General features: G+C 72.5%; 50 protein-coding genes (1 of these 50 only partly in view). 18 read left to right on the top strand and 32 right to left on the bottom strand.

All coding sequences use genetic code 11. The features are described from left to right. The first annotated feature begins 405 nt into the window (after positions 1-405). Complete coding sequence (locus ABZT47_RS30495; RefSeq protein WP_354849610.1) at positions 406-1,650, top strand: hypothetical protein; 1,245 nt, start codon at positions 406-408, stop codon at positions 1,648-1,650. A 324-nt stretch (positions 1,651-1,974) separates the two neighbouring features. Here the strand turns inward: ABZT47_RS30495 and ABZT47_RS30490 are convergent, their stop codons facing one another. Continuing rightward, entirely contained in the window at positions 1,975-5,496 is a 3,522-nt protein-coding gene (locus ABZT47_RS30490; protein WP_354849607.1) for a BTAD domain-containing putative transcriptional regulator, read from the bottom strand. A 275-nt stretch (positions 5,497-5,771) separates the two neighbouring features. Here ABZT47_RS30490 and ABZT47_RS30485 point away from each other — a divergent pair, with 275 nt between their 5' ends. Then, complete coding sequence (locus tag ABZT47_RS30485) at positions 5,772-6,971, top strand: SGNH/GDSL hydrolase family protein (protein WP_354849604.1); 1,200 nt, start codon at positions 5,772-5,774, stop codon at positions 6,969-6,971. Between the two features lie 84 nt (positions 6,972-7,055). Here the strand turns inward: ABZT47_RS30485 and ABZT47_RS30480 are convergent, their stop codons facing one another. The 3 genes from ABZT47_RS30480 to ABZT47_RS30470 all read right to left on the bottom strand — a co-directional run bounded on the left by ABZT47_RS30480 (position 7,056) and on the right by ABZT47_RS30470 (position 9,400). Continuing rightward, positions 7,056-8,201, bottom strand: coding sequence for a DUF6596 domain-containing protein (locus ABZT47_RS30480; protein ID WP_354849601.1), 1,146 nt, complete (start codon positions 8,199-8,201; stop codon positions 7,056-7,058). Beyond that, positions 8,198-8,605: a YciI family protein gene (locus ABZT47_RS30475; RefSeq protein ID WP_354849598.1), complete on the bottom strand. Its 408-nt coding sequence runs from the start codon at positions 8,603-8,605 to the stop codon at positions 8,198-8,200. The genes ABZT47_RS30480 and ABZT47_RS30475 overlap by 4 nt, the downstream gene beginning before the upstream one ends. A 102-nt stretch (positions 8,606-8,707) precedes the next feature. Beyond that, a complete protein-coding gene (locus ABZT47_RS30470; protein ID WP_354849595.1) occupies positions 8,708-9,400 on the bottom strand; it encodes a TetR/AcrR family transcriptional regulator in 693 nt (230 codons plus the stop codon). A gap of 53 nt (positions 9,401-9,453) precedes the next feature. Between ABZT47_RS30470 and ABZT47_RS30465 the strand changes: the two genes are divergently transcribed. Then, positions 9,454-10,680, top strand: coding sequence for an NAD(P)/FAD-dependent oxidoreductase (locus ABZT47_RS30465; RefSeq protein ID WP_354849592.1), 1,227 nt, complete (start codon positions 9,454-9,456; stop codon positions 10,678-10,680). Positions 10,681-10,775: 95 nt separating this feature from the next. Here ABZT47_RS30465 and ABZT47_RS30460 read toward each other — a convergent pair whose 3' ends face one another. The 4 genes from ABZT47_RS30460 to ABZT47_RS30445 form a co-directional block, all read right to left on the bottom strand. Beyond that, the gene (locus ABZT47_RS30460; RefSeq protein WP_354849589.1) at positions 10,776-11,186 is read right to left on the bottom strand and encodes a VOC family protein; all 411 of its coding nucleotides are present in this window, start codon (positions 11,184-11,186) and stop codon (positions 10,776-10,778) included. Positions 11,187-11,191: 5 nt separating this feature from the next. Beyond that, entirely contained in the window at positions 11,192-11,659 is a 468-nt protein-coding gene (locus ABZT47_RS30455) for a helix-turn-helix transcriptional regulator (protein ID WP_354849586.1), read from the bottom strand. A gap of 118 nt (positions 11,660-11,777) precedes the next feature. Next, positions 11,778-14,168, bottom strand: coding sequence for an excinuclease ABC subunit UvrA (locus tag ABZT47_RS30450; protein ID WP_354849584.1), 2,391 nt, complete (start codon positions 14,166-14,168; stop codon positions 11,778-11,780). A 477-nt stretch (positions 14,169-14,645) separates the two neighbouring features. Beyond that, entirely contained in the window at positions 14,646-16,337 is a 1,692-nt protein-coding gene (locus ABZT47_RS30445) for a cellulose binding domain-containing protein (RefSeq protein WP_354849581.1), read from the bottom strand. Between the two features lie 537 nt (positions 16,338-16,874). On the opposite strand from ABZT47_RS30445, the gene ABZT47_RS30440 reads away from it, so the two are divergent. Next, positions 16,875-17,861: a zinc-dependent alcohol dehydrogenase family protein gene (locus tag ABZT47_RS30440; RefSeq protein ID WP_354849578.1), complete on the top strand. Its 987-nt coding sequence runs from the start codon at positions 16,875-16,877 to the stop codon at positions 17,859-17,861. Between the two features lie 60 nt (positions 17,862-17,921). Here the strand turns inward: ABZT47_RS30440 and ABZT47_RS30435 are convergent, their stop codons facing one another. Beyond that, entirely contained in the window at positions 17,922-19,208 is a 1,287-nt protein-coding gene (locus tag ABZT47_RS30435; RefSeq protein ID WP_354849575.1) for a cellulose binding domain-containing protein, read from the bottom strand. A 1,074-nt stretch (positions 19,209-20,282) separates the two neighbouring features. Here ABZT47_RS30435 and ABZT47_RS30430 point away from each other — a divergent pair. Beyond that, positions 20,283-21,683, top strand: coding sequence for a PHB depolymerase family esterase (locus ABZT47_RS30430; RefSeq protein ID WP_354849572.1), 1,401 nt, complete (start codon positions 20,283-20,285; stop codon positions 21,681-21,683). Positions 21,684-21,761: 78 nt separating this feature from the next. Here ABZT47_RS30430 and ABZT47_RS30425 read toward each other — a convergent pair whose 3' ends face one another. Next, on the bottom strand, positions 21,762-23,093 hold the full coding sequence (locus tag ABZT47_RS30425) for an MFS transporter (RefSeq protein ID WP_354849639.1): 1,332 nt from the start codon (positions 23,091-23,093) through the stop codon (positions 21,762-21,764). Between the two features lie 302 nt (positions 23,094-23,395). Here ABZT47_RS30425 and ABZT47_RS30420 point away from each other — a divergent pair, with 302 nt between their 5' ends. After that, the gene (locus ABZT47_RS30420) at positions 23,396-24,274 is read left to right on the top strand and encodes a LysR family transcriptional regulator (RefSeq protein ID WP_354849569.1); all 879 of its coding nucleotides are present in this window, start codon (positions 23,396-23,398) and stop codon (positions 24,272-24,274) included. 107 nt (positions 24,275-24,381) lie between these two features. After that, a complete protein-coding gene (locus tag ABZT47_RS30415) occupies positions 24,382-25,389 on the top strand; it encodes an RNA polymerase subunit sigma-70 (protein ID WP_354849566.1) in 1,008 nt (335 codons plus the stop codon). Between the two features lie 346 nt (positions 25,390-25,735). On the opposite strand, the gene ABZT47_RS30410 is transcribed toward ABZT47_RS30415, so the two are convergent. The 3 genes from ABZT47_RS30410 to ABZT47_RS30400 form a co-directional block, all read right to left on the bottom strand. Next, a complete protein-coding gene (locus ABZT47_RS30410; RefSeq protein ID WP_354849563.1) occupies positions 25,736-26,299 on the bottom strand; it encodes a dihydrofolate reductase family protein in 564 nt (187 codons plus the stop codon). Positions 26,300-26,504: 205 nt separating this feature from the next. Continuing rightward, positions 26,505-27,617 carry an SGNH/GDSL hydrolase family protein gene (locus tag ABZT47_RS30405; protein WP_354849560.1) on the bottom strand — a complete coding sequence of 371 codons (1,113 nt, stop codon included), beginning with the start codon at positions 27,615-27,617 and terminating at the stop codon, positions 26,505-26,507. A 45-nt stretch (positions 27,618-27,662) separates the two neighbouring features. Next, entirely contained in the window at positions 27,663-29,129 is a 1,467-nt protein-coding gene (locus ABZT47_RS30400; protein WP_354849557.1) for an MFS transporter, read from the bottom strand. A 158-nt stretch (positions 29,130-29,287) separates the two neighbouring features. Here ABZT47_RS30400 and ABZT47_RS30395 point away from each other — a divergent pair, with 158 nt between their 5' ends. Further along, entirely contained in the window at positions 29,288-29,902 is a 615-nt protein-coding gene (locus tag ABZT47_RS30395; RefSeq protein WP_354849554.1) for a TetR/AcrR family transcriptional regulator, read from the top strand. 77 nt (positions 29,903-29,979) lie between these two features. Here the strand turns inward: ABZT47_RS30395 and ABZT47_RS30390 are convergent, their stop codons facing one another. The 4 genes from ABZT47_RS30390 to ABZT47_RS30375 all read right to left on the bottom strand — a co-directional run bounded on the left by ABZT47_RS30390 (position 29,980) and on the right by ABZT47_RS30375 (position 33,552). After that, a complete protein-coding gene (locus ABZT47_RS30390; protein WP_354849553.1) occupies positions 29,980-30,225 on the bottom strand; it encodes a DUF4158 domain-containing protein in 246 nt (81 codons plus the stop codon). A gap of 37 nt (positions 30,226-30,262) precedes the next feature. Next, positions 30,263-30,913 carry a DsbA family oxidoreductase gene (locus ABZT47_RS30385; protein WP_354849636.1) on the bottom strand — a complete coding sequence of 217 codons (651 nt, stop codon included), beginning with the start codon at positions 30,911-30,913 and terminating at the stop codon, positions 30,263-30,265. A gap of 32 nt (positions 30,914-30,945) precedes the next feature. Beyond that, entirely contained in the window at positions 30,946-31,161 is a 216-nt protein-coding gene (locus ABZT47_RS30380) for a hypothetical protein (RefSeq protein ID WP_354849550.1), read from the bottom strand. Between the two features lie 120 nt (positions 31,162-31,281). Beyond that, entirely contained in the window at positions 31,282-33,552 is a 2,271-nt protein-coding gene (locus tag ABZT47_RS30375) for an LLM class flavin-dependent oxidoreductase (RefSeq protein WP_354849547.1), read from the bottom strand. An 88-nt stretch (positions 33,553-33,640) separates the two neighbouring features. Between ABZT47_RS30375 and ABZT47_RS30370 the strand changes: the two genes are divergently transcribed. After that, a complete protein-coding gene (locus tag ABZT47_RS30370) occupies positions 33,641-34,225 on the top strand; it encodes a MarR family transcriptional regulator (protein ID WP_354849544.1) in 585 nt (194 codons plus the stop codon). Positions 34,226-34,509: 284 nt separating this feature from the next. Here ABZT47_RS30370 and ABZT47_RS30365 read toward each other — a convergent pair whose 3' ends face one another. Next, entirely contained in the window at positions 34,510-34,929 is a 420-nt protein-coding gene (locus tag ABZT47_RS30365; RefSeq protein ID WP_354849542.1) for a heme-binding protein, read from the bottom strand. 105 nt (positions 34,930-35,034) lie between these two features. Here ABZT47_RS30365 and ABZT47_RS30360 point away from each other — a divergent pair, with 105 nt between their 5' ends. The 5 genes from ABZT47_RS30360 to ABZT47_RS30340 all read left to right on the top strand — a co-directional run bounded on the left by ABZT47_RS30360 (position 35,035) and on the right by ABZT47_RS30340 (position 40,678). Next, complete coding sequence (locus ABZT47_RS30360; protein ID WP_354849633.1) at positions 35,035-35,460, top strand: MarR family winged helix-turn-helix transcriptional regulator; 426 nt, start codon at positions 35,035-35,037, stop codon at positions 35,458-35,460. Positions 35,461-35,942: 482 nt separating this feature from the next. Continuing rightward, complete coding sequence (locus ABZT47_RS30355; protein WP_354849540.1) at positions 35,943-37,247, top strand: aspartyl protease family protein; 1,305 nt, start codon at positions 35,943-35,945, stop codon at positions 37,245-37,247. 184 nt (positions 37,248-37,431) lie between these two features. After that, positions 37,432-38,958: a serine hydrolase domain-containing protein gene (locus ABZT47_RS30350; RefSeq protein WP_354849537.1), complete on the top strand. Its 1,527-nt coding sequence runs from the start codon at positions 37,432-37,434 to the stop codon at positions 38,956-38,958. Continuing rightward, positions 38,955-40,022 (top strand): histidine kinase, encoded by a 1,068-nt coding sequence (locus ABZT47_RS30345; RefSeq protein WP_354849534.1) that lies wholly within the window; start codon positions 38,955-38,957, stop codon positions 40,020-40,022. The genes ABZT47_RS30350 and ABZT47_RS30345 overlap by 4 nt, the downstream gene beginning before the upstream one ends. Continuing rightward, entirely contained in the window at positions 40,019-40,678 is a 660-nt protein-coding gene (locus tag ABZT47_RS30340) for a response regulator transcription factor (protein WP_354849531.1), read from the top strand. Before ABZT47_RS30345 ends, ABZT47_RS30340 begins: the two co-directional genes overlap by 4 nt. Positions 40,679-40,699: 21 nt before the next feature. Here the strand turns inward: ABZT47_RS30340 and ABZT47_RS30335 are convergent, their stop codons facing one another. After that, the gene (locus ABZT47_RS30335) at positions 40,700-40,867 is read right to left on the bottom strand and encodes a hypothetical protein (RefSeq protein ID WP_354849529.1); all 168 of its coding nucleotides are present in this window, start codon (positions 40,865-40,867) and stop codon (positions 40,700-40,702) included. A 55-nt stretch (positions 40,868-40,922) separates the two neighbouring features. Between ABZT47_RS30335 and ABZT47_RS30330 the strand changes: the two genes are divergently transcribed. Continuing rightward, complete coding sequence (locus ABZT47_RS30330; protein WP_354849527.1) at positions 40,923-41,141, top strand: hypothetical protein; 219 nt, start codon at positions 40,923-40,925, stop codon at positions 41,139-41,141. Between the two features lie 49 nt (positions 41,142-41,190). On the opposite strand, the gene ABZT47_RS30325 is transcribed toward ABZT47_RS30330, so the two are convergent. Then, on the bottom strand, positions 41,191-41,814 hold the full coding sequence (locus ABZT47_RS30325) for a CGNR zinc finger domain-containing protein (protein ID WP_354849525.1): 624 nt from the start codon (positions 41,812-41,814) through the stop codon (positions 41,191-41,193). A gap of 192 nt (positions 41,815-42,006) precedes the next feature. Between ABZT47_RS30325 and ABZT47_RS30320 the strand changes: the two genes are divergently transcribed. Next, the gene (locus ABZT47_RS30320) at positions 42,007-42,378 is read left to right on the top strand and encodes a YciI family protein (RefSeq protein WP_354849522.1); all 372 of its coding nucleotides are present in this window, start codon (positions 42,007-42,009) and stop codon (positions 42,376-42,378) included. A gap of 111 nt (positions 42,379-42,489) precedes the next feature. On the opposite strand, the gene ABZT47_RS30315 is transcribed toward ABZT47_RS30320, so the two are convergent. Then, positions 42,490-43,740: a DUF6596 domain-containing protein gene (locus ABZT47_RS30315; protein ID WP_354849519.1), complete on the bottom strand. Its 1,251-nt coding sequence runs from the start codon at positions 43,738-43,740 to the stop codon at positions 42,490-42,492. Between the two features lie 184 nt (positions 43,741-43,924). Beyond that, entirely contained in the window at positions 43,925-45,280 is a 1,356-nt protein-coding gene (locus ABZT47_RS30310) for a serine hydrolase domain-containing protein (RefSeq protein ID WP_354849516.1), read from the bottom strand. A gap of 218 nt (positions 45,281-45,498) precedes the next feature. On the opposite strand from ABZT47_RS30310, the gene ABZT47_RS30305 reads away from it, so the two are divergent. Both ABZT47_RS30305 and ABZT47_RS30300 read left to right on the top strand, forming a co-directional pair. Continuing rightward, a complete protein-coding gene (locus tag ABZT47_RS30305) occupies positions 45,499-47,712 on the top strand; it encodes an ATP-dependent RecD-like DNA helicase (protein WP_354849514.1) in 2,214 nt (737 codons plus the stop codon). A 255-nt stretch (positions 47,713-47,967) separates the two neighbouring features. Next, a complete protein-coding gene (locus ABZT47_RS30300) occupies positions 47,968-49,179 on the top strand; it encodes an Ig-like domain-containing protein (protein WP_354849511.1) in 1,212 nt (403 codons plus the stop codon). A gap of 57 nt (positions 49,180-49,236) precedes the next feature. Here ABZT47_RS30300 and ABZT47_RS30295 read toward each other — a convergent pair whose 3' ends face one another. From ABZT47_RS30295 to sigJ, 10 genes are all read right to left on the bottom strand, one after another. Beyond that, positions 49,237-50,952: a SulP family inorganic anion transporter gene (locus ABZT47_RS30295; protein ID WP_354849508.1), complete on the bottom strand. Its 1,716-nt coding sequence runs from the start codon at positions 50,950-50,952 to the stop codon at positions 49,237-49,239. Continuing rightward, positions 50,949-51,278, bottom strand: coding sequence for a metalloregulator ArsR/SmtB family transcription factor (locus ABZT47_RS30290; protein WP_354849505.1), 330 nt, complete (start codon positions 51,276-51,278; stop codon positions 50,949-50,951). Before ABZT47_RS30290 ends, ABZT47_RS30295 begins: the two co-directional genes overlap by 4 nt. Further along, the gene (locus ABZT47_RS30285; RefSeq protein WP_354849502.1) at positions 51,278-51,478 is read right to left on the bottom strand and encodes a DUF3073 family protein; all 201 of its coding nucleotides are present in this window, start codon (positions 51,476-51,478) and stop codon (positions 51,278-51,280) included. Before ABZT47_RS30285 ends, ABZT47_RS30290 begins: the two co-directional genes overlap by 1 nt. Positions 51,479-51,622: 144 nt before the next feature. Beyond that, on the bottom strand, positions 51,623-52,609 hold the full coding sequence (locus ABZT47_RS30280) for a radical SAM protein (RefSeq protein ID WP_354849499.1): 987 nt from the start codon (positions 52,607-52,609) through the stop codon (positions 51,623-51,625). A gap of 100 nt (positions 52,610-52,709) precedes the next feature. Beyond that, positions 52,710-53,417: an RraA family protein gene (locus ABZT47_RS30275; RefSeq protein ID WP_354849496.1), complete on the bottom strand. Its 708-nt coding sequence runs from the start codon at positions 53,415-53,417 to the stop codon at positions 52,710-52,712. A 105-nt stretch (positions 53,418-53,522) separates the two neighbouring features. Continuing rightward, complete coding sequence (locus tag ABZT47_RS30270) at positions 53,523-54,794, bottom strand: cytochrome P450 (protein ID WP_354849494.1); 1,272 nt, start codon at positions 54,792-54,794, stop codon at positions 53,523-53,525. A 1-nt stretch (position 54,795) separates the two neighbouring features. Continuing rightward, a complete protein-coding gene (locus ABZT47_RS30265) occupies positions 54,796-54,996 on the bottom strand; it encodes a ferredoxin (protein WP_354849491.1) in 201 nt (66 codons plus the stop codon). Further along, positions 54,993-55,616 carry a helix-turn-helix domain-containing protein gene (locus ABZT47_RS30260; RefSeq protein ID WP_354849488.1) on the bottom strand — a complete coding sequence of 208 codons (624 nt, stop codon included), beginning with the start codon at positions 55,614-55,616 and terminating at the stop codon, positions 54,993-54,995. Before ABZT47_RS30260 ends, ABZT47_RS30265 begins: the two co-directional genes overlap by 4 nt. A 164-nt stretch (positions 55,617-55,780) precedes the next feature. Further along, positions 55,781-56,512, bottom strand: a complete 732-nt coding sequence (locus ABZT47_RS30255; protein ID WP_354849485.1) for a cytidylate kinase family protein — start codon at positions 56,510-56,512, stop codon at positions 55,781-55,783. A gap of 100 nt (positions 56,513-56,612) precedes the next feature. Next, a protein-coding gene (gene sigJ, locus ABZT47_RS30250; RefSeq protein ID WP_354849482.1) for an RNA polymerase sigma factor SigJ crosses the window boundary here: on the bottom strand, positions 56,613-56,909 show its 3' portion. It continues 684 nt past the right edge of the window; the window shows 297 of its 981 coding nt (coding positions 685-981); the start codon falls outside the window, past its right edge; its stop codon occupies positions 56,613-56,615.

Below are 56,909 nucleotides of genomic sequence, written 5' to 3'. Positions count from 1 at the left end.
ACCCACTGACATCAACTGGCATTACTCCAGGACAACTTCGTGGCAGTTCGCACGGTGTCGCGGGTGCAGATGCTGGAGGTGTCGGCGCCTGCCGGGGCGCTCTGGTAGGCCGAGAACCGGTAAAGGCCGCAAACGCTGGATCGCCCGCTGGAAGCCGCCCTGCACGACTTCGCCATCACCTCAACTGGCATCACCCCAGGACAACTTCGTGGCAGTTCGCACCTGATCGACCGGCCGGGCCGCCAGCTCGCGATCCGAGTTCATGGTCGGCCCGTCGATGACAGTGGAGGTCGGGTTACTTGCGGGAAGTCTCCTTCTCGTTAGTTGCTCCAGACTTGGAGGACGCAATGGATCGTTGTTTCCGATTTTCAATTTCTGGAAATTCGAAAATGCTAGGATGCGGAGGTGGCGATCAAGGGGCACGAAGGGCAGGCGGGCGTGGGTGAGGCGGGGACGCTGGAGGACACCGCGGCGGGGGGCGCCGGGGCGGTGACGGCGTGCAAGCACTGCGGGGCGGCGATCGAACGGCGCTCCGGGCGCGGCCGGCCCAAGGAGTACTGCCCGCTGGGCGACTGCCAGGCGGCGGCCAAGCGCGAGCGGGAGATGCGCCGCGCCACGCCCGGCCTCGAGGGGGCGCTGGCCCGGGCCGAAGACCTGTACGACCGCATGGAGAAAGGGCTCGCGGCGGCCATCGCCCCGCTGGCACAGGTGCTGGCCGACGAGCTGAGCCCCGCCGGGGTGGAGGCCAAGCTGAGCGCGGTTCAGGCCGAGGCGCACACCCGTGTCGCGATCGCCCGCACCGAGCGGGAACAGGCCTTCGAGCAGGTACGGCTGGCGCGCGAGGCCGCCGAGCACGCCCGGCGCGAACGCGAGGAGATGCGCGGACGGGTCCGCGAGGCACAGGCCGAGCGCGACACCGCCCTGTCGGACGCGGAGACCGCCCGCGAGCAGGCCCTGGCCGCGCTGCGCGAGGCGGCCGCCACCGAACGACGCGCCAAGCAGGTCGCCGATGAGGCCGACCGGCGCGCCGCCCGCGCACAGAGCGAGCGCGAGCAGGCGATCCAGCAGATGGGCGAGCAGGTCGAGACCGCGCTGGCCGAAGCGCGCGAGGCGCACGAGGAGACCGATAGGGCGCGGCAGCTGGCAGAGGAGGCCGGGCGTGACGCCGAACGCGCCACCGCCGAGCGGGACGCGGCGCGCACCGAGGCCGAACTGGCCCGCCGCGCACGCGTGGAGGCCGAGCAGGCCGCCGCCGCGGCGATCGCCCGAGCCCAGGCCGCCGAGGCCGAGCGCGACCGCACGCAGAGCCGGGCTGGCGATGCCGAACAGGCCAGAGCCGAGGCGGTGGGACAGGCCGCCCGCTCGGCCGCCGACGCCGCCCAGGCGGGCGCCCGCGCCGAGGAGGCCGAGCGGCGGGCCGCGGACCGCGTGCGCGCCGCCGAGGAGCGGGCGTCCACCGCCGTGGCGGCCGCGGTCGACGGCGAGCGCGCCGCCGTCGCCGAACGCGACCGGCTGGCCGCCCTGCTGGAGATCGAACGGGCCAGGGTCGCCGACCTGCGGGCCCAGGCCGACACCCTGCGGGCCGAGTCGGCCCAACTGCGCGAACGCGCCGTCACCGCCGAACTGGCGCTGGAGGCCCGCAGGCAGTAGACGCCACCGATGCGGGCAGCCGCCGTCGCACCTTTGCCGGTCACGCTGCGGTGAACGCTGCCTCGTCGGCCGGAAAGGAGTCCTGGCCACTGCCGGCAATCGTGGTCGCGACGGCACGCCCGCGCCGATGGCGCCGGCGACCGTCAACGACCACCTCGCACCCGTGTCGGCGCTGTTCTCCTGACCACGCGCGGCATGTCAGGTGACCACGCGCGGCATGTCAGGCCAGTGCGCGACCACCGTGGGCAGATCGCCCCGGCCGTACCGATGGTCCCCACGGCCGGGATAAGGCAGGAAAGGCACGCAGAGGGGAACGGCCGGCGGTCAGGCGGTGCCGTACATTCGTGCGGCAGGGCCGACCGCCGTCGCGGCCGTTTCGGTGTCCAGCTCCCAGCCTTTCGCGTACGCCGCGGCGAACTCCTCCCCGCCCAGCGCGGCCTGACCACGGCGGGTGAGCTCGCGGACCTGCGGATCGGTGTGGTCGTGCGCCCCCCGCAGCCGGGCTGCGGCCCCGAGCAGCACGGCCGACTCCTGCCACCGGCCGCGCCCCTCGGCGAGCGCCGCCGCGTTCACCGCCACCAGCGACAGGAGCGGGAGCTCCCGGGTCGCCAGCGCCGCCGCGTACGCCTCCTCCAGCGCCTTGTCCGCGCCGGGCAGGTCGCCCAGCGCCAGGCACAGCGCGGCCCGTGCGCCGCCGACCAGCGTCCGGGCGTGGTGAGCGGGCAACGCGGTGTCGCCGAGCAGACCCCGTTCGGCGTCGGCGAGCAGGCGGGCCGCCCTGTCCAGGTCGCCGAGGTACAACCGTAAGCCGGCCTCACACCCGTCGACCAGAACCAGCATCTCCGGCGAGGACGCGTGCAGCGCCCGCTCCCGGGCGGAGTCGATCATCGCGATCGCCTGATCTGCGGCGCCGCGCCGGATGTGCACGTCGATCCAGCGCAGGTCGCTGTAGAGCTGGTCACCGAGGCTGGGCGAGCCGAACGCGCCGGCCAGCGCCCGAGCCTCGCGCAGGTCGGCCAGCGCGACATCCAGGTCGTCGTACCGCCGCAGCCGGGCGCGCATCGGCAGCGTGGCGGCCTGGCCCCAGCGGTCACCGGCCTGCCGGAAGCAGGCCAGGGCCGCCTCCACGTGGACACGCATCCGGTCAAGCGCGCCCGCGCTCTCGGCGATCTCGGCCTGGAACACGTGGGCCAGCCCGGACAGCCACACATCGTCGCCGTCGGCCAGGCGCTGGAAGACCGGGAGGGCGGCCTGCTCCTCCTGCAGGAAGAGCAGGACCGGGCCGAACACACGGTACTGGCCCGGCAGTTCCGGATGGGTGAGGAGCCGGCCGGCCAGCTCGCGCATCTCCGCCCGGTCGTCCGCGGCCTCCCCGGCGGTGATCCCCGACAGGATGTCCGCACGGTTGAGCAGATGGACGGCTCGGGCGCAGTCACGCTCGGGCGTAGGGCCGCCTCCGGGCACCGCCAGGGCCTCGCCCAGCCAGTAGGCGCCGTCGGACTGGCGGCCTGACATCTGCCAGTACCAGGTCAGGGTCAGGGCCAGAGCGATCGCGCCGCGGGAGTCCTGGGTGGCGCACAGGTGGCGCAGCGCGGCGAGCGTGTTGTCGTACTCGGCGCCGATGACCTCCAGGGCCGTCAGCTGGTCGGGCCCGCGCAACCGGGGGTCGTAGCGGGCCATCAGCTCGGTGAAGTGGCCGGCGGCCAGGTCGCGGGCCGTGCGGAGGTCCCCGGCGCCGGTCAGGCGGTCGACGCCGTACTCGCGGATGGTCTCGAGCATGCGGTAGCGGCCGGCGCCGGGCGCGAGCTGCAGCAGTGACCGGTCGACGAGGGTGGCGAGCAGTTCGGGGATCTCGCCGGCGGGGACCGCGGTGCCGGCGCAGACGGCGGTGGCGGAGGCCGGCGTGACGCCGCCGGGCAGGATGGAGACGCGTTCGGCGACCGTGCGCTCGTGCTCGCTCAACAACCGCCAGCTCCAGGCGATGACCGCGCGCAGCGTGCGGTGCCGCGGCGGCGCGGCACGGCTGCCGGTGGTGAGCAACCGGAACCGGTCGGACAGCCCGTCGGCCAGGTCGGGCAGTGACAGCGTACGCAACCGGGCGGCCGCGAGCTCCAGCGCCAGTGGCATGCCGTCCAGGCCGTGCACCACTCGCACGATGTCGGGCAGCGTGGTCTCGTCGACCTCGAACCCGGGTCGCACGGCGGCGGCCCGCTCGGTGAACAGGCGCACCGAGGCCGCGCTTCGGGCCTGTTCGACGCCGTCGTCCGGGCGGGGCAGCGCGAGCGGGGCCAGCGGCACCAGAGCCTCGCCGTCGATCGCGAGCGGCTCGCGGCTGGTGGCGAGCACCCGCAGCCCCGGACAGCGGGGGAGCAGCGCCGCCAACAGGTGGGCCACGGCGTCGATCAGATGCTCGCAGTTGTCGACCAGCAGCAGGCTCTCCCGGCCGCCGAACTCGCCGACCAGGACGTCCAGTTCCTCGCCCTGGACTCGCGTGCGAGCGGTGGGCATCGCACCGCCCCGCAGCCCGGCACCGGCGAGCACGGCCGTGGCGATCTTCGCCGGTTCGGTGACGGACGCCAGGTCGATGAGCCAGGCGCCGTCGCGGTACTCGTGACGGTGGCGGCGGGCGGCCTCCAGCGCCAGCCGGGTCTTCCCGGCGCCGCCGGGACCGAGGACGGTGACCAGGCGTCCGGTCGTGAGCAGGACACCGATCCTGGTGAGCTCGTCATCGCGGCCGATGAAGCCGGTCAGCGGTGCGGGCAGGTTGGTGGAGGCGAGCCGGCCGGGTTCGCTCACCGCGCTGCCGGCCAAGGCGCCTGAAGCCACTGCGCTATCGGCCCAGGGAACTGAGGCCGCCGGGCTGCCGGCCTGGGGGACTGAGGCCGCTGCGCTATCGGCCTGGGGAACTGAGGCCGCTGCGCTATCGGCCTGGGGAACTGAGGCCGCCGGGCTGCCGGCCTGGGCCTTTGAAGCCGCTGCGCTCGCGGCCGGGGCGCCCGAAGCCGTCGGGCCGATCTGGGCGCTTGGAGCCGGGCTTCCCGCCGGGGCGCCTCCGGACCAGGCGTCCGGCGCCAGGCCGGTCCGGCCGGGGCGCAGCAGGCGCAGATGGCGTTCCCGCATGGCGGTGCCCGGGTCGGCGCCGAGGAGGTCGGCCAGGGTGTGGCGGACCCGCTCGTACACGGCCAGCGCCTCGGCCTGACGTCCTTGAGCGGCGAGCGCGTCCATCAGCAGCGCCGCCGCCCGCTCGTGGACCGGCTGCTCGGCCAGCATCCCGCTCAGCCGGGCCGCGGCCGCCTCGGCCTGTCCCAACGACAGCTCGGCCTCGGCGAGGTCGGCGACCGCCTCGATCGACACGTGCCCCAACCGGGTCGCGACCGTCGGCGCGACCGCGGCGATGACCGCGGGTTCGGCGCCAGGGTGGTCGCCCCATAACGCCATGGCCTCGGCGAGCGCGACGCGCGCGGCCTGCGGGTCGCCTGCTCGCAGTCTCTCCCGACCGGCGGTGGTGAGCTGTTGGAAGCGCAGCGCGTCCACCTCGGCCGCCTCCACCGCCAGCCTGTATCCGCCGGCCACCTGCACGACCACGCCGTGGGCCGCGCCAGCGGGGGTGAGGGCGCGGCGCAGCCGGGAGACGAGGGTCTGCAGGGCGGGGGCGGGGCCGGACGGCGGCTCCTCGGCCCAGATCGCGTCGACCAGCACACCCGGCTCGACCGCGCGGCCACCGGCGAGCGCCAGCCGGACGAGCAGGCCCTGCAACCGCGCGCCCGGAACCGGCAGGACGGCGTCGCCGCGAGAGACCTGAAACGCGCCGAGCAGCGTGACGCGAAGCCGTGCAACCCCGTCCATTCCCCCATCTTCGCGTGCTCACCTGCCAGACCCGAAGCAGGGCGGCGATGCCAGGGCCGTGTCCGCCGGGGGTCCGCCGGGGGTCGGCCGGTGTCGGCCGGTGTCGGCCGGTGTCCGCCGGGGGTCCGTCGCGTGTCCGCCGCAGGTTTCCCCCCGTGTGCCCGCGGCGTGTTCGCCCCGTGTGTGCTCGGTGTGTGCTCGGTGTGTGCTTCGTGTCAGCGACTCGGCTCATTCTTCCCATGCCGTACCACCATCACCGACAACGGAGGCGACAGATGACCGAGACGAACGACGCCGGCAACTGGGTCAGGAGCTGGGGCGCCTCGCCCCAGGCGGCCCACGACGGGATCGGCTCGCTCGACGACCACCCGCCCCTCGCCGACGTGACCCTGCGCCAGGTGGTGCGCGTCAGCGGCGGCGGCCACCGGATCCGCGTCCGCTTCACCAACGAGTTCGGGACCGCCCCCTTCACCATCGGCGCGGCCCGGGTGGGCCTCGCGGTGGCAGGCGGCGCGGTCCGGCCGGGCAGCGAGCGCGTGCTGACCTTCTCCGGGGCGCCGGCCGTCACCGTCCCGGCGGGCGCGCCGATCCTCAGCGATCCGGTCGACCTGCCCGTGCCCGCCCTCGCCAAGCTGTCCATCAGCCTCTACCTGCCCGGGCGCGTGGAGACCTGTACCTGCCACGATCCCGCCCTGGAGACCGGCTGGACGATTCCGGGCAACGCCGTCGCCGCTCCTGCCGTTCCGGCGACCGCCGGGGTCCTGCCGGTGCGAGCCCTCATCTCCGCCGTCGACGTGCTCCCCGACGGCCCGGCCAAGGCCATCGTCGTGCTGGGTGACTCCCGTGCCGACGGCGCTGGCTCGACCCCGGACGCCAATCGCAGCTGGCCGGAGTTGCTGGCCGGACGTCTCGCCGAGCGGGGAATGGGCGCCGGCTACCTGTCCAACCAGAGCATCAGTGGCAACCGGATGCTCAACGACGGCATCGGCGCCGCCGTCCTGGCCCGCTTCGACCGTGACGTGCTTGCGACGCCCGGCCTCGGTTACGTGGTGCTCTCCGTGGGCGGCAACGACATCGGCATCTCCTTCGCGCCACGCGACGACGACGGTCCCCTCGCCGGCCTGCTGAAGATGTTCCCCGGCGCGCCGGTGACGACGGACGACGTCATCGCGGGCTACCGCCAGCTCGTCGCCCGGGCACGCGAACGCGGCGTGCGGGTCTACGCCACCACGATCGCGCCCTTCGAGGGCGCGGAGATCCATTCGCCGGAGGGCGAGAGCGCACGCCAGAAGGTCAACGAATGGATCCGCACCGGCGGCGCCTTCGACGCCGTGCTCGACTTCGACGCCGTCTGGCGAGACCCGGACCGCCCCAGCCACATCAGGCAGGACTTCCACTGCGGCGACCACCTGCACGGCAACGACGCCGGCTACCAGGCCCTGGCCGACTCCATCGACCTGTCGCTGTTCGGCTGAGCCGGCCCGAATCAGTCGGTCCGCGGCGTGACGACCGGTGATGACGCCTGAGGGCCGTCTCCACGGTGGTCCGGCGGCATCGGGTCAGGCGCGCAGTCGCGCGTTGAGCCGCGCCGCCTGCCGCGTGAGGTGATCGCGTTCGGGAAGGCTGGGCGCCGACCGGGCGGCTTGCGCGTAGAGCCGCGCCGCGGTGACCGGGTCACCGTCGCGCTCGTGCAGGTACGCCGCGGCGGCGGTGTGGCGGGGCAGGGTGGGGTCGAGCCCGGCCAGGGCGGCAAGGCCGGCCCGCGGGCCGTCGGCCTCGCCGACCGCGACGGCCCGGTTGAGGCGGGCCACCGGGCTGTCGGTGAGGCGCACCAGTTCGTCGTACCACTCGACGATCTGCACCCAGTCGGTCTCCTCGGCCGTGCGGGCGTCGGCGTGCAGCGCGGCGATGGCGGCCTGCGCCTGGTACTCGCCCAGGCGGTCGCGGGCCAGGGCGGTCTGCAGCACCTCGACGCCCTCGGCGATCAGGCGGGTGTCCCACAGGCCGCGGTCCTGTTCGGCGAGGGGGACGAGCCTGCCGTCGGGGCCGGTCCGCGCCGGGCGCCGGGCATGGTGCAGCAGCATGAGCGCGAGCAGGCCCGCGACCTCCTCGTGGCAGGTCGTGGCCGCCAGCTGGCGGGTGAGCCGGATGGCCTCGGCGGCGAGGTCCACCTCGCCGGAGTAGCCCTCGTTGAAGACCAGGTAGAGCACGCGGAGCACGGTGGCGACGTCCCCGGGCCGGTGGAACCGGACGCCCGAGACGGTCCGCTTGGCCCTGCTGATCCGCTGGGCCATGGTGGCCTCCGGAACCAGGTAGGCCAGCGCGATCTGACGCGTGGTCAAGCCGCCGACCGCGCGCAGCGTGAGCGCGACGGCCGAGGCCGGCGTCAGGGAGGGGTGCGCGCACAGGAAGTACAGCCGGAGCGTGTCGTCCACCGCCTCGGCCCGGCCGGGCGCGGGCTCGGTCTCGACGTGTACCTCTCGGTGCCGCCGGGAGGTGTCGGCGCGGGCGGCGTCGAGGAACTTGCGCCAGGCCACGGTGACCAGCCAGCCCTTGAGGTCTCGCGGCGGGTCGTCCGGCCACACGCGCAGGGCCTCGACCATGGCGTCCTGCACGGCGTCCTCGGCCGCCGCGAAGTCGGCTCCGCGGCGGACGAGGACGCCGATCACCGCGGGCACCAGCTCCCGCAGCAGAGGCTCGTTCACTCGGACACCGTTGGCGTCTCGCCGTAGAAGGGGCGCAGTTCGAGCCACTCGTGGATCGGCCTGCCGCCCGCGCCCGGAGCCGCGGACAGTTCGCCGGCCAGCTCCACCGCGCGCTCGTGGGTCTCGACGTCGATCACCATCCAGCCGGCGATCAGGTCCTTGGTCTCGGCGAACGGGCCGTCGGTGACCGGCGGCCGCCCCTCGCCGTCGTAGCGGACCCACGTGCCCTCCGGGGAGAGCGCCTGGGCGTCGACGAACTCGCCGGTGCGCTCCAGCCGCGCGGCGAAGTCACGCATGTACTGCATGTGGGCCGAAATCTCCTCCGGCGTCCACTGCTCCATCGGCACGTCGTTGACCGCCGCCGGCCCGCCGCGGTAGTGCTTGAGCAGCAGGTACTTGGCCATCGTTGTTCTCCTTGGTGTGGTGTCGGCCCATGGTGGCCGTGTTCACGCCGGGGACGGAGCCGCGCGCCGGTTCTCGACATCCCTTCGCGAAGAGATCGGGCGTCATGCCGAGGGCCGGGAGAGTTTGGCGGCCACGGCGTCCAGGACCCATTCCAGGCCGGTGGCGAAGGACGTCGCGGCGTCGGTGTCGGTGCCGTCGTGCACGAACTTGGCGAGCATGGGGAAGCGGCCCGTGGCCAGCATCCTGCTGACATGCGGGCCGAAGGCGCGCTGCCAGTCGTGTTCGGACAGGCCCGTGGCGCGCTCGGCCCGTAGGCCGGCGATCTCGCGTCTGATCGCTCCGATGACGTAGGCGCTGATGGTCTCCGCGGCGCGCACTACGGTGTCGAGGTCGGCGAGGCCGTCGAGGGCGGCCAGCGTGGCCTCGGTCACGGCGAGGGCGTTCGGACCCAGGGCCGGGCGGCCGCCGAGCAGGTCGGCGAACCATTGGTGGCGGAGGGTGGCCTGCCTGGTGCGGTGGGCGTGGCTGCGCAGCGCCTCCCGCCAGTCGCGGGGTGCCTCCTCGGGGAGGATCTCGGCGTGGACCTCGTCCACCATGAGGTCGAACAGCTCCTGTTTGGTGGAGATGTATCCGTACAGTCGCATCGGGCCGGCGTCCAGCCGGGCGGCCACCTTGCGCAGCGACACCGCCTCCAGTCCACCCTCGTCGGCCAGCGCGATGGCGGCGGCGACGATGCGCTCGCGGTCGAGCGGCGCGGGGCGAGACGGCGGCTCGGGCCGATCCCACACAGTCATGGCTACATCGTACTGTTGCGATACATCGTCTTATCCCAATACAGTGTATCGACATGAGACATCGTATCGCCGTGATCGGAGCCGGCCCCGCCGGCCTCACCTTCGCCCGCGTCCTGCACCGCCACGATCACCCCGTCACGGTCCTGGAACGCGATCCGGCGCCCGACGCCCGTCCCCCGGGCGGCACGCTGGACCTGCACGCAGGGATGGGCCAGCTCGCGCTGGACAAGGCGGGGCTGTTGACGCGGTTCCAGGCGCTGTCGCGTCCCGAGGGGCAGGCCATGCGCATCCTGGACACCGACGGCACCGTCCTGCGCGACTGGCGGCCCCGTCCAGGCGACCGGGCCAATCCCGAGATCGACCGCGGGCAACTGCGTGACCTGCTGCTCGACTCCCTGGACGTGCAGTGGGGGAGGGGCGTGACGCGGGTGGTGCCGGGGGACCGGGACGGCGTGCTGGTCCATTTCGCCGACGGGCGGCAGGAGAGGTTCGACCTCGTGGTCGGCGCGGACGGCGCCTGGTCCCGGGTCCGCCCGGCGGTCTCGCCCGCGACGCCGCATTACACCGGCGTCACCCTGGTCGAGACCTCCCTGGACGACGTCGACACCCGCCACCCCGACCTCGCCCGCCTGATCGGCGACGGTTCGGTGGCCGTGTACGGCGTGAACCGCGGCCTGGTCGCCCAGCGCAACAGCGGCGGCCACGTCAAGGTGTACGCCCAGTTCCGCGCGCCGCTTGACTGGCACGCCAACCCGGACCGGCATCTCGGCCTGAACCGGCGCACGAACCTGGACCGGGGCAGGGACGCGGACCTGGACGCGGGCGGGGACACGGACCTGGACGCGGGCGGGGACGCGAGCCTGGACCTGGCCGACGCCGAGGCCATGCGATCAGGCCTGCTGGCTCTGTTCGACGGCTGGGCCGCTCCCGTCCTGGACCTCCTCCGCTGCGGCACCGCCTTCGTCCACCGTCCCCTCCACGTCCTGCCCGTGGACCACACCTGGGCCCACGTTCCCGGGGTGACGCTGCTGGGCGACGCCGCCCACCTGATGCCCCCGCTGGGAGTGGGCGCCAACCTCGCGATGCTGGAAGGCGCCGAACTCGCCGAGTCCCTCGCCGCCGCCCCGGGTGATCTGGACGAGGCCGTCCGCGCCTTCGAGGAGCAGATGTGGGCGCGGGCCGGCAGGTTTGCGAAGATGACGGCGGCCGGTCTCGACCGCCTCGTGAGCCCGGACCCCGCCCAGGCCATCGCCCTGTTCGACGAAGTCCAGTCGTCCTGACCGTCAGCGGCGGCGTCGGCACGGTGGCCGCCACGACGGCCGAGCCCGCCGACGGCCGCGCCGGTCGGCGGCCCGCGCAGGCGGCCGACGGCTGATCAGCGCAGCTCCTGGATGCGGACCAGGTTGCCCGCGGGGTCGCGGAAGGCGCAGTCGCGGACGCCGTAGGGCTGCTCCGTCGGCTCTTGGACGACCTCGGCGCCGCTGGCCTGCACCCGGTCGAAGGTGTCGTCGAGGTCGGGGGTGGCCAACAGGATGCCGGCGTAGGTGCCCTTGGCCATCATCTCGGTGATGGTGCGGCGCTCGTCGTCGGTGACGCCGGGGTCGGCGCCCGGCGGCATCAGGACGATGGAGGTGCCGGGCCGGCCGGCGGGACCGACCGTGATCCAGCGCAGCCCCTTGAAGCCCACGTCGTTGCGGACCTCGAAGCCGAGGGTGTCGCGATAGAAGGCAAGGGCGGCTTCCGGGTCGTCGTGCGGCAGGAAGCTCGAATGAATGGTGAGGTCCATGCGGTTCAGGCTAGCTGCGGCTCGCCGACCGGCGCTTCTCGGATCCTGATCGGCCGGGTCACCTGTTTGGCCACGCAGGAGGGCATCCCCGCCGTCGCGCTCGCCGCCTGGCGCCGGTAGGTGCTGGGCGGCACCCCCACCAGTTCGGTGAAGCGGGTGCTGAAAGTGCCGAGGGAGGAGCAGCCGACCTCGAAGCAGACCTCGGTGACGCTGAGATCACCGCGGCGCAGCAGCGCCATCGCCCGCTCGATGCGCCGCGTCATCAGGTAGGAGTACGGCGACTCGCCGTAGGCGAGCCGGAACTGGCGGCTGAGGTGCCCGGCCGACATGTTCACGCCGCGGGCGAGCGCCTCGACGTCCAGCGGCCGGGCGTACTCCCGGTCGATGCGGTCGCGGACGCGGCGCAGCAGCGCGAGGTCGCGCCGGCGCTGCCTGAGCAGGAGTTCCTCGGGGGTCGAACTGTTGTGGTGCACGTCCTCATCCTCCCGAGCCGACCACCGGCTCGTCCACTCCAGGCTGCGCCGGTCGACCGGAAAACGCCGGAAACACATCGGGCGGACCCCTTCGCTCGCGGTGCCGTTGACGTTCCGGTCAGGTGCCGACGTAGGCCGCCAGGTGCTCGCCGGTGAGGGTGGACCGGGCGGCGACCAGGTCGGCGGGCGTGCCCTCGAAGACGACGCGGCCGCCGTCGTGGCCGGCGCCGGGGCCGAGGTCGATGATCCAGTCGGCGTGCGCCATGACCGCCTGGTGGTGCTCGATGACGATGACCGACCTGCCGGAGTCGACGATGCGGTCGAGCAGGGCGAGCAGGTGCTCGACGTCGGCGAGGTGGAGGCCGGTGGTCGGCTCGTCCAGGACGTAGACCCCGCCCTTGTCGCCCATGTGGGTGGCCAGCTTGAGCCGCTGCCGCTCGCCGCCGGACAGCGTGGTGAGCGGCTGGCCGAGGCTGAGGTAGCCGAGCCCGACGTCGGCCAGCCGCCTGAGGATGGCGTGCGCGGCCGGCGTGCGCGCCTCGCCGGCGCCGAAGAACTGCTCGGCCTCGGTCACCGGCATCGCCAGCACCTCGCTGATGTCGCGACCGCCGAACCTGTACTCCAGCACCTCGGCCTGGAACCGCTTGCCCTCGCACTCCTCGCAGGTGGTGGCGACGCCGGCCATCATCGCCAGGTCGGTGTAGACCACCCCGGCGCCGTTGCAAGTGGGGCAGGCGCCCTCGGAGTTGGCGCTGAACAGCGCGGGCTTCACGCCGTTGGCCTTGGCGAAGGCCTTGCGGATCGGATCGAGCAGCCCGGTGTAGGTGGCCGGGTTGCTCCGCCGCGAGCCTCTGATCGCCGCCTGGTCGACCGACACCACCCCGTCCCGGCCGGACACCGAGCCGTGGATCAGCGAACTCTTGCCCGAGCCCGCCACTCCGGTGATGACGGCCAGCACGCCGAGCGGGATGTCGACGTCGACGTCGCGCAGGTTGTGGGTGGCCGCGCCGCGCACTTCCAGCACCCCCGACGGCGTGCGCACCGACGGCTTGAGGCGGGCGCGGTCGTCCAGGTGCCGCCCGGTGAGCGTGCCGCTGCCTCGCAGCCCCTCGACGGTGCCTTCGAACACCACCTGGCCGCCCTCGGCGCCGGCGCGCGGGCCGAGGTCGACGACATGGTCGGCGATCGCGATCGCCTCGGGCTTGTGCTCCACGACCAGCACGGTGTTGCCCTTGTCGCGCAGCCGCAGCAGCAGGTCGTTCATCCGCCGGATGTCGTGGGGGTGCAGCCCGATCGTCGGCTCGTCGAAGACGTAGGTGACGTCGGTGAGCGAGGAGCCGAGATGGCGGATCATCTTGGTGCGCTGCGCCTCGCCGCCCGACAGCGTGCCCGACGGGCGGTCGAGGCTGAGGTAGCCCAGCCCGATCTCGACGAAGGAGTCGAGGCTGTGCCGCAGCGCCTCGAGCAGCGGCGCGACGGAGGGTTCGTCCAGGCCCTTCACCCACTCGGCCAGGTCGCTGATCTGCATCGCGCAGGCGTCGGCGATGTTGATCCCGTCGATCTTGGACGAGCGGGCCTCCGCGCTGAGCCGGGTGCCCTCGCACTCGGGACAGGTGGTGAAGGTGACCGCCCGCTCCACGAAGGCGCGGATGTGCGGCTGCAGGGAGTCGACGTCCTTGGACAGCATCGACTTCTGGATCTTGGGGATCAGGCCCTCGTAGGTGAGGTTGATGCCGTCGACCTTGATCTTGGTCGGCTCCTTGTGGAGCAGGTCGGCGAGCTCCTTCTTCGTGAACTTCCTGATCGGCTTGTCGGGGTCGAAGAAGCCGCAGCCGCCGAAGATCCGCCCGTACCAGCCGTCCATGCTGTAACCGGGGATCGTGAGCGCGCCCTCGTTCAGCGACTTGGTGTCGTCGTAGAGCTGGGTCAGGTCGATGTCGTTGACCGAGCCCCGGCCCTCACAGCGCGGGCACATGCCGCCGAGACGGGTGAAGGTCCGCTTCACGGCCTTGGTGTCGGCGCCGCGCTCGACCGTGATCGCACCGCTGCCCCGGACGGAGGGGACGTTGAAGGAGAAGGCGTTGGGCGAGCCGATGTGCGGCTTGCCGAGCCGGCTGAACAGGATGCGCAGCATCGCGTTGGCGTCGGTGGCGGTGCCGACCGTGCTGCGGGGGTCGGCGCCCATCCGCTCCTGGTCGACGATGATCGCGGTGGTCAGCCCGTCCAGGACGTCGACCTCCGGCCGGGCCAGCGTGGGCATGAACCCCTGCACGAAGGCGCTGTAGGTCTCGTTGATCATCCGCTGCGACTCCGCGGCGATCGTGCTGAACACCAGCGAGCTCTTGCCCGAGCCGGAGACCCCGGTGAACACCGTCAGCCGGCGCTTGGGGATCTCGATGCTGACGTCCTTGAGGTTGTTCTCGCGCGCGCCGTGCACGCGGATCAGATCGTGGCTGTCGGCGACGTGCGGCGCAGGCGAGTGCGTGTCCGGCCCGGTGGCCATGCTCATCGTTTCTCCATCTTGTCGGGCGGGCCGCCTGCGCGGTCCCCGCCGGGCGTCGCCCGGCGCGGTCCGACCGGCTTCGAGCGGTACCTGTAGGTCGTGCGTCGCCGGCGCGGGGACGCGGCGACGCCCCTCTGTCTACCTGATCCGCGGAGTGGGCGGTGATGCGCTCGGCCGACGACGTCGCGGACCGCGAAGCCGGGAGTGTGGCGCCATGAGGTCCGGGTGGTGCCGGGACGCCGCGGCAGCACTCGGACGAACGGTGAGTTCCATGGCCCTGAGGCTAGCTCCGGCCCGCTGACCGGCGCTTCTCGATTCCTGACCGGTGGTGACCGGTCGGGGTGGCCGCCCTGGACGCACTTCTGGGGTGATCTTCGCAGGCCCCGCGGACCGTCGCCGCGGCGGACACGACGAGGGCGGCACCCTCGTTGTGCCGAGGATGCCGCCGTCGTCCGGCGCGTGCGCCGTCGTGTCCTCAGTGGGTCACGAGGCGCTGCAGCTCAGTGCGGGTGTGGCCGCGCTGCCGCCGGCGGTGAATCCGAAGGTGGTCGCGGCGTTGCCGTTGAGCTTGCCGTTCCACGATTCGTTGCCGACGGTGACGTTGGCCCCCGAGCCGGACCGGACGCCGCTCCACAACTGGGTGATGGTCTGCGATCCGGGCCAGGTCCAGGTGACCGTCCAGCCGTTGATCGCGCTGGTGCCGGCGGTGACGGTGACGGTCGACTGGAAGCCGCCGGACCAGGAGTTCACCGTCTGGATCGTGGCCGCGCATCCACCGGGCGCCGGAGTCGGGGTGGGGGTCGGGGTGACGGTCGGCGTAGGAGTCGGGGTGACGGTCGGCGTCGGCGTCGGCGTGGGCGTCGCGGTCGGCGTGGGGGTGGGGGTGGCGCCGTCGTCGGTGAGGGTGGGAGTGGTCCAGTCGCGCCATTCGGCGAGATTGCCCTGGGCCTTGGAGGAGATGCGGATGGCGCCGGCGGCGTTGCCGGTTCTGGTGAGGAACTTCTGGATGTTCTGGGTGAGCGGGGTGCGCCATTCAGGGCGGTTGGCGCAATGGGTGCCGTCCTGGATGTCGGACCAGTAGGTGATGTTGGCGCCGGCGCCGAGGGCTTTGTAGACCTCGGCGCCGCCGAGCGCGGCGACGCCGGCGGACTTGGGGCCGAGGTTGGCGATGTGGGGGTTGTCCATGATGAACAGGCCGCGGGGGGCGATCATGGCGACCATCTCGTGGGTGTCGACGGGCAGGCGGGTGGGGCTGCCGGTGAAGGTGCCGAAGGCGTCGCCGAGCCAGGGTTGCTCGCCGTAGGCGCTGGACAGGCTCTGGGCGCCTTCGCCGGGGATGCCGCGAAAGATGGGGACGCCGGCGCTGCCCGACTCGATGGGCATGGTCAACGCGATGCGCTGGTCGAGCACGCCGATGACGAAGGCGCCTTTGCCGAAGCGGGAGCAGCCGGTGACGCCGACGGCGTCGGCTTTGAGGATGGCGCCGCCGGATCGTTCGATGACGTCGATGATGCGGCTGACGCCCCAGCCCCAGGCGGCGAGCAGGCCGGTGGGGCTGTTGGAGCCGTAGATGGTGTAGAACGCGCCTTGTTTGTTGTTACGGGGAGTGCCTTCCTTGCCGACGGCGTAGGGGTCGTAGGTGATGACGGCGGCGCCGGCGGAGCGGATGGCGGCGGTGTCGGCGCCGAAGCCGCCCAGGACGACCACGGCGGGGAAGGGGCCGGTGCCGGAGGGCAGTTGGACGCCTGCGGAGAAGCTGGAGGTCCGGCCGTTGTGCGAGACGTTGACGGTGATGTCGGTGCTGGAGACGGTGCCGGTGACGGTGGAGGGTCTGCCGGGCTTCTCGCCGTAGACGAACTTCTCGGCGAGTTTCTTGATCTCCTCGCGGCGGCAGCGCCAGTCGGCCTTGCTGGTGATGCGGGTGCCGTCGAGCTTCTTGAACGGGTCGGGGAGCCGGGGAGTGGTCGGCAACGACCCCGCGTCCGGCAGGGCGGGCACCGGGCAGTCGGCGCCCTCGTCCTCGACACCGGCCGCCGCCCAAAGGGCGGCCGTGGCGCGCGCGGGTGCGGCCTGGGCGTCTACCACCGTGAACGCCGCCCACATGGCCGCGAGCGTCACCGCCGCGAGCGTGACGACCACGGAGCGGATCCTAGAGCGGCCCGAGTTGATGACCACGAGGCCTCTCCTTCCGGTTGGGTGAGGGAAACGGCGACCGCCGATCGATGATCTGCGGCACGGGGCTGTGCGCCGTGCGCGTGTCCAGCCGCTGATCAGTCTGAAAATCTCGATGAAACGTGTCAATATTGCTCAGAAATATTTCAGGCGCGAGGGTTCCGATGGTCCTCTGAGCAGGTGTGGCCTGCGGAAGCCCGATGAAAGTTGCGGAAACCGCGAACCCGGATGCCGGTTCTCTGGTGACCCTGCCCGGCAAGCCGCCGGGGCTCGACCCACGACGCAGGCCCTGTGGGTGGTCCGGCCCGGGGCGGCGCCGGCGGCGATGCCCGTGTGGACGGGGGCGCGGGCGGCTCTTCGGCGACGAGGGGCCGTCGTGCCTGGTGGGAGGCCGGAGGTCGGTGGAGACCCAGCGGAATAAAACAGGGATATTTGTCCGATTTCCCAGGATGTGCTCTGCGAGCGACACGACGGCGGGGCCGTCCCGCACGGAGTGTGCTGATCAGCGAGTTGTACGGATACGAGTGGAAGGCGATTGCCATGCGCGCTGTGGTGCTGGAAGAGTTCGGCGGCCCGCTGACCCTGACCGAGATCGCGACCCCCGACCCCGGACCCGGCCAGGTCCTGGTGCGCGTCGAGGCCAGCGGCGTCAACCCGCTGGACACCAAGATCCGCGCCGGCCGGGCCGCCCACGCCCGCACCCGGCCGCCCGCCGTCCTCGGCATGGATCTGGCCGGGGTGGTCGAGCGGGTCGGCCCGCAGGTCACCGGTTTCGCCCCCGGTCAGGAGGTCTTCGGGCTCACCGGCGGGGTCGGCGACCTGCAGGGCTCGCTCGCCGAGTACGCGGCCGTCGACGCGCGGCTGCTGGCCCACAAGCCCGCGGCCCTGAGCATGCGTCAGGCGGCGGCGCTGCCGCTGGCGACCGTCACCGCCTGGGAGGGCCTGGTGGACAGGGCGGCCGTCCGCGCCGGCCACAAGGTGCTGGTGCACGGCGGGGCCGGCGGCGTCGGGCACGTGGCCGTCCAGCTTGCCCGTGCCCGCGGCGCCGAGGTGTTCGCCACCGGGTCGGCCGGGAGCCTCGCGGTGATCGGCCGCCTCGGCGCCGTCCCGATCGACTACGAGGCCACCGCCGTGGAGGACTACGTCGCCGAGCACACCGGCGGCGAGGGCTTCGACGTCGTCTTCGACACCGTGGGCGGGCAGGTGCTGGACGCGTCCTTCGCCGCGGTCCGCACCTACACCGGCCACGTGGTCAGCGCCCTGGGCTGGGGGTCGCACAGCCTCGCGCCGCTGTCGTTCCGTGGCGCCACCTACTCCGGCGTCTTCACCCTGCTGCCGATGCTGACCGGCCGAGGGCGCGACCACCACGGGGACATCCTGCGCGAGGCGGCGGCCCTGGCCGACGCCGGAGCCCTCACCCCGCTGGTCGACCCCCGCCGGTTCACCCTCGGCACCGTCGCCGAGGCGCACAAGCTGGTGGAGGCCGGCGAGGCCACCGGCAAGATCGTCGTTGACCTCACCGGCTGAACCGGCGCGGCGGTCGCCGCCGCCCCGCGTGTGATGACTAAGCGGGCCGACCGGGTGTCACTAGCGGCCGGTGCAGGTGAGGGAGGGGGTCGAGGGCGTGCCGCCGCCGAGGAAGCCGAAGGTGGTCGAGCCGGACGCCGGGACCGATCCGTTGTAGGAGGCGTTGGTCACCGTCACCGCGGAGCCGCTGGTGGACAGCGTGCCGTTCCACACCTGGCTGACCGTCTGTCCGCTGCCCAGGGTCCATCTGACGGTCCACCCGCTGATCGCCGAGCCGCCCGCGGTCACCGTGACCTCGCCCTGGTAGCCGCCCGGCCAGGAGTTGGTGGTGCGGTAGCTCGCGGTGCAGCCGCCCGCGGAAGGGGAGGGCGACGGACTGGGCGAGGGGGTGGGGGTCGGCGACGGGGAAGGCGTGGGTGTGGGTGTGGGTGACGGGGTGGCGGACGGGGACGGCGAGGGCGAGGGCGAGGGCGAGGAGCCGCCCGGCGGCACGTACGGGCACTTGTTGCGGTACATCGAGATGTTGCTGGAGTCCATCAACGGGCACAGGAACTGGGTGTAGCGGGTGTCGTTGTCGACGAAGATCTTCAGCCACGGGATCAGCGTCCGCATCTCTGTCGCGTTCGCCCTGGTGGCGAACAGGTGGTCCACGCCGGTTATCTCCACCCAGGCGCTCGGAGTCGAGGCCGGCAGAGTGGTGTACAGCCCGTTGAGGTAGGACTGCGTAACCGTCGTGTCCCTCTGCCCGGAGATGAACATCATCGGCACACGGTCATTGGCCAGACTCAGGTTCCCCGTGGGGGAGCCGGGCGCGAGCCCGACCGCGGCCTTCAGCGAGGGCCGCTGGACCGCCGCGAGCAGGACACCGGCGCCGCCGGCGGAGTGGCCGACCACCGACAACCGGCTGGAGTCGACCCGGTCGCGCACCGAACTGCGCTGAGTGAGATAGTCCAGCGCGGCGAGCAGCTGGGCGGCCCGGGCGTCGGCGCCGTCGGTGCGGCTGTTGGTCTCGATTCCGATGACGACGAAGCCGAAGGACGCGAGCCAGGGGCCCATCCAGGCTTCTTCGTTGGCGAACAGGGCGGAGTAGCCGGGCACGATCGCGACCCCGCCGAAGGTCCCCTGGCTGGTGTCGGTCGGATAGTAGATCACCCCGCTGCCGAAGCCGTTGCCCGACGGCACGCTGACCTGCGCGGTGGCGAAGCTGCCCCTGCTGGCGGCCACACTGGCCAAGGTCGGGTCGGGACCCCGCTGATAGGGATTGTCGGCGGCCGATGCCGGCCGGGTCACGACGGTCACCGTGAGCAGGCCGAGGATGACGACCGCCGCGGCCATCGCCCGCCTCACCAACCCGCCCTGTGAGCCGGGCCCTGAACGTGATCTCGTGGCGGCACCGGGCGCCGGAGTCTCGCTGGAACGTCGTCGCACTGTGGTGTTCCTTCTCCTCGAGTGAGCCCCTCATAGGGAGCTGCACGTGATCGCCGTCGCGGAGTGGTCCAAAGGTGCGGCGGTTCCCACCGCACCGGTCGCCTCTCCGTCCCGGCATCGGAACGCACACCACCACGCGGGCGTCGCGATCAGCGGCTCCCGCACCACCACCGGCAGGAAACCTCTTGGGGACTCAGTGTGGAAACACCGCCGAAACGTGTCAATATCCACAGGAAAGTTTCAGGACCCCATCCGGACGCGGATGTGTCCTCCATGCCGTGCCCCTCGGTCCCTGGTCACCTGGATCCTGCGATGGCTCCGTACGGCGTGCGGTGCGCCGGCGCGGGACGCCGGCCATGAAGGTGACTGAAAGTTTCAGCACAATCGAGGAGCCGGTCCGGTGCGGGAACGCCGATAGCACCAGATGGGCCACGCCGGACCCTTCGACGCTTCGGCCTGCTGCGCCTGGGCGCCGCTTGACGGCGCGTCCCTGTCTCGGATTTGCTCCACCCCACACCACCACCTCCGACCACCTGCCGGAGAAGGAGACGCGACTCGGCCACTGATGTGAACGCTAACAATGCAGCTCCGTCCAGACACGCCCGGTGATCGAGGGTGTCGCGAGCCACGGACCGACCCCGACCGACACGGATCGACACCACCTCGGCCTCAACGCCTCGTCCACCGGTGCGATCCACGAGGTGGGCGCGAGCGGTTTCGCCTGGACGTGCCGAACCGCGCCACCACCAGCGGCGTCCGGCTCCAGACCTGCGACGCCCCGCCGACCGGCGCTGGACCCGCGTCTTACCCGCAACCCCTCGGTCCGCCGGGCGAGGGCCGGCCCTTGAGCGGTCCGCTACCGCGTGCTCCGCGCCGAGCCGTCGACCGAGGGCATGCCCGTCGCCGGCGCCTGTCCCGAGCACCCGGGCGTGAGCAAGGGTCTCGCAGGCCGACGCCGTTCCGGCGCCTGTTTCGATGACGAAAGGACATGCCGTGAAACGAAGGCTCACCGCCATCCTCGCGGCCGCCGCCCTCCCTTTGGTGGTCGCGAGCGTGCTTCTGGGGATCCGGCCCGCCGCGGCCGCCTCCCTCACCCAGGTCACCGGATTCGGGACCAACCCCACCAACCTCAACATGTACATGTACGTGCCCAACAATGTCGCCGCACGGCCGGCGTTGCTGGTGCTGGTGCACTACTGCGGCGGCTCGGCGAGTGCGATCTTCAACGGCAACGGGCACGACTTCGTCACCGCGGCCGACCGCTACGGCTACATCATGGTCCTGCCCGAGGCCACTCGTAGCGAGAAGTGCTTCGACGTCTCCACCGCCGCCGGGCTCAAGCGCAACGGCGGCAGCGACTCCACCGGCATCATGTCGATGGTCGCCTACGCCCGCCAGCGCTACAACATCGACCCCGGCCGCATCGCGGTCAGCGGATTCTCCTCCGGCGCCATGATGACCAACGTCCTGGCCGCCCAGTACCCCGACGTCTTCACCGCCGCCTCGGCCTACTCCGGCGTCCCCGCCGGCTGCTTCGCCACCACCAACGGCTCACTGTGGAACAGCCAGTGCTCCGGCGGCCAGCTCATCAAGACCGCCCAGCAATGGGGCGACCAGGCCCGCGCCATGTACCCCGGCTACACCGGCCGCTACCCCCGCATCCAACTGTGGCACGGCACCACCGACACCACCCTCGCCTACCCCAACTACGGCGAGGAGATCAAACAATGGACCAACCTCAACGGACTCAGCCAAACCCCCGCCTACACCGACCACCCCCAGTCCAGCTGGACCCGCACCCGATACGGCGGCACCGGCAACCAGGCCCCCGTCGAAGGAATCAGCATCAGCGGCGTCGGCCACCAACTCCCCATGACCGGCCAACTCGCCTACGCCATCACCTTCCTCGGCCTCGACGGAACCTCCACCAACCCCACCCCCACACCGACCCCCACGCCGACCGTCACCCCCACCGTCACTCCCACGCCGACCCCCACTCCGACCGGTGGCGGCAACGGGGCGATCAGGGGAGTGGGCTCCGGCCGGTGCCTGGACGTGCCAAACGCGAGCACCACTGATGGCACCCAGGTCCAGCTGTGGGACTGCAACGGGCAGACCAACCAGAAGTGGAGTTCCACCTCGGCGAGCGAGATCAGGGTCTACGGCAACAAGTGCCTGGACGCCGGCGGCAGCGGCAACGGCGCCAAGATCCAGATCTACTCCTGCCACGGCGGCGCCAACCAGCAGTGGCGGGTCAACTCCGACGGGAGCATCACCGGCGTGCAGTCGGGGTTGTGCGTGGACGCCGTCGGCGCCGCCACCGGCAACGGCACCAAGATCCAGCTCTACTCCTGCAATGGCGGCGGCAACCAGAAATGGACCTGGGCGAGCTGATCGCCGAGTTCCATGACCGGCTCGGCTCCCGGAGCCGAGCCGGTACCCCGGCCGAGCCGGGCGGAGAGCGTGGCCGCGTCAGGGTCGGCTGATCACGGACGGCGTGGCGCGCCGCGCCTCGAAGGCGAAGGGGATGGCGGCCGCGCCGCACACCACGGCCGACAGCAGCAGCGCGCACGCCGGTCCGGTCGCCGGGCCGAGTCCCATGAGGGCGCCCATGGCCGCCACACCGAGCGTGGCGCCGGCCTGGCGGACCGCGTTGAGCATCCCTCCGGCGGTGCCGGCACCGCCCTGGGGCGCGGCGGCGACCACGGCCGTGACGACGGCGGGCAGGACGAACGAGACGCCGAACCCGCTGAGCAGCAGCCCCAGGGCGAGCACGCCGTACGCGGCGCCGGCCGCGACGGCCCATCCCAGGACGGCCCCTCCCGCGGTGAGCAGCGCCAGTCCGGCGACGATGGACGGGCGCGGGCCGAAGCGTGCCACGACGCGGCCGGTCACCGGGGGGTTGAGCACGAACGGCAGCGTCAGCGGCAGGAAGGCCAGGCCGCCGGCGGTCGCGCCGAGGTGGCGGTCGCCCTGGAGCAGCAGCGGCAGCACGAACAGGCCGCCGTTGAGGGCGAAGCCGACCGCAGCGCCCGCCGCCAGCCCGGCCCGCACGCCCCCGGCGCGCAGCAGCGCCGGGTCGAGCACGGGAGCCGGGCCGCGTCGCCCGAGGACCGCCGCCCCGGCCGCGAGCGGCACCACGGCGAGCCCGGACGCGGCGGCGTGCGCCCACGAACGCGAGCCCGCGGCGACCAGCGCGTCGGTCAGCAGTGCCAGCGCCCCGCCCGCCGCGAGCTGCGCCGGCCAGTCGATCCGCCGGTCGCCGCGCGGGTGGTCGGCCCACCGTCCGGCGACCAGGACGAGCACGAGCGCGGCGATCGGCACGTTGATCAGGAAGGTGGCCCGCCATCCGGCGAGATCGACCAGCGCGCCGCCGGCGACCGGACCGGCCGCCACCGCGGCGCCGCTGATGGCCGCCCACGCCGCCACCGCCCGCGCGCGTTCGGCCGCGGCGGGATAGAGCCGCGCGATCAGCGCCATGGAGGCGGGCACGCAGGCCGCCGCGGCGACGCCGAGCAACGCGCGCGAGGCGACCAGCCACCCGAGCGCCGGAGCCAGGGCCGCCGCCAGCGAGCCCAGGCCGAACACCGCGACCCCCGCGCGGAAGGCGCGGCCCGCGCCGTACCGGTCGGCGACCGCTCCCGCCGACAGCAGGCAGGCGCCGAAGACCACCGTGTACCCCGTGGTCACCCACTGCAGGCCCGCGATCGGGACGCGTAGCGAGGACGCCAGATCAGGCTCGGCGACCGACAGTACCGTCATGTCCAGCAACACCATGAAATATCCGAGCGAGATGCCCAGCAGCGCCGGCCACCGCCGACCGTCACGCTCTGTCCCGCGCGGCCGCTCGCCCGGTGGGCGCCCCCCAACCGGGCGGTCGTCCGTCACACGGTCGTCCGCGGGATGACCGTCGTGGCGGCCGTCCGGCGGATGGCCGTGCGCGGGATGGCGGCCCGTGGCGCGCGGCATGCCCGGCGAGGCGGAGGAGGAAGGGGGAGGAGAAGCGCTCATGCGGCAACTGTCCGCGCCGGCACGTCCGGCCTCCACCGCGTCGGACGAACGCTCCGTTCGGAATTTCCGAACGCCGTCCGCAGGTTGGGACACGCATGGAACTGCGCCAGTTGAGCATCTTCGAGGCGGTGGTGCGGCACCGGACGGTGACCGAGGCCGCCGTCGCGCTGGGGATGGCGCCCTCCAGCGTCTCGGCGCAGATCCGCGCTCTGGAGGGGGCGCTGGGCGTGGCGTTGTTCGAGCGCACCGCCAAGGGGATGCGTCTCACCGAGCCGGGCGAACGCCTGGTGACCTGGGCGGGCCGGCTGCTGGAGCAGGCCGGGCGGGCGCGCCGCGAGGTGAGCGGCGAGGCGGCCCTGTTGCGCATGGGAGCGCTGGAGACCATCGCCGCCGTCCACGGGCCCCGCGTGCTGGCCAGGCTGGCTCGCCGCCGTCCCGGCCTGCGCGTCGAGGTCCGGCCGAGCGTGAGCCGCGATGAGTTGCTGGCCGAGGTGGCCGCCGGGCGGCTGGAGGCGGCGCTGCTGATGGACACCGGCGCCGCTCTTGGAGACCTCGGTTTCCGCCCGCCGCGGGCGCCGCTGACCTTCGTGGACGTCGGCGCGGTCCCGCTCATCCTGGTGGCCGCCCCCGGCCACCGGCTGGCTGGACGTCCTGTCCTGGCCGCCGGGGAGCTGTCCGCTGAGCGGCTGCTGGTCAACGCGGAGGGCTGCTCGTTCCGGATGGCCGCCGACCGGCTCATCGGCCCGGACACCGAACGGGTGCGGGCGGGCGGGGTGGCGGTGATGCGCGCCTGGGCCGAGCAGGGGCTGGGCGTCGCGCTGCTGCCCGAGTTCGCCGTGCGGGAGGCGTTGTGCGCCGGGACGCTGGCCGGGCTCGCCCTCCCCGTTCCCGGCCTGAGCCTGCGGCTGGTCTGGCGGGACGACAGGGAGGACGTGCCCGGGCTGCGCGAACTGCTCTACGCGGCGGCGTCCTGAGCGAGCGAACTGGCGAACGGCCCGGTGTCAGCGGCTTCACCGATCAGAAATCCTCCGCCACGTCGTCAGTTCTGTTGGCCCTCGCACCGGTGGAAGGATTGATGACCATGACCGACCCCAGACCGCTGGGCGCCGACGAGGCCACGTTCCTCGCGGCGGTCCGCTCAGGCGACACGGCGCGGTTCGCACTCATCACGGAGCGCCACCGGCGTGAGCTGCAGGTGCACTGCTACCGGATGCTCGCGAACTACGAGGATGCCCAGGACATGACGCAGGAGACGTTCCTGCGAGCGTGGAACAAGCGGGAGTCGTTCAAGGGCCACGCGACCCTGCGGACCTGGCTGTACCGGATCGCGACGAACGCCTGCCTCGACTTCCTGGACAAGCGCAACGACCGCACACCCGTGCCGTCCGAGCTGCCGGACCCCGGCTCCGAGGTGCTTTACCTGCAGCCCTACCCCGACCGGATGCTCCCTGAGGACCCGCAGGAATCGGTGGTGGCGCGGGAAACGATCGAGCTGGCGTTCATCGTCGCCGTCCAGCACCTGCCGCCGCGGCAGCGGGCGGCGTTCATCCTGCGCGACGTCCTCGGCTGGCCGGCGTCGAAAGCCGCCGACGTCCTCGAACTGACCGTCGCATCGGTGACCAGCGCACTGCAGCGGGCCCGTGTGACGATGCGCGAGCAGCTGCCCGACCGCCGCCTCGACTGGCGGAGCCCCGCCACCCACGAGCTGTCGATTGACGAGCGCGGCGTGGTGAAGTCGTATATCGACGCTCACGAGCGCAACGACCTCGACGGGCTGATGTCCCTGCTGCGCGACGACCTGCGCTTCGCGATGCTGCCCGAGCCGGGCACCTCGGTCATCACGGCCAAGGACGCGGTGGACGGCTGGGTCTCCGGTGGGCTCTTCCAGCGCGGCCACGACGACTGGCGCTGTATCACCACGACGGTCAACCGCATGCCTGCCGCCGTGCTGTACCTCCGCACCCCCGACGACCCGGACTACCGGCTATTCACCATCGCTGTCCTGCACATCGTCGACGGGAAGATCGCCGAGCTCACCGGATTCGACGCCGCCGACAAACCATGGCTGGGCCTGCCCCCGACACTGTGATCAGAGGAGTCCCGATCGTCGAGGAGTCCAGCGCACGGGCCGCCGTCACCGAAGTCACCGCGGAATGAGCACCCCGACCAGCTGAACACCAACGCGACAACGCGAACACCACCGCCCCGCCGGCGTTGCCGGCGGGGCATCTTCATGCCCGAAGAACATCGTCACGATCGACGACGCCGTCGTCCCTCATCTCCAGCGAGTCGGTCAACAGCTCACTCGGAGCGCGAGGAAGGGCCCGGGGAAGGTTCCCTCATAGCCGAAGGTCACGGTGAGCACGCCAGGAAGGTTTCGACCTGGCCTCACGAGCCCAGGACCCGGCCTCACGAGCCGAGCATCTGGCCCGTGCTCATCGCCTCGTCTCGTATCGGGTCAGTACCACGCCGCCGGGGAACGTCCGCGTCTCCACCAGGTTGAGGTTCACCCAGCTGTCCAGGGCCGTGAAGAACGGCGTGCCGCCGCCCAGCAAGACCGGTGCGGTGACCAGCACGTACTCGTCGATCAGCCCGGCCCGCATGGCCGCTGCGGCAAGTGTGGCGCTGCTGATGTCCATGGGGCCGCCGTCTTCGGCCTTGAGCCGGGTGATCTCGGTGACCGCGTCGCCGGTGACCAGGCGGGTGTTCCAGTCGACCTTGTCGATCGTCGATGAGAACACCACCTTCGGCATGTCCCGCCAGCGGCGGGCGAACTCGATCTCCGCCGGGGTGGCGCCGGGCTGCTGGTCGGCGGTCGGCCAGTGGGAACTCATCGTCTCCCACAGTTTGCGCCCGTACAGCGCCAGGCCGGTCGCCCCCACCCGGTCGGACCACCACTGGAACTGCTCGTCGCTCGGTACGCCCCAGCCGAGTTCGTCGCCGGGCGCGGCGATGTAGCCGTCTAGGCTCAGGTTCATGCCGAAGATCAGTTTCCGCATCGTGCCAGCCTCTCGTGAGTCGATCTCACACGTACAGACGGGCACGGCGCGGAAACCTAATCGGTGCGCGATCTGCGTCCGCAGGTAGCCGGCCCGGCCGGCGGCCGTGCTGCGGTCCCTGCGGAACCCGACCGAAGCCGAGGAGGACCGCGGCCGCCGTGCGGGATCTGGATTCACCGGCCACGCGGAGCGGGTTGGGTGTCGGTCACAGATGAGGGCCCAGGAGCAGCCGGGTGGCTCGGTCGCCCATCCGCAGGTGCGCCGCCGGGTCGGGGTGCACTCCGTCGGGCAGCGACCTGGCCTCCTCCGGTCCGAGGAGCTCGCGCCCGTCGAGGTAGTGCAGCGCCGGGTCGGCGCGGACGTCGACGACCTTGGCGAGCAGCGTGCGGACACCGGTCAGGGTCAGCGCTCCGGCGCCCGGGGACCCCAGAGCGTGTTGGCGTCCGGTTTCCGGGTCGGGTGCGGTGGGTCCGGCCATGGTCTCCAGTTCGGCGAAGGGGGTCGGTGAGATGAGCACGACCGGAGTGTCCGGGTGGCCTTCGCGGATCGTGTCCAGGAACCCGTGCACGGCGGGGACGAAGGTGCGCTCTCGCATCGACGCCGACCCGACGATGTTGATCCCGACCTTGAGGGTGATCAGGTCGGCCGGGGTATCCCGGATGGCGCGGGCGACCTCCGGGTCGAGTACGGCGTTGCCGCCGAATCCGAGGTTGGTCAGCGCGGCACCGGTCGTCAGGGCGGCGATGGCCGGCCAGGTCAGGGTGGGGGCGGGCGCCTCCAGGCCGTGGCTGATCGACGAGCCGTAGTGCACCCATGCCACGCCGGTCGGCGGGGTCGGTGCGAGCAGCGGCGCGTCGGCGCCGAGCGTGCGCAGTTCGACCGTCGCGCTGTGCGGCAACCAGATCTCGACTTCCTTGTCTTCTGGTGGCAGATCGTCGAAGCGCACGATTTCGGGGGGTCCCGGGGTGAGCCGGACGTCGGCGAAGTCGACGGCGAGACTCAGCACGTCTCCGGCCGTGGTCGGCACACGGGCGAGCACGGTGCCGTCGACGGCGAGGTCGAACGATGCCGGCAGCGGACCCGCACCCATGTCCGGCACGGTGACGTGCACGCCGAGGGCCAGCGACCGCGCTGCCGTGCGCAGGCGCAGGCGAACCCCGGCCGCATGCGAGACGATCAGGTCCATCCAGCCGTCGTGCAGGCGCGGCCGGGTCCAGGCCGGGAGCCGTCGGGGGCGGACCCCGTCCGGGGTGCGTTCCAGATCGAGCGCGCCGAGGATCGCGACCCGGTCGTCGGGCAGGCAGATGTGGTGGGTCATGCGGTGTGCTCCATATCGTGGTCGGAAGTGATCGCCGATGGGGTGTCAGGCGTCTTGGGGGACGGTGTCGTCGATGGAGGTGGCCGCTCGGTCGCCGGCGGCGCGCCGGGTGCGGACGAACCCCCAGCCGACCAGGGCCGCCGCGACGAGGGTGAGGGTGAGGCCCGCCGTGGTGACGGCCTGGTGGAACTCGCCGGTCTGCCCCGGGCTCCAGGGGGACGCGGCGATGTCGCCGGTGAACACGATGGCGAGGATGGTGCCGGTGACGGCGATGCCGATGCCGGAGGTGATCTGGGAGGCGGTGTCGACGAGCGCGGCGCCGATGGTGGTCCGGTTGCCGGGCAGGCCCCGGACCACGTTGAGCCCGGCCACGACGCCGACCACGCGCATCCCGGCCGCCACGAGGACGAGCGCCGTCGCGATCCACAGGTAGCCGAACCGGCCGAGCAGGCCGTAGACGGCCAGGCCGGACACGACCGCCGCGGCGCTGGTCCAGGCGGCCCGGTCCAGGCCGACGCGCTGCACGAACGGGTTCACGAACGGGCTGCCCGCGAGGAGGACGACGACCTGCGGCAGCATCCCGACAGCGGCCAGCGCGGGGGGCCAGCCCCAGTCGAGCTGTAGTTGCAGCGTCACCATGTAACCGAGTCCCGCGGTCGCCAGCCCGGCGGCGGCCTTGTAGGCCAGGCCGCTGGAGACCAGGGGGAGGGCGAGGAGTTTCAGGTCGAGCAGCGGATGGCGGGTCAAGCGCTCGCCCAGGACGAAGCAGATCGCCGCCGCCGTGGTCGCGGCGGTGGCCGCCCAAGGCACCCAGGAGCCGGCGCCCTGCTCCACGAACAGCGTCGGCGCGAGCAGCGCGAGCACGATCGTCGCCGTGCCCAGCAGCATCCCGGGGACGTCGAGGGGGTCGCGGTGGAGGCCGCCCGGGTCGTCGCCGGTGAGGCCGTGCCGAACGCAGAAGAACGCCAGTACGGCGATCGGCACGTTCACCAGCAGCAGGACCTGCCACGGTGCGATCGCCAGCACCAGGCCGCCCGCCGTCGGGCCGATCGCGAGCCCGACCAGGCCGACGGTCGAGATGAGGGTCAGCGCGCGCACGCGCAGGCCGTCCTCGTCGAACAGCCGGAACGCCAGCGCCATCGAGCCCGGGGTCGTCATCGCCGCGGCGACCCCCATCGTCGCCCGCACGGCGATCAGTTGCCCGGCGGTGGTGACCACGGCGGTCGCCAGGCTCGCCACGCCGAGCAGGGCCAGGCCGATCAGCATGATCCGCCGCCGGCCGAACCGATCGGCGATCGCGCCGAACGCGAGCATCAACCCGCCGAACACGACCGCATAGGCGCCCGTCACCCACTGCAACGCGGTCGTCGAGGCGTCCAGGTCGCGTCCGATCACCGGTAGTGCGACGTTCAGGATCGAGTTGTCCAGCATCTCGAACAGGAACACCGCCGACAGTCCCGCCAACGCGATCCACGCCTCCCGCAGCGACCGGGGCGCGGTCGTCTCACGCATGGAGGACTCTGTTCACGTCGTGATCGGTACGGGCGCGGTCCGGCCGCTCGCGCGGCCGGCTGAGCCCCGCACCGGCGACAATGAGGGTTGTTCGTGCGAAGATCATGTCACTAGGTTAATCGACTAAGTTAAGTGACACAAGTAAGTGGGGGGTCGGGATGCCCAGGACGGGAGCACGAGGCGGACCGCAGACGCGTGCGAAGATCTCGGCGGTCGCTACCCGGCTGTTCGTGGAACGTGGATTCGACACGGTCACGGTCACCGAGGTCGCGCGGGAGGCCGGGGTCTCGGCGGTGACGGTCTTCAAGCACTTCCCGCGGAAGGAGGACCTCCTGCTGGACCGCGGGGTCGACGCCGTCGAGCTCCTGCGTTCGGCGGTACGCGACCGCGCCCCGAACACCGGGGTACTCCGATCCCTGCGCGACATGGCGTTCGGGTTTCTCGACGAACGGCACTCCCTGTCCGGCCTCAAGGACGGGTCCGCTCCCTTCTTCCGGACCGTCTCGGCTTCGCCCGCGCTCATCTCCCGCGCCAGGGAGATCGCCTCCGGCCTCCAGCAGACCCTCGCCGACGAGCTCGAACACGACCCGGCCTTCGACGGCGACGCCGCGCTGCTCGCCGCTTTCTTCGTCGCGGGCTACACCGTCGTGCTGGTGGAGACCGCTCGGCGCCTGATCGCCGGAGAAGCGGCCGACACCGTCGCAGACGAGCACCGTGCCCGCCTGGAGCGCCTGTTCGAAGCCCTCACCAGCGGAGTCGTGCCCCAGCCTTGAGGCTCGCCGCCGCGCGCGGCGGGGGGCTTGTGCAGCAATCGAACGGCCAGCGGAGTTAGCGGCCGGGGCGAGCGGATTCACCGCCGTGCCGAGACCAGGTATTCGCACCCGAGCCGGAACGGCAGGGTCGGCGAGTCGGGTTCCATCGCCCTGGCGAGCAGGAACTCGTCCAGTTCCTTGAGCTCCAGCGTGGTCGGCGGCCGCCACCCCAGATACTTCGCCACCAGCCGCGAATGCCCGGTCCGCGTCTTCGCCCGCCGCCCGCACGAGCGCAGCCGGGCCGGGTCGACGCCGGGCTGCTCGGCCGGCCTGGCCACCGCCACCGGGGGGACCCCTACGCGGCGGCGGCCTGAGCGGCGGTCAGCGGCCCGCCGTCCGAGCGTGCTCGTACGCCTTGCCGAGCGCCGACAGGAACAGCTCGGCCGGCTGTGCTCCGGACACGGCGTAGGCGCGGTTGAGCACGAAGAACGGCACGCCGGTGACGCCGAACTCGCGGGCCTCGCGGATGTCGGCCTCGACGTCGTCCAGGTGAGCGGTGCCGGTGACGACGGCGCGGGTCTCGTCCTCGGGCAGCCCGGCCTCGACGCCCAGCCGGACGAGGGTCTCGGGGTCGTCGAGGATCTGACTCTCGATGAGCTGGGCGCGCAGCATGCGCTCGTGGACCTGGCCGCCCAGCCCGTGCTTGCCGGCCAGGTGCGTGACCCGGTGGGCGTCGATGGTGTTGACCATGATGGAGCGTTCGAGCTCGTAGGCCAGGCCCTCCTCGGCGGCCAGCGCGGTGACCTGCGCCTGCATCGCCCGCACTTGGGCGGCCGTGCCGCCGGTCTTCTCGGCCAGCATCTCGGGCACGGGCTTCCGCACCCCGCTGGGGAAGGTCGGGTCGAGCTGGAAGCTGCGCCAGACGACCTCGACCTCCTCGGCGTGGGGGAACCGCTCCAGGGCGCGCTCCAGGCGCCTCTTGCCGATGTAGCACCAGGGGCAGACGACGTCCGACCAGACCTCGACGCGCACCGTCTTCGGCTCGCTCGCCGTGCCCGCCCCGTTCACCGGCACGTCCCGTCCGTGCACACGGCCGCGGAGTCGTCGCCGAGAACGATCAGCCCCGGGACGGCGGCCGGGACGCCGGGAGCGGCGATGACCGGCGCGGACGCCGCCTCGCGGTCGCCGCTGGAGGAAGGCGCCGGCTCGGAGGCCGCGGCGGGCGCGGCGGGCGCAGTGGGCGCAGTGGGCACGGTCGGCGCAGTGGGCAGGGTGGGCACAGGGGGCCCTTTCTGTTCGGCGCCGCGGTCGGCGCTGGTGGTGCTCGGACGAAGGTCGCCGGTCGGTTCGCAACCGTACCCGGCAGGATGATGTGTCAACCAATGGGGGAGCATGAGAGGTCAGGCGGCGGGGTCAGGGATGATCGGGAAGTTGTGCCGGAACACGTTGCCGGGGTCGTAGGCGGCCTTCACCCGCCGCAGCCGCCGCAGAGTAGCCGGTGGGAACGCCTTGGCCAGCAGGTCGTCGTCGCCGTGCGACTCGAAGCTCAGGTAGATCGCCTCGACGCCCAGCCGCTCCCACCGCTGCTCGGCCTGCGCGCCCCCGGCCTTCTGGAACACCCCGGTGAGGGAGAAGTTCTGCGTGCGGTGGGCGTACGCGGTCGCCTCCGGCGGGGTGTCGTTGACCGCGCCGCCGACCGAGCGGACCTGCACCATGCCGGTGCCGCGCTCGCCGAACAGGCCGGCCAGCACGGCGCAGGTGGGGCCGTCGAGGTGCTCGACCAGGGCCGATCGCATGCGCGTGCCCGACTGGCCGTGGTGCTGGTTGTGGTGCGGCGCGACGATCGCGGCGTAGGGGGTGAGCTGCGCCTGCTGCTGCAGCACGGGGCCGAGGCCGAGGAAGGGCTCGATGGCCGAGACGGCGGCGTCGGTGTCGTCGCCGGCCCAGACGAGCAGGCTCTGGGCGACGATCGGCTCTCCCCGGCCGGTGGGGAACACCGAAAGGAACGCCGTGAGCGCGCGCGGGCTGTCCTCGACCAGCCGTCCGAAGCCTTCCAGGAACCCCGCGGTGTCGGAGGCGTCGTGCACCAGGGCGGCGAAGACGACCTCGCCCACCTCGGCGGCCTCGATGTCCAGGGAGGTGACCACGCCCATGTTGCCGCCCGCGCCGCGAAGCGCCCAGAACAGGTCGGGATGGTGTTCGGCGTCGGCCCGCACGACGCGGCCGTCGGCCAGGACCACCTCGGCGCCGACCACGTGGTCGATGGTCAGCCCGTAGGAGCGTCCCAGGAAGCCCTGCCCGCCGGCGGTCGCCAGGCCGCCGACGCCGACGTCGCCGTAGTCCCCCGAGCTGATCGCCAGCCCGTGCGGCTGGAGGACCTGCGCCACCTCGCCCCAGCGTGCTCCCGCGCCCACGCGCACCAGCCGGCGCGCGCGGTCGAGCACCTCCACGCCGTTCATCGCGCCGATGTCCACCACGATGCCGCCGTCGTTGGTGGAGCGCCCGCTGATGCCGTGGCCGCCGCTGCGCACCGACAGCGGCGCCCGCTGCCGCTGGGCGAACTCCAGGGCCTCCGCGACCTGTCCCGCCGTGGCGGGGCGCAGCACCAGGCCGGGGGAGCCCGGCCAGACGTAGCTGGAGCGCACGCGCCAGTAGTCGCGGTCGCCCGGTTCGACGGCCGATTCCGACAGGGAGGCGGGCAGGGCGTCGTAGTCGATGCCCGGGCTGCGCAGCGCCCGCGCGCGTGCGGGTCGCGACGGTCCGGTGGAGGGCGGTGTGGACGAGCGCTCGGCGGCGACGGCCTCCCGCAGCGCGGGGGCCACCTCCTCGGCAAAGGTCTGGATGGTCTGCGGGTCGTCGGAGGCGAGGATGAACGTGCTGACGCCCTCCTGCAGCGCCAGCGGCAGCAACCGCTCCACCCACACGGCGGGCGGGCCCTGCAGCAGGCCGCCGCCCTCGGCGCCGAAGCCGCCCTCCATGAGGTTGAGCAGGCGGCGCACCTCGCGCGGGTCGCGTCCCGCCTCCTCGGCCGCCTCATCGATGATCTTGTTGCCGCCGGCGACGTCGTGCGGGGTGAGGTACCCGAGGCTGGGCAGCCAGCCGTCGGCCTTGGCGCCGACCAGGCGCAGCATCCGCGGCTTGTAGGCTCCGAGCCAGATCGGCACCTCGTGCGCCGGCGCGGGCCCGCGCTTGGCCCCGCGGACGGTGTAGTGGGCGCCCTCGACGCGAAGCACGCGGCGCTCGCCGGCGTCCCACACTCCGCGGATCACCTCGATGGCCTCGCCGAGGGCGTCCACGGCCTGGCCGGGGGACAGCCGCCGGCCGCCCATGGCCTCGATCGCGTCCCAGAAGCCGCCGGCGCCCAGGCCCAGCTCGACGCGTCCGCCGGACAGCAGGTCGAGGCTGGCCACCGACTTGGCGAGGACGGCCGGCAGGCGCAGCGGCAGGTTCATCACGTCGCCCGCCAGGTGGACGCGCTCGGTGCGGGCGGCCACCCAGCTCAGCAGCGTCCAGGTGTCCAGGTGGGCGGGCTGGTAGGGGTGATCCTGGAAGGTGACCAGGTCCAGTCCGGCCCGCTCGCTCAGCTGGGCGAGGGCGACGGCGGCCTCGGGGCGGCCGCTCTGCGGCGTGATGAACGACCCGAACCGTAGATCGTGGCCATAGTCGGGCATGGGGGCCTCCGCCGGAAAACTGGTAGATATGTCAACCGTACCTCGGTGATGGATGACGTATCAACCTCGGCGTCGTAGGCTGGGGCGCATGACCGTGCAGCAGCAGCCGCCGGCGACCGCCCGGCTCTCGGAGCTGGACGCGTGGCGCGGCTACACCGCCGTCCACGCCCAGCTCGCCGCGCACATGGCGCGTGAGCTGACCCGCGCCACCGGGCTGTCGGAGGCCGACCACCAGGTCCTGGACGCGCTGCTGGACGCCCCGTCGGCCCGCATGCGCGCCCTGGAGCTGCGCTGGACGCTGCAGTGGGAGAAGAGCCGCCTGTCCCACCAGGTCGCCCGCATGCGCTCACGGGGTCTGCTCGAACGCGACGCCTGCACCGAGGACGCCCGCGGCTGGGACATCAGCCTCACCGCGGCGGGACGGCAGGCCGCGGCGCGCGCGCGGGAGGTGCGGGAGGAGTCGGTGCGCCGCCTCGTCGTGGGGACGCTCGGCGCCGAGCGCCTGGCGCACTTCGCCGAGGCCGCCACCCTGCTCGCCGCCCGGCTCCAGCAGGCGGCCGAGCAGGACCCCGACTGCCGCGCCGCCCGCGCCGCTCTCCACCCCGAGCACCCCGAGCACCCCGAGCACCCCGAGCACCGCGAGCACTCGGAGCACCGCGAGCACTCGGAGTAAACCGGAGTATTCGCTTAACCGGAGCACTTCGAGTAACCAGAGCACGGGGCTTGAGCAGCAACCGAACGGAAAACGGCGTTAGCGAGCCGGTTCAGGCGGAGTTACCGCCGTTGGCCGTTCAGATGCGGGTGGCGTAGACCCGGTGAGCTTCCCGTTCGGCGGGGCCGGCGGTGTCGGCGGCCAGGGCGGAGCTCTGCTGGAGTGCGGCGTTGTGGAGTTCGAGTGGGGCGGTGAGGCGGACGGTGCGGCGCGGCTACGTGGAGCTCCTGACCGGGTGAACAGGCCTATGCTGACGCGGAGGGTGACAGGGAGCCGACCCCGACATCGGCGCACTGGTCATCCTGTTCGAGCGTCCCTCCGGCGATCGCGATCGCACCGACGACGACATCGCCGCGCCGGATCAGCCGAGCGGCCCTGCCGGTCACGATGGGTGTTCCCGCCACGTCAACTATCTGCGCGAACACCGCCGGGTAGGCCTGCTGCAAGCCCATCAGGTCACTGTCGTCGCGACGAAACAGCGCAACGCTGGATGCTTTCGCCGGGGCGATACGGGCCGACATCGGAGACGCGCCGTCCATGCGATCGAGAACCTGCAGGTGCCCGCCGCCGTCGACGATCGCGACCGTAACCGTCGCGCCGATTGCGGCAGCGTGCTCGCGCACGCGGTCGCTGACGGCCCGAGCCTCGTCCAGAGTGAGCGACATCGTTCCTACCTTCAATCTCTTGGTTCGACCAATCTTGGTCGAACCAAGAGTATACCCAGGTTCGTTGGGTGGACCAAGGGATTGGCTTAAACTGCGTGCGTGGAGATGAACGAAGCGCCGGCCCGTCTGCGCCGCAAACCCAGCTGGCTGATCAACAGGGCTTCCGCGCGGGCGCATCGACTCATCAAAGAAACGATGGCCGCTGCCGGTGGGCACGCCTATCACTTCGCGATCCTCGCCGCGCTGGACGAGTTCGGCCCGAACAGCCAGGTGCAGATCGGCCAACGATGCGGAATCGACCAGAGTGACATGCACACGATGCTCAATGAGCTGGTAGAACAAGGCCACGTCGCGCGTGCCCCAGACCCCGCCGACCGGCGCCGCAACCTGGTCACCCTGACCGCCGCCGGGCGACGACGGCTCGAAGACCTGGATACGACACTCACGAGGGTTCAACACGACATCTTGGACGCCCTGTCGGCCACCGAGCGTGACACGCTCACCGGCCTGCTCACCCGTATCCTCGGCTAGCCTTCGCCTCCACTCGGGAGATCGGCAGATCAATTCGCCCAGTTCGGCTCGTTCGAGGAACTCCTGGACACGGAGGGCCCGGCGAAGGTCAACCCGGCGAGCCCCCGACCAGCAGCTCGCCAACATCCGCCGCATCTACGGGCCGGAGAAGAAGCCCTCGACGTGCCGGCCATCGTCGCAGCGCCGGCGCTGGCGCCGGTGCCGTGGTCGCGGCCGTGACACGACCATGACGCGGAGCGCACGAGGCGGGGACACGGCCGGTCGACAGTGAATGGGGTCGGCGGGCGAACCGCCGATGAGCCACCGAGCGTGCGGCGAAGCCCGGGGCCGTCCGCGCCGGGTCGATGGTGTGCGGGCCCGGATGGTCCCGGCGACTTCGGCCTCGCCATCAAGCAGGCGAGATGAGCCGGCCCGGGCTGCTGGGACCGTCCGCGCCGGCTGGAGGCTCCGGCGAAGGTGATCAGGAAAGGGAGAAGGCGTTGGTGAATGACGCAGGATGGGACCGGCGTTCGGTGTTGCGGGGCGCCGCCGCGCTGGCCGGTGCGGCCGCGACGGCGCCGCTGCTGGGCGGGGCGGCCACGGCGCCGGCCGCCGGCGGTGACGCCGACGCGCTGTTCAGATCCGGGAGGTTCGAGCAGGCCGGCTGGGCCTACGAGGAGATCCTGAGAACAGACCCCGCGAATCTGCACGCGGCCCGACGGCGCGGTCATGTGGGGCTATTGGCCAACAGGTTCCCCGACGCCGAGAAGTACCTCACGATGGCCCTCAGCCTGGCGCCCGACGACAAGGACGCCAACTACTTCCTGGCCGACTGCTACATCAGGCAGGACAAACTCTCCCAGTCCGCGCCACACTGGCGCGCGGCCGGCGAGGAAGCCTACGCGACGTGGTTCGCGGCGGTCAGCGGCGAGGCGTATCAGGTCCACGGCGACATCGCGCGGCTGCCATGGCAGCAGGTGGACCCGATGCCGCTGGTGGAGGCCTCGGTCAACGGCGGGCCGCCGAAGCGGTTCACCTTCTACACCGGCGCCCCGAATCTGGGCATGCGCGCGTCGGTGGCCAAGGAGGCCGGGCTGCGCCCGGTCGCCAGTCAGAAGATCGAGTACGAGAACAACGTCATATGGGCGTACTACGGGGTGCTGGACTCCTTCACGCTGGGCGGCATCGAACTGCGCAACGTGCCGGTGGGCTGGTCGTCGACGGAGTCGGGCGAAGACGTCGACACCGACAACGACGGCCTGATCGGCACGTGGGTCTTCTACCACCTGCTGACCACCTTCGACTACGCGGGCCGGTCGCTGATCCTGCGCCGCAGAACCCCCGAAACGGCCAGGAAGGCACGCGCCGCCGCCCTCCAGGCGGGCGCGGCGCCCCTGCCGCTGTGGCTGGCCCGGGAGCAATATCTGCACAGCACGGGCACCATCAGCGGCGTCGCCGGCTCCCGCACAGGGGTGGTGGGCGTGAACTTCGGCGGAGGGGGCGAGATGTCCGCGGTCGTGTTCGGGGACACGGCCGAGCGGCTGGGAATCCGCAGCGACCACGACCGCCCGCTCGGGACCTTCGCCCACAGCCACCCGGCCGTCACCTACCCCTGCTACCCGAAGGAGATCCGCCTCGGCGGCGCCGCCGCCAAGGAGATCTACTGCGAGAACCACCCAGGGGCCGAGGTCGCCCCCCTCGGATTCGACGTGCCGGCCGCCTTCTTCCACTGCTTCTACAAGCCCTGCAACGTCACTGTCGACTTCACCGACATGAAGCTCTACATCGCCCGCGGCAAGGCCACCTGATCGCCGCGACGGCACGAGCGCTCTGAGAGCCGGATCATTCTCCAAGCGGCGAGGCCGTTCCCCGGGGTCCCCGATCCCGGCTCCGCGAGCCCGAGCGTCCCGGCCGGAGATGGGACTTTCGTCAGGGGTGGTCGTGGCCGATCCTCCGATCTTTGCGCGGCCGCCGGTCCCTAGGTTCTCCACCATGCGAAGCGAGCTCATCGGCCTGGTGGCGGCGGCCGGCCTGGCCTCGGCCATGGTCGCGGCCGTCGTCACGACCCCCGCGGCCGCGGCCGTCGTCACGGCCCCCGCCACGCGGGCCGCGCCATCCACCGCCCCGTCCACCGCCCCGTCCACCGCTCCATCGACCGGGCCATCCCCGGCGGCCATCGACGCCTACCTGCGCAGGACCATGAAGTCCACCGGGTTGCCGGGGATGTCGGTCGTCGTGACCCACCGGGACAGGGTCGTGCTCGCCCGGGGGTACGGGCACGACGCGGACGGCGAACCGGTCACCGAGACGACGCCGATGCGCGTCGCCTCGGTCAGCAAGTCGTTCACGGCCATGGCCGTCATGACGCTGGTCGACGACGGCAGGCTCTCGCTGGACGAACCGGTCGCCGGCCGGCTGCGGGAGTTCCGGATGGCCGACCCGCGCGCCGGCCGGATCACCGTGCGGCAACTGCTGAACCAGACCTCCGGACTGTCCGACACCACCGTCGACATCGGCGCGACGCAGGCGGCCACGTCGCTCGCCGGATACGTGTCCGCGCTGGGCACCGGCACGCTGGCCGCCGACCCCGGCACACACTGGGAGTACTGCAACGTCAACTACGACCTGGCCGCCCGGCTGGTCGAGGTCGTCGGCGGGCAGGGCTTCGGCGACTACATGCGGCGGCACGTCTTCGGCCCGCTCGGCATGACCGGCAGCGCCGTCGGAGCCCGGTCCGTCGCAGACCGGGCCATCAAGCCGGCCGAGGGGTTCGACTCGGTGTACGGCGCCTGGGTGGCGCGCCCCGAATTGCCCGGCTTCCGCGGCGGCGGGAGCGGTGGCGTCGTCACCGACGCGGCCGACATGGGCAGGTGGCTGATCGGCCAGAACGGCCATGGCCGGCTGCCGGTGACACCGCAGAGCCTGCGGACCATGCACGCGCCGTCCAAAGTGCGTGACTACGGCATGGGCTGGGGCCAGGAGACCGTGGACGGCGTCAGGTTGCTCGTGCACTCGGGCAATCTGTTCACCTACACCGCCGTGCAGGCCATCGCCCCGGACACCGGCTACGGGTTCGCGGTCATGACCAACAGCGCCGCCCTCTACGACGACACCTACGACGTGCTCACCGGCCTGGTCGCGATGAGCGAGGGCGGGACCCCCGAGGTGCCCGGCGGCGGCCGGCAGACCTACGAGCTGGCTCTGGGCCTGATCGCGGTGGCGGCGGCGGGCCTGGGCGTGCTGGGCGTACTGCGGTCCCGCCGCTGGGCGGGCAGGCGTGCGGGGAGCGCCGGCCTGTGGACCGGGGCGCGGCTGCTGCCCGCGCTGCTTCCGGCGGCACTGTTCGCCGCCTATCCGGAGCTGATCTCCCTGCTGATGAACGGCCGGACGGTCACCTGGGCGCAGCTCACCTACTTCGCCGCGCCGTTGACGATCACCTTCGCGGTCGCGGCCGCGGCGGGGGCCGTCACCACCGTGGTTCGGCTGGCCAGGCTGCGATCGGTAGTGTCGCACAGGTGAGAAACGGCGCGATCCTGGCGGTCATCGCGGGGGCCGCCCTGCTCAACGGGCTGTACCTGGACGCCATCCCGCTGTGGCGGCAGCTCTTCTTCTTGGTCCCGGTCGTGGCCGCCTACCTGCACGGACGCCACCTGACCCTGCGGCGGGGCTGGCCGGTCCACGCCCTCGTCGCCCTACCCGGGGTCGTCTGCACGGTGCTGGACTTCCCCGTCGGCGTCGGCGGCCTGATGGCCCTGGGCCTGTTCGCGGTGCTGCCGTGGCTGACGGGCCGCTTCCAGCGGCAGCAGGCCGACCTGGTGCGGGCGGGCCGGGAGCGGGTCGCCCAGCTCCGGCGGGAACAGGAGTTCACCGCCGAACGGGTCGCCCTGCGCGAACGAGCCCGCATCGCCGCCGACATCCACGACTCGCTCGGCCACGAGCTGGCGCTGATCGCGCTGCGCGCCGGCGCCCTGGAACTGGACGCGGACATGAGCGAACGCAACCGAGAGGCGGCCGCCCGGCTGCGGGCCTGCGCGGTCACCGCCACCGACCGGCTCCGCCACACCGTCGGAGTGCTGCGCGAGACCGGCGGCGCCCCGGCCGGGACGCCGGAGGAGTCCGTCGAGGCGCTGGTGGACCGCGCCCGCGGCGCCGGGATGAGGGTCGCCCTCCTGCGCACCGGCGGGCGGGCGCTCCTGCCGCCGCTGGTGGACAGGGCCGCGCACGGGGTGGTGCGGGAGTCGCTGACCAACGCCGCCCGCCACGCCCCCGGAGCCGAGGTGACCGTCCGCGTCGAGCACGCCCGCGACGCGGTCACCGTCACCGTGTCCAACTCCGCCGCCCGCACCCCACCGGCGCCGGCGAGCGGCGGGAGCGGGATAGCGGGCCTGCGCGAGCGGGTGCGGCTGCTCGGCGGCACGCTTAGGGCCGGTCCCCGCGACGGGGGCTTCACCGTGACGGCGCGGTTGCCGTGCGACCGGGAAGGGGCCTCCCGCGAGGAGGAGGACGACCTCCCGGCCGTCCCAGGACAGCAGGGAGATCCAGAGACCCGGGGAGCCCGGGGAGAAGGCGGGGGAGGCCGATGATCCGGGTGGTGCTGGCCGACGACGAGGCCATGATCCGGGCGGGGGTGAGGTCCATCCTGGTCACCGACGCGGGCATCGAGGTGGTCGCCGAGGCCGCCGACGGGCGCGAGGCGGTGGAGCTGACGCGCGCGCACCGGCCGGACATCGCGATGCTGGACATCCGGATGCCGCGCCTCGACGGCCTGTCCGCGGCGGCCGAACTGCGCGTCGCCATGCCCGAGGTCGCGGTCGTCATGCTGACCACGTTCGACGAGGACGACTACGTCGCCAGGGCGCTCGAGGAGGGGGTCCGGGGCTTCCTGCTGAAAGCCTCCGACCCCCGCGAGCTGATCATGGGGGTGCGGGCGGTCGCCGGCGGCGCGGCGTACCTGTCGCCGAGGATCGCGCGGAAGGTCATCGCGCAGCTGGGCGGCGGCAGGCTCTCCAGGGCGGGAACGGCACGCAGGCGCGTGGAGTCGCTGACGGCGCGGGAGCGCGAGGTGCTGGCACTCGTCGGCCGTGGCATGTCCAACCAGGACATCGGCCGTGAGCTGTTCCTCTCGGAGGGCACCGTCAAATCCCACGTCAGCGCCATCCTGCTGCGGCTCGGCCTGAACAACCGCGTCCAGGCGGCGATCGTCGCCTACGAGGCGGGCCTGGTGATCGGGGACGCCTGACGCGGCGTCGCCGGCGCCGCGTCAGGCGCACGCGTGCGATTGCTCGCGGCGCTTCTCGTGGCCGCCCGCGGAGGGGTCCAGGCAGCGGCACTGAAAGTTCCACGGGCGGTGGCGTGCCCGTCCCAAGGCGTCCCAGGTCAGCTCGTCCGCGTCGGCGGCGAAGGGGCGGTTGAGCTGGACAACGCCCACCGGGCTGTAATGCTCCGCAGGAAAGCCGGTTGGTGATCCACTCAACGGAGGATCGATGCGCAAGATGCGAGCCTTGGCGGTCGCGGGAGCCCTGGTCGGCGGGCTGGTGGTCGCCGGGAGCACCACGCCCGCGCACGCCGACACACTACGCAACGTCTACTACTCATCCTCCGACTGCTACCGGTACGGAGACTACGGCGTCCAGAACGGGATGTGGAGCTGGTACCACTGCGACTACCAGTACAACTTCTGGTTCCTCTACAGCGTCCCGTAAACGCACGACCTCGGTTCTGCGCCGCGGTCGCCATGAGCAGGAGTCGGCGCTAGGCGCGCGGGGCCGCGGCGGGCGTGGTGCCCGGGGTGTGGTGGCGCTGGTAGTGGCGGGCGGCCCGCGCGCGGTTGCCGCAGGAGGGTTTGCACCACTCCTGGCGGCCGTGGCCCTTGACGAAATAGAGCACGCAGCGGGGAGCGGTGCAGGCCCGCAGCCGCTCGCGCGCCGGTCCGGACAGCAGGTCGATGGCGGCGCGGGCCAGGGCCGCCAGGAGCCGGACGCGCGGGTCGGTCTCGGCCGACAGAGGCCGCGACCCCGGCGGCCCAGAGGCCGGCCAGTGCAGCTGGGGGGCGATGGGCTCGCGGGCGGCGACGGCGTTGAGGTGGGCCAGAGCCTGGTCGCCGGGGAGCAGGCGCCCCGCGTCCGCCGGGCTCGCCGGGCCGGGGCTGACCGCCCGGGCGAACAGGGCGCGGACCGCCCGCCGCAGCTCGACGACCTCGCCCCTGAGGTCCTCATCGGCGATCGCCTGCGCGGCGCCGGTGATGCCGGAGGGCAGGTCTTCCCGCTCGCGGATCCACCGGGCCAGCCCGGCGAGGGTGGCCAGCTCGTCGGTGACGCCGCCGTTGCCGTCGTGGCGGATGGTGTTGACCAGCTCCACCGCCGTCAAGCGCTCCACAGGTGCTCTCCTTCACGCATCAGGGCCGCCGTCCCCCAGGCCCGTCCGCCCAGATTACGTCCGCGGCGGTGAACTCCGGGGCTGAGGAGGTTTCGTGAGATTTTTTCGGCATACTGTCGGATCCCTGGGGAGTCGTTCGTAGAGCGGGTGCGAGGCGGCCAGAGGAGACCGCCGGTACAAGGGAGTGATGAGATGGCTCGGTACTTGATCTCGTTCAATGACGGCGCGATGGACCACATCCCCGACGAGGACTGGCCCGACGTGGGCAAAGCCGCGCACGCGGTGATCCAGGAGGCCGTGGACGCCGGCGTGTGGGTGTTCGGCGCCGGCCTGGAAAGGCAGAAGGCGAGCGTCGTGGCCACGGACGGGATGGTCACCGACGGCCCTTACCCGGAGACCAAGGAGGTCATCGGCGGGTTCTCGGTCGTCGAGGTGGCCTCACGCGAGGAGGCGCTGGCGTGGGCCGCCAAGACCGCCGCCGCCTGCCGCTGTGCGCAGGAGGTGCGGGAACTCATGCCCGACCCGGAGACGGACGCGATGCTCCGCCGGGCCGACCGGCGATGATGACCTTCCGGCGACGTCTGACCGGGCAGGACCTGCCACGCTGAAGCAAGACCTGCGTGGCGGCGGTCGCCGGTCCGAGGGGTGCGCGGCGATGGCGGCGGGCCCCTGAGGTCAGGGGCCCGCCGGTGCCAGGCGGTCGGCGCGGCCGTCCAGGTAGCGCTGCTCGGGCAGGCTCGTGGTGCGCCGGGCCGCGGCGCGGTAGCAGGCGCGGGCGTCCTCCACCTGGCCGGCCATCTCCAGCAGGTGGGCGCGCACCGCGTCCACCCGGTGGTGGCCCTGCAGCCGCTCGTCCCCGTCCAGCGTCGCGAGCAGCGCGAGCCCCTCCGCCGCCCCCTTCACCATCGCCAGCGCCACCACGTGGTTGAGGGTGACCACCGGGCTGGGCGCCATGCGCTCCAGCAGCTCGTACAGGGCCAGGATCTGCGCCCAGTCGGTGCCTGCCGCGGTCGGCGCCTCGGCGTGGACGGCCGCGATGGCCGCCTGGAGCTGGTAGGGGCCGAGGGGCGCGCCCGACAGCGCCGCGGTGATCAGCCGCACGCCCTCGCCGATCTGCTCGCGGTTCCACCTGCCGCGGTCCTGCTCGGCCAGCGGGATCAGCCCGCCGGCGGCGTCGGTACGGGCGGGGCGGCGCGCGTCGGTGAGCAGCATGAGCGCCAGCAGCCCGGCCACCTCGCCGTCGCCGGGCAGCAGCCGGTGCACCGCACGGGTGAGCCTGATCGCCTCGCCGGTCAGCTCGGCGCGGTGCAACTGGTCGCCGGAGGTGCTCGTGTACCCCTCGTTGAAGATCAGGTAGAGCACGTGGAGGACCACGCGCAGCCGCTCGGCCCGCTCTGGTTCCGGCGGCGGGCCGAAGGGGATGCCGGTGGTCTTGATGCGCTGCTTGGCCCGGCTGATGCGCTGCGCCATGGTGGCCTCGGGCACCAGGAAGGCCCGGGCGATCTGCGCCGTGGTCAGGCCGCCGACCGCGCGCAGGGTGAGCGCGAGCTGCGAGGGCGGCGACAGCGCGGGGTGACAGCACATGAACAGCAGCGTGAGGGTGTCGTCCTGGTCGGGCGGGGCGTCCTCGCCTGGGCCGGGCGCCGCCTCGCCGCCGGGCTCCATGGTCGCGACCGTGACCTCGCGGACCCGGCGGGCCTGGTCGCTGCGCCACTGGTCGGTCAGCCGGCGGCCCGCGACGGTGATCAGCCACGCCTTGGGCGCGTCCGGGACGCCCTGCTCGGGCCACTGGAGGGCGGCGGCGAGCAGCGCCTCCTGCACGGCGTCCTCGGCGGCGTCGAAGTGCCCGTGGCGCCGGATGAGGGCGCCGAGGACCTTCGGCGCCAGCTCGCGCAGCAGGTCCTCGAAGTGGGTGTCGGTGCTCACGTCGGCGTCCCCCGCGTGCTCGGTCCGCTGTGGCGCCCCCGGTCGCCGGAGCGCCGGGCGGCCCGAACGAGCATACGGCCCTCGTCGCTGTCACCGCCCCCGTCGCGGTCACTGTCGCCGTGCTCGTCGCCGAGGGCGGGCGCGCCCGGGGCCCCCGGTGCCAGTCGGTGCCGCTCGGTGCCGGTCAGTGCCAGCCGGACTCCTCCACGCCCCCCGGGATCGGCGCGGAGGGGTCGTAGGGGACCCGGGTGAAGATGAAGGTGTTGAGGTCCAGATGCCCGGCCGAGCCGTCGGCCCGCCGCACCACGCGCAGGGTCTCGCCGGCGTAGTAGCCGTCCAGGCCGAGCCAGGTGCCGTCGGGCCGCGCGGCGAACCGGGACGAGCGGCCCTGCCCGTTCACCGGGGAGATCTTCAGGTCGCGCCCCGGCAGCAGGCGCAGCAGGAAGGCGGTCGGCCCCCAGTACCAGGGACCGGTCAGCTCCAGCAGGTCGGGGTCGGCGGCGGTGGGCGCCCACGGGCGGGGGATGGCCGGCTCGTGGGCCTCCAGGATGTCCAGCAGGTCGGTGGCGACCGTGGGACGCAGCCCGGAGGTGGTGTTGGCCATGCACAGCACGCCGGCGCCGTCGGCGGGGTCGCCCCAGACCACGGCCAGGAAGCCGGGCATCGACCCGCCGTGCCCGGCCAGGCGGCGCCCGCGGTGGCGCAGCAACTGGATGCCCAGCCCGAAGCCGGTGCTCCACACCTCGGCGTCGTCGACGCCGGCCGGCTCGCGCATCTCGGCCAGCGTGGCGGGGTCCAGGACGCGGCGGTCGCCGCGGGCCAGGAACCGCGACCAGGTGGCCAGGTCGGCGCAGGTGGACCACAGCTGCCCGGCCGGCGCCATGGCGCCCGCGTCGTGCTCGGGCTCGGGCAGCAGGACGTCGGCCCACGGGTGCACGGCGTACCCGCGGGCGTACGGCTCGCGCGGCCGGGTCGTGGTGTCGCGCATGCCGAGCGGCTCGAGGATCTCCGAGCGGGCGACGTCGGCCCAGTCGGCCTTGCGGTGGCGGGCGACCAGTTCGCCCAGCAGGGCGAACCCGAGATTGGAGTAGTGGAAGCGCCGGCCGGGCCGGTGACGGGAGGTGCCCTGGTCCAGCGCGCCGGTGAGCTCGTCGATCTCCATGCCGTGCACGCGCTCCCACCACGGGCCGGGCGGCTCGGCGGTCAGGCCGGCGGTGTGCGACAGCAGTTGGGCGATGGTGACCTCGCCGACCGGGGTGGCGGGCATGTGCCGGGACAACGGGTCGTTCAGCGTCAGCAGGCCCTCGTCGCGTAGCCGCATGACCAGCACGGCGACCAGGGTCTTGGTGATGGAGCCGATGCGGTACTGGGTGTCGGCCGTCGGCGCGGCGCCGCCCTCGACCGTCCCCCGGGCGCCGAACCAGACCGGCTCGCCGTCGCGCAGCACCGTCGCGACCAGCGAGGGTGTGCGTGCCTCGGCCTGCTCGATCGCCACGCGGCGCAGCAGCGCGCGAGCCGTGCCTTCCAGAATCGCCGCCATCGGCCCACTTCCCGATCTGAGTCCCGCCAGGATCAGTGACACATTAGCGGTGATCGGCCCGCCGACCGGCCGACAAGCCGTTCATCCCAGGGCCGTACGCCCTTGCCGCGGAGCCCTCCTCGCGCCCGCTTCCCGGGGGCCGCGTACCGGACGGGGCTGCCCGGGGCCCGGCTCTGTTCTACGCTGGCGCGAGCGTAGGACGGCGTGGAGGTGGCGGGGTGCAGGTGAAGGGCGACGGGGCCGCGGGCACGAGCATCTCGGCGGTCCTGGAACGCGTCACCTACGCCAACGAGGAGACCGGGTACACCATCGCCAGGGTGGCCGTCGAGCGGGGCGGGGCCGAGCTGGTGACGGCCGTGGGGCCGCTGCTCGGGGCGCAGGTCGGCGAGAGCCTGCGCCTGACCGGCCGGTGGACCTCCCACCCCAAGTACGGCAGGCAGTTCGAGGTGTGGTCCTACACCACCGTGCTGCCGGCCACCGTGCAGGGCATCCAGCGCTACCTCGGGTCGGGGCTGGTCAAGGGCATCGGCCCCAAGATGGCCGAGCGCATCGTCGGTCACTTCGGCACCGACACCCTCGAGGTGATCGAGAAGTCGCCCGAACGGCTGGTGGAGGTGCCCGGGCTCGGTCCCAAGCGCACCAAGATGATCGCCGCCGCCTGGGAGGAACAGAAGATCATCAAAGAGGTGATGATCTTCCTGCAGGGCGTCGGGGTGTCCACCTCGATCGCCGTGCGCATCTTCAAGCAGTACGGCGACACCTCGATCACCGTGGTGAAGACCGAGCCCTACCGGCTCGCCGACGACGTGTGGGGCATCGGGTTCAAGACCGCCGACACCATCGCCCAGGCCGTCGGCATCCCGCACGACAGCCCCGAGCGGGTCAAGGCCGGCCTGCGCTACACCCTGTCCCAGGCGGCCGACGCCGGCCACTGCTACCTGCCCGCGCCCAACCTGGTCGGCGACGCGGTGAAGATCCTGGAGGTGCCGGCCGAGCTGGTGGCGAGCTGCCTGGACGAGCTGGCCGCCGCCGAGGGCGTGGTCCGCGAGGAGGTCCCCGCCGGCGACGCCGTGGTACCGGCCGTCTACCTGGTGCCCTTCCACCGCGCCGAGCTGGCGCTGGCGGGCGGTGTGCGCCGCCTGCTGGACTCCGGGCACGACCGGCTCGGGGCCTTCGCCGGGGTCGACTGGAGCGCCGCGCTGGGCTGGCTGCGCGAGCAGACCGGCGCCGACCTGGCCCCCGAGCAGGCCGAGGCGGTGCGGCTGGCCCTCACCTCCAAGGTGGCCGTGCTGACCGGCGGCCCCGGCTGCGGCAAGAGCTTCACCGTGCGTTCGATCGTGGCCCTGGCCCGCGCCAAGAAGGCCAAGGTGGTGCTGGCCGCCCCCACCGGCAGGGCCGCCAAGCGCCTGGCCGAGCTGACCGGTCACGAGGCCACCACCGTCCACCGCCTTCTGCAGCTGCGCCCGGGCGGGGAGGCGACCTTCGACCGCGACAACCCGCTGGAGGCCGACCTGCTGGTGGTGGACGAGGCGTCCATGCTGGACCTGCTGCTGGCCAACAAGCTGGTCAAGGCGGTGGCCACCGGGGCGCACCTGCTGTTCGTGGGCGACGTCGACCAGCTGCCGTCGGTCGGCGCGGGGGAGGTGCTGCGCGACCTGCTGGCCGCCGACGTCGTCCCGCGGGTGCGGCTGACCCAGATCTTCCGCCAGGCCCAGCAGTCGGGCGTGGTGGTCAACGCCCACCGGATCAACACCGGCCTGCATCCCACGCTGGAGGGCATGACCGACTTCTTCCTGTTCCCCTGCGAGGAGCCCGAGGAGATCGCCGCGCTGACCGTGGACGTGGTGGCCCGGCGCATTCCCCGCAGGTTCGGGCTGAACCCCCGCCGCGACGTGCAGGTGCTGGCCCCGATGCATCGCGGCGCGGCCGGGGCGGGCAACCTCAACAACGCCCTGCAGGAGGCGCTCACCCCCTCCCGCGAGGGCATGCCCGAACGGCGCTACGGCGGCCGGGTCTTCCGCATCGGCGACAAGGTGACCCAGCTGCGCAACAACTACGACAAGGGCGCGGCCGGGGTGTTCAACGGCACCGTCGGGGTGGTCACCGACCTGCGTCCCGAGGACGGCAAGCTGACCGTCCTGACCGACGAGGACGAGAGCGTCGAATACGGCTTCGACGAGCTGGACGAACTGGCGCACGCCTACGCGGTGTCCATCCACCGTTCGCAGGGCAGCGAATATCCCGCCGTGGTGATCCCGCTGGCGACCAGCGCGTGGATGATGTTGCAGCGCAACCTTCTGTACACGGCGGTCACCCGCGCCAAGAAACTCGTGGTGCTGGTCGGCTCCCGCCGTGCCCTGGCGCAGGCGGTGCGCACCCGGGGGGCGGGCCGCCGCCACACCAGCCTCACCCACCGGCTCCGCCAGGGCTGAGGCGGCGCGGGCGACGGCCGTACGCGCCTCGCGTCGGCGGGCGTTACGCCCCGATGTCACCTTCGACGGCTTTGCCCGATTTTTCACTGACAATCTTCGTCAAGCATCCCGACAAGGCTGGACAGGGCATTCGGGCCTGAATGGCGCCTGTGAGTTGGCCGAAATGTGATCCAACTAACCCCAAACGTGTACGTTTCAGTGCTGATCCCCATTAGGGTTTTTTATGAGCACTTTGCCGTCCTGGGGGAGAAGGTCGTGCGGGACTTTCGTCAACGTCTGAGGACTCCGATCGCCGGGTTGGCCGTGGTGACGGCCTGTCTGCTGACCGCGTCATGCTCGGGCGGCGGCGCGAGCCCCTCCGGCCCTGGCGCCGACGGAGGCTCCGGCACCAGCGCGCCCCCGACGCCCCTGCCGCAGATCAAGATCAGCCCGGTGAAGGGCGCCAGCAAGGTCCGGCCCGAGAAGAGCGTCGTGGTCACCGTCGGCGACGGGGAGCTGGAGGAGGTCACCGTCGAGGCCGGCGGCAAGCCGCTGAAGGGCGAGTTCGACGCCGGGCGCACCAAGTGGGTGTCCAAGGGCCCGCTGAAGCCGTCGGCCACCTACACCGTCTCGGCCAAGGCCACCGGCCAGGGCGGCCCCGCGACGGCCACCAGCTCCTTCACCACCCTCAAGCCGGCCCAGGAGCTGCGCATCGCCGACATCACCCCCAACGTCAAGGGGGAGACCGTCGGCGTCGGCATGCCGATCATGGTGCGCTTCAGCCGGCCGGTGGCCGACAAGAAGGCCGTCGAGCGGGCGCTGAAGGTCACCGCCGAGAAGCCGGTCACCGGGGCCTGGCGATGGATCGACGACAGCCTGGTCATCTACCGCACCGCCAAGTACTGGCCCGCCCACCAGAAGGTGCGCTTCACCGCCGCCCTGGAAGGCGTGCGCGACGGCAAGGACGTGTACGGCGTGCGCAACTACGCCACCACCATGAAGGTCGGCGCGGCGTGGATCAGCAGCGTCAGCACCCGCAGCCACCAGATGATCGTCCGCAAGGACGGCAAGATCGTCCAGAGGATGGCGATCAGCGCCGGCAAGGCCACCACGCGCGAGTACACCACCACCAACGGCGTCCACCTGACGATGGAGCGCGGCAACCCGGTCACCATGATCTCCCCGGGCAAGAAGAAGGGCGACCCCGGCTACTACAAGGAGGTCGTCGACCACGCCGTGCGCATCTCCAACAGCGGCGAGTACGTCCACAGCGCGCCGTGGTCGGTCGGTTCGCAGGGCCGGGCCAACGTCAGCCACGGCTGCGTCAACGCCCGCCCCGACCAGGCCAAGTGGTTCTACGACAACTTCCACCGCGGCGACGTCGTCAAGATCGTCGGGACGAGTCGCACGCTGGAGTGGAACAACGGCTGGGGCTACTGGCAGATGCCGTTCAAGCAGTGGAAGAAGGGCAGCGCCCTGGCCGGCTGAGCCGGCTGAGGTCTGACACGCCGGCGCCGCCGGGCCGCCCGCCGGCCGATCCACCGGTCATCCGCGCCGGTGCACGGTCGCCGCGGACGCCGCCTGCGGGGTGGCGGCCGGGAGCAGCCCGTGGTGGTGCAGGAGGGTGCGGGCATGGGCGATGGCGGTGGGGGTGTCGGGGAAGACCAGGCCGTCGCGGTGGAGGTGGTCGGCGACGCCGAGGGCGACCAGGACCTGAGTGTGCCCGGGTTTGATGCCGGAGACCAAGACGGTGATGCCACGGCGCTCCATGCGGGTGATCGCGTCGCCGAGGATATGGGCACCGGTGGCGTCCAAGGTGGTGATGCGGGACATCCGCAAGATCACCACGCGGACGTCGGCGACTTCGGACAGCTCCAGCAGGAAGCGGTGGGCGGCGGCGAAGAACAGCGGCCCGTCGAACCGGTAGGCGACGATGTGCTCGCTCAGCAGCCGTTGTTCCTCCGCGCTGTGGTCACCCGCGTCCAGCGGGACCTGATCGAGCCGGGAGGTCCGGGCGACCGCGCGAAGCGCGAGCACGACGGCCAGGCCAAGACCCACGGCGACCGCGGTGATGAGGTCGAACACGACGGTCACGATGAAGGTGAGGGCGAGCACGACGGCGTCGCCGCGGGTCGCGCGGGCCAGCGCGCGCAAGGAGCCGACCTCGACCATGCGGACGGTGGTGGCCAGCAGCACCCCGGCGAGCGCCGCGAGCGGGATCCGGCCGACCAAGGGGCCGGCGGCGAGCACAATGCCGGCGAGGACGGCGGCGTGGGTGAGCGCGGCCAGCCGGGACCGGGCCCCGGCGCGGACGTTGACCGCGGTGCGGGCGATCGCGGCGGTCGCCGGAACGCCGCCCAGGACGGGCGCGGCCAGGTTGGCGATGCCCTGCCCGAACAGTTCCCGGTCGGGGTCGTGTCTCTCGCCGACGCTCATCGCGTCGGCGACGGTGGCGCACAGCAGGCTCTCCAGCGCGGCCAGGGCGGCCACCGCCAGCGCGGACGGCAGGAGCGTTCCCACCATGCCGGGATCGAAGAAGCCCAGCGACGGGGCGGGCAGCCCGGCCGGCAAGGCCCCGATCCGGGCGACGTCGAGCGAGAACACCTGAGCACCCAGCGTCGCGGCCGCGACCCCGAGAAGGGAGAACGGGACACCCGGCCGCAGCCGGGCGCCGGTCAGCATCAAAGCGGCCACCGCCAGCGCCATGACGGGCGCGACCCAGGTCGGATGAGCGGCGAAGCGCGCCAGGGCCGAGGCCGCGACCTGCCACACCTTCTCGCCGTCCGGGGCCGCCACGCCGAGCGCCGCGGGGATCTGCTGCAGCGCGATGACCACCGCGATACCGGCGGTGAACCCCTCGGTCACCGACGTCGGCAGAAACCGGGCGAACCGCCCCACTCGCAGCGCGGACAAGGCCAGCAGTACCAGCCCGGCCATCAGGCCGACCATCAGCACTCCACCGGAGCCGTAGAGGTGCACGATCGGGACGAGCACGACGGTCATCGCGCCGGTCGGACCGGACACCTGCAGATTGCTGCCGCCGAACACGGCCGCGAGCGCTCCGGCGACGATCGCGGTCACCAGGCCGGCCTGGGCGCCGAGCCCGGAGGAGACCCCGAACGCCAGCGCCAGCGGCAGCGCCACCACCGCGACGATCAGCCCGGCCACCAGGTCCCGGCCCGGGGAGCGGCGCGCGGCGACCCAGTCGGACCGTCCGGGCAGCAGATCCGGCAGCCGGCGCAGCACCTCCCGCAGGTTCACGTCGTCTGTTCCAGCTCGGCGAGCAGTTCATGCTGGTCTGCCAGCAGTTCGGTGAGGATCCGGCGAGCCGCCCGCATCATCTCCGACACATCCGCTCCGGCCAACTCGTACACCACGGTCGTCCCGTCCCGCCGCGCGGTCACCAGACCCGCCCGGCGCAGCACCCCCAGTTGCTGCGACAGATTCGGCGCCTCCACCTCGATGGCGGTCAGCAGCTCCCGGACCTGCTTGGGTCCCTCGCACAACAGTTCCAGCACCCGGATGCGCAGCGGATGGCCGAGTGTCTTGAACAGCTCGGCCTTGGCCTGGTACAGCGGGACCGGCATCACCCGGCCCCGCCTTGGACTCCGCGGTCCTGGTCCTGGTCCAGGTCCGCTTCGCTCACGCCGCCGTCCGGCTCCGCACGTGCGGCAGGGGTCACATCGACGCCCAACTCCCGCCGCAGCGAATCCAGATCACCTCCAGCGCTGTACTTCAACGCACGAGCGACCTTCACCTGCTTGGCTTTGGCCCGGCCACGTCCCACCCGGCATCGCCTCCTCCTCGACGGGCATCACACGGCTTGCCATTATATAGAATTTCAAAAAATCGCAACTAAGGACCCCGTGAGCCGGCGAAGACGGGCGGCGAACCTGCTCCGTCCCGGCCGGCAGTGACCTGGGGGGAAGCGCTACAGCAGGGCGAGCTGGCGGTCGACGGTGCGGCGGGGCTGCCAGGGGAGGCGGCGGGCGCCGATACCGTACAGGCGGGCCAGCTCGGCGACCCGGCCCTCCACGCGCAGGCGGTAGTCCTCGGCGGCGACCGGCCCCGCGCCGTACAGCTCCTCGTAGCGGGGCAGCAGGCGCGGATGCTCCTCGGCCAGCCACCGCAGGTACCACTCGCGCGAGCCGGAGGGCAGGCGCAGCACCATGGGAGTGAGGCTGACGGCGCCGGCCTCGGCGACGCGGCGCACCACGGCGCGCAGCTGGTCCTCCGAGTCGGTCAGGCACGGCAGGATCGGGGCCATCAGCACCCCGCAGGGCACCCCCCGCTCGACGAGCTCGGCGCACAGCTCCAGGCGTTTCTGCGCGCTCGGCGCGCCGGGCTCCACCACGCGGCGCAGCCGGTCGTCGACGAAGCCGATCGACACCCGCGTCTGCACCTCGGCCACCTCGGCGGCCTGGGCGATCAGCTCGGCGTCGCGCAGGACCAGCGTGCTCTTGGTCATGACGTGGAACGGGTTGCCCGCGTCGCGCAGCGACGCCAGGATGCCCGGCATCAGCCGGTAGACCCGCTCGGCGTCCTGGTAGCAGTCGCCGCTCAGGCCGATGCCCACCGTCTCGCCGGCCCACCGGGGAGAGGCCAGCTCGGCCCGCAGCCGCCGGGCCGCGTCGGTCTTGACCACGATCGCCGAGCCGAAGTCGCGCTCGCCGTCCAGGCCGAGGTAGCGGTGGGAGCGGCGGGCCCCGCAGTACAGGCAGGCGTGGGCGCAGCCGCGGTAGGGGCTGACGGCGAACGACAGGCCGAGCCCGGCGGCCTCGGGCACCCGGTCGATGATCGTGCGCGCCGGCACCTCGTAGAAGGTCGTCTCACCCTCGGCCCGGCGGACCGCGCGCCGTTCGATGCGCGGGCGCGTCTGGACGGGGTGCTCGACAAGGGGAAGGGCGTCGAAACGCATGACCTACAGTGGAACACGTATTCGATACCCGTGGCAAGTGATCCGCAGCTCCGGGCGAGCCGATCGCCGCGGCGGGCGCTCATCGGGCGCTCATCGGTGCTCATTCCTCGATGGCCCCGCCGATGGCGCGCAGGTGCTCGCGGAAGGTCAGCGCGGGCGTCTGCCGGCGCCGGGCGAGGTAGTCCGCGAACCGCACCTGCTCGCGCAGCGAGACCCCCGCCCTGATGCGCTCGGCCTGGCGGCGCTCGGTGTCGCGGATGCCCTCGGCGAGGGTGAGCAGGTCCTCGGCGCGGTCGGCCGGGACGAACAGCACGCCGTCGTCGTCGCCCAGGGCCAGCTCGGCCGCGGTCACCGTCAGCTCGCCCACCGTGGCCGCGCTCAGGGCGTCCTGCGGCAGGGGGTCCAGCCGCAGCGGCCCGGTGGAGATCGCGCCCAGGCTGAACACCGGCAGCCCGATGGCCCGGATGTCGGCGGTGTCGCGATGCAGGCCCCAGATCACGACCCCGCTCACCCCGGCGGCCGCGGCCTCCAGCACGACCAGGTCGCCGACGCACGCCTCGTCCATCCGACCGCCGTTGTCCACCACCAGCACCTCGCCGGGCTCGGCCCGCTGGAAGGCCTCCAGGAAGACGTCGACGCTGCCGGCGTGCCGGGCGGGCAGGACGCGCCCGCACAGCCGGTCGCCGGGCGTCACGGGGCCCACCGCCGCCGGGGCGCACCGCACGGGCACCCGGGCGCGCAGGCAGGCGTCGGCGATGTGGGCGGTGGTCAGAGCCGAGAACCGTTCAGCGAGCTTGTGGTGATCCATGCCGTGCGTCCTTCCCGCGCCGCCCGCCGGCGCCTGTCACCCCGACGCTGCCACGTCCCCCGGCCGGCGATCAAGCATGAGGGCGCGCCGGGCGGTGCGGGAAGGTCAGCCGATGCGCAGCGGGAGCGTCCGCGGCCCGCGGACCTGCCCGGCGGCCCAGGTCACCGCCGACGGGTCGGCCAGGGCGAACCGCGGCACCCGCTCCAGCCACACCTCCAGCGCCACCCGCAGCTCCATGCGCGCCAGGTGGGAGCCGACGCAGCGGTGCACGCCGAGGCCGAACGCGGCGTGCCGGTTGACCTGCCGGTCGATGACGACCTCGTCCGCGCGGTCGAACTGCGCGGGGTCGCGGTTGGCGGCGGGGAACGACAGCAGGATCCAGTCCTCGGCCCTCATGTCGACGCCGTTCCAGTGCATGTCCTGCTTGACCAGCCTGGCCATCGTGACCGGGGCGTAGGCCCGCAGGAACTCCTCCATCGCGGTGGGCAGCAGGGCGGGCTCGGCGACCAGCCGCTCGCGGTCGCGCGGCGTCCTGGCCAGGTGCCACAGCGAGGCGCCGATCGCGCTCCAGGTGGTGTCGATGCCGGCGATGAGCAGCAGCGCCATCGTGCCGGCCACATGGGCGGGCTGCAGCTTGCTACCGTACAGCTCGGCGTTGATGAGGTAGGTCGTGAGGTCCTCGCGCGGGTGGTCCAGGTGGTCGCGGATCTGGGCGAGCAGGTAGTCGAACAGCAGGCCCATCCGCGCCGTGCGCTCCTCGGGCGGCAGGTTGACCCCTTCGAGCGCGTTCTCGATGAACTCGCGGAACCGCGGGCCGTCCTCCTGGGGAAACCCGAGCATGTCGGCGATGACCCGCATCGGGATGTGCTGGGCGTAGTCGCGGGCGGCGTCGACGACCCGCTGCCCCTCCAAGCCGTCGATGAGCGCGTGGCACAGCGCCCTGGTGGCCGCCTCCCGCTTGGCGACCGCGGTCTTGGTGAAGGCCGGCAGCAGCAGTTTGCGCGCGTCGTGGTGGAAGGGCGGGTCGGAGGAGATCGGCGGGCTGCCCCCGACGGGGGCCGCCTCCAGGGGCGGCCGGAAGTTGCTCATGATGATCGAGCGGGAGGAGAAGTGGTCGGTGTCGTAGGCGATCGCCGCGACGTCCTCATAGCGGGTCGGCAGCCAGCCGCCGCCGAAGCGGCCGGTGTGCGCGATGGGGCACCGCTGCCGCAGGTCGTCCTGGATGGGGTAGGGGTCGGCCGCCCATTCGGGCTCAAGGTGGGAGAAGTCGCTGGCCCAGTCGGTGACCGGTCCGGTGACGATCTCGCTGCGCGTGCCGAGGGGCGCGTCGGGACGTGTCCCGCGGAAGTCCTGGCTGAACCGGTCGTCGACGGTCATCTCACGCCTCCGCGCCGGTACCGATGGCCCGCTCGGGGCAGTTGGCCGCGGCCAGGCGCGCCGCGGGCTCCTCGCCGGCCGGCACCAGGCCGTCGCCGGCGACGTGCCCGTAGCCCTCCTCGTCCTCGGTGAACAGGGCGGGGGCCAGGTCGTAGCAGCGGCCGTGTCCCTGGCAGCGCTGGGGGTCGATTCGTACTCTCACTGCGGAGTGCTCCGGTCTGTGGTCGATGGTGTGGCCGGTGGGGCGAGGGCGCCGGCGACGCGGGTGAGCAGCGCCGACCAGTCGGCGGGGTCGACGGCGTGCAGGGCGGGGGTGATGAGCGCGCTTCCCATGGACAGCAGCAGGCAGAAGTGGGCCAGCGCCTCGGGCGACAGCGCGGGGTCCAGCTCGCCCTCGCGCTGGGCGGCGCCGACCAGCCCGGCGATCCAGTCGGCCCGCTCGCCGATGTAGTCGCGCATCGGTCGGGCGACGTCGGCGTCGCGGCGGGCCGCGACCAGCGCCTCGACGATGAGGTGGCCGTCGGCGGGCCGGCGGCGTGGCAGCCAGCGGCCGATGACCAGCAGCAGGTCGGTGGCCGAGCGACCCGGTTCTGCGGCCAGCAGGCTGGCCAGCATCTGCCGGCCGTGCGCCCGAAGCGCGGCGACCAGCAGCTCGGCCTTGGAGCCGAAGTGGGCGTACAGCGCGCCGTTGCTCACTCCGGCCGCGGCGGCGATGTCGGCCACGCGCGTGCCGTCGTACCCGCGCTCGGCGAACACCTCGGCGGCCGCGAGCAGCAGCCGTTCCCGCGTCTCGGCCGCGGTCACCCCCGCGATACGCCCCATAAGTGAATTAAAAGATCGTTCATTTGATTCGTCAACAGCGCGGGAGGAGCCAGGCGATGTCCGAGTCGCTCGCAGATGTCAGTACGGCACAGGAGACGTCAGTGGGTCCGGCGGGCGGACGCTCGGGAGTGGGCGCGGTTCTCCGGCGGCCGGGCCCGCGATCGTCAGATCCTGTGTATCGATGAGTGTGGCCGGACTTCCCAGGCCGGCCGTTGGAGCTGATCGTTGTACACGACGATGTCGGCGTGGTCGGTCGGGCGGGCTGTGGCGAAGTAGAGCTGTTGGGAGGGGATATAGCGGTTGCGCCAGGACCGTTCGATTTCGGCGGTGTCGGCGGTGTCGGCGGTGTCGGCGGTGTCGGCGGTGGATCCGGTCAGCGCCGTGCTCCGGTCCCGGGCGCGATCCACCGTCTGCTCGAATGGGACGGACACGAAGATGCGCAGGTCCCACCGGTCGATGAGTTCTGGGCGCAGGAGGAAGACGCCGTCGAAGAGCAGTACGGCCTCCGCGGGGGCGGTCGTGGCCGGCGGGGACGATGGGGTGTCGGTGTCTTTGTCGTAGACCGCGTGCTGGAACCTTCGGTTTCCGCCTGGGCCCAGCGGATCGAGCAGGACCCGGCACAGCGCGGCGTGGTCGTGGGCGTCGAAGTAGCAGCCTTCGGCCGAGTACCGGCCGCGTCGGTAGCGGTGGGCACGGGGGAAGAGGAAGTCGTCGATGCTCGCGCGAATGACGTCGCGGTCCTGCGCGCGCAGGACGACGGCGAGCTCGTCGGCCAGCGTGGTCTTGCCGGCGGCGGGCGGCCCGTCGATGGCGACCCGCAGCGGGTGCGCGGCCGTGACGGACCCGATCGCCTCGGCCAGCCGGCTGATGAGCTCGCCGCGGGTGCCTTGGTCCATCGCCGCCTCTCTCAGGTGTCTCAGTTCAGCCCCGCACGTCAGGCTGCGGTGGCCGGCTCGCGTTCGAAATGGACGCCTCGTTCGAGGCGGGCTCCGTCTTTCATCGCGCGGGCACCGTTCGCTGTTTCGGGGTCTGCCGGTCATCTGGGCCTGCCGCCCAGGGCCGCAGCTTGCCGGGGTTGCGTACACCCCAGATGTGCCTGATCCGGTCGCCTGTGACCTCGAAGGCGTACACCGTCACGGTGACGCCATCTCGCTGCGCCACCAGCCCGGGCTGGCCGTTGACCGTACGCTCCAAGATCGTCATGTCGCGCAGCCTGCCGGCGAGATTGACCAGCGAGCGCGCGATCGGCTCGGCGCCTTCGATGGGACGGAGCATGGCACTGGCGAGGCCGCC

Origin of the sequence: Sphaerisporangium sp. NPDC005289, from assembly GCF_040607455.1 — a bacterium.
Classification (GTDB): Bacteria; Actinomycetota; Actinomycetes; order Streptosporangiales; family Streptosporangiaceae; genus Sphaerisporangium; species Sphaerisporangium rhizosphaerae.
This window is presented reverse-complemented; position numbering and strand designations above follow the sequence as displayed.

Coding starts and splice junctions, on each gene's coding strand:
- ABZT47_RS30460 (WP_354849589.1), bottom strand. CDS start 11,186: ATGGACCTCACCATTCATTCGAGCTTCCTGCCGCACGACGACCCGGAA.
- ABZT47_RS30375 (WP_354849547.1), bottom strand. CDS start 33,552: ATGCCCGACTATGGCCACGATCTACGGTTCGGGTCGTTCATCACGCCG.
- ABZT47_RS30370 (WP_354849544.1), top strand. CDS start 33,641: ATGACCGTGCAGCAGCAGCCGCCGGCGACCGCCCGGCTCTCGGAGCTG.
- ABZT47_RS30275 (WP_354849496.1), bottom strand. CDS start 53,417: ATGGATCACCACAAGCTCGCTGAACGGTTCTCGGCTCTGACCACCGCC.
- ABZT47_RS30340 (WP_354849531.1), top strand. CDS start 40,019: ATGATCCGGGTGGTGCTGGCCGACGACGAGGCCATGATCCGGGCGGGG.
- ABZT47_RS30420 (WP_354849569.1), top strand. CDS start 23,396: ATGGAACTGCGCCAGTTGAGCATCTTCGAGGCGGTGGTGCGGCACCGG.
- ABZT47_RS30290 (WP_354849505.1), bottom strand. CDS start 51,278: ATGCCGGTCCCGCTGTACCAGGCCAAGGCCGAGCTGTTCAAGACACTC.
- ABZT47_RS30450 (WP_354849584.1), bottom strand. CDS start 14,168: ATGAGCATGGCCACCGGGCCGGACACGCACTCGCCTGCGCCGCACGTC.
- ABZT47_RS30440 (WP_354849578.1), top strand. CDS start 16,875: ATGCGCGCTGTGGTGCTGGAAGAGTTCGGCGGCCCGCTGACCCTGACC.
- ABZT47_RS30405 (WP_354849560.1), bottom strand. CDS start 27,617: ATGACCCACCACATCTGCCTGCCCGACGACCGGGTCGCGATCCTCGGC.
- ABZT47_RS30360 (WP_354849633.1), top strand. CDS start 35,035: ATGAACGAAGCGCCGGCCCGTCTGCGCCGCAAACCCAGCTGGCTGATC.
- ABZT47_RS30465 (WP_354849592.1), top strand. CDS start 9,454: ATGAGACATCGTATCGCCGTGATCGGAGCCGGCCCCGCCGGCCTCACC.
- ABZT47_RS30400 (WP_354849557.1), bottom strand. CDS start 29,129: ATGCGTGAGACGACCGCGCCCCGGTCGCTGCGGGAGGCGTGGATCGCG.
- ABZT47_RS30270 (WP_354849494.1), bottom strand. CDS start 54,794: ATGACCGTCGACGACCGGTTCAGCCAGGACTTCCGCGGGACACGTCCC.
- ABZT47_RS30255 (WP_354849485.1), bottom strand. CDS start 56,512: ATGGACCAAGGCACCCGCGGCGAGCTCATCAGCCGGCTGGCCGAGGCG.
- ABZT47_RS30395 (WP_354849554.1), top strand. CDS start 29,288: ATGCCCAGGACGGGAGCACGAGGCGGACCGCAGACGCGTGCGAAGATC.
- ABZT47_RS30280 (WP_354849499.1), bottom strand. CDS start 52,609: ATGCGTTTCGACGCCCTTCCCCTTGTCGAGCACCCCGTCCAGACGCGC.
- ABZT47_RS30330 (WP_354849527.1), top strand. CDS start 40,923: ATGCGCAAGATGCGAGCCTTGGCGGTCGCGGGAGCCCTGGTCGGCGGG.
- ABZT47_RS30410 (WP_354849563.1), bottom strand. CDS start 26,299: ATGCGGAAACTGATCTTCGGCATGAACCTGAGCCTAGACGGCTACATC.
- ABZT47_RS30350 (WP_354849537.1), top strand. CDS start 37,432: ATGCGAAGCGAGCTCATCGGCCTGGTGGCGGCGGCCGGCCTGGCCTCG.
- ABZT47_RS30490 (WP_354849607.1), bottom strand. CDS start 5,496: ATGGACGGGGTTGCACGGCTTCGCGTCACGCTGCTCGGCGCGTTTCAG.
- ABZT47_RS30485 (WP_354849604.1), top strand. CDS start 5,772: ATGACCGAGACGAACGACGCCGGCAACTGGGTCAGGAGCTGGGGCGCC.
- ABZT47_RS30475 (WP_354849598.1), bottom strand. CDS start 8,605: ATGGCCAAGTACCTGCTGCTCAAGCACTACCGCGGCGGGCCGGCGGCG.
- ABZT47_RS30310 (WP_354849516.1), bottom strand. CDS start 45,280: ATGGCGGCGATTCTGGAAGGCACGGCTCGCGCGCTGCTGCGCCGCGTG.
- ABZT47_RS30365 (WP_354849542.1), bottom strand. CDS start 34,929: ATGTCGCTCACTCTGGACGAGGCTCGGGCCGTCAGCGACCGCGTGCGC.
- ABZT47_RS30320 (WP_354849522.1), top strand. CDS start 42,007: ATGGCTCGGTACTTGATCTCGTTCAATGACGGCGCGATGGACCACATC.
- ABZT47_RS30470 (WP_354849595.1), bottom strand. CDS start 9,400: ATGACTGTGTGGGATCGGCCCGAGCCGCCGTCTCGCCCCGCGCCGCTC.
- ABZT47_RS30260 (WP_354849488.1), bottom strand. CDS start 55,616: ATGGGGCGTATCGCGGGGGTGACCGCGGCCGAGACGCGGGAACGGCTG.
- ABZT47_RS30415 (WP_354849566.1), top strand. CDS start 24,382: ATGACCGACCCCAGACCGCTGGGCGCCGACGAGGCCACGTTCCTCGCG.